Genomic DNA, 57,671 nt, shown 5'->3' with positions numbered 1-57,671 from the left:
ATTTCTTATTGTACCATAAAGAATTTATTTGTCTAGGTGTAATTCCTAAAAAATATCTTCCTGTTCAGAAATTAGGCTAGAAGACCAGAGATTTTGGCAATATTGGGGTTTTTGTGCGTCTAGATGGTTGAGTTGGCGTTGCAATTGTAGTGATTCCGATCGCTGATAAAGTTGATAAATTAATATTCATAACCAAAAGCTAACTCAAATCCGGGCTGAACGCAAAAGTATCTCGTCAGTTCTAAAACTGTATTTTCTTAGTACCGCTGAATAAAGGAACGGAAATATATAATTATTTTTTACAGATTACAAGCATGGCAGCATTGCTCGGACGAGATTTATTAGGTCTAGCGGACATCAGTCCGACGGAACTTCAAGAACTCCTGCAATTGGCAACTCAACTTAAATCACAACAGTTGAAGTTGCAGTGTAATAAAGTTTTGGGGTTGTTGTTCTCCAAAGCTTCAACTCGCACGCGGGTAAGTTTTACGGTGGCGATGTACCAACTGGGTGGACAGGTAATTGATCTCAACCCTAATGTCACTCAAGTTAGTCGTGGGGAACCTTTGCAAGATACGGCGCGGGTGTTAGATCGATATTTGGATATTTTGGCAATTCGCACTTTTGCACAACAGGATCTGGAAACTTTTGCTGAATATGCCAAGATTCCGGTGATTAATGCGCTGACTGATGCGGAACACCCCTGTCAGGTATTAGCGGATTTATTGACGATTCAAGAAGGCTTTGGCACTCTGGCTGGGTTAACTTTAACCTACGTGGGTGATGGGAATAATGTGGCTAATTCTCTGATGTTGGGCTGTGCTTTGGTGGGGATGAATGTTAGAATTGCTACCCCTAGTGGATATGAACCAGATTCTAGGATTGTAGAGCAAGCAAGAGCGATCGCTAACAACAAAACTGAAGTCCTCCTGACTCACGATCCAGAATTAGCCGCAAAGGGTTCTGCTGTACTTTATACTGATGTTTGGGCAAGTATGGGGCAAGAGGCAGAAGCCGATAACCGGATGCCAATTTTCCAGCCTTACCAAATTTCGGAGCAGCTGTTGAGCCTTGCTGACCCAGAGGCAATTGTTTTACACTGCTTACCAGCCCATCGCGGTGAAGAAATTACCGAGGCAGTTATTGAAGGTTCCCAATCACGAGTTTGGGAACAGGCAGAAAATCGCCTCCATGCCCAAAAGGCTTTGCTTGCAAGTATTTTAGGGGCGGAATAAAAAAAGTTAGGAGTTAGGAGTTAGGAGTCAAAATAGCGAGTGTGCGATTGGCTCCTGACTACTTGCTGGTAAAAAATTCAAAATAAATGGGTAAAAGAAAAGGAAATATTCTGACTTTTGCCTTTCATATTTTTACTTTTCTCTTGTTATGGGGAGTTTTTTGTAGTACTAATGTTCTAGAGACATTTATAATTACTTCCCACAAATTTATGGAACGTCTAACTGAAGCTCAACAAGAACTTTACGAATGGTTGGCAGAATACATTCGATCGCACCAGCATTCGCCTTCAATTAGGCAAATGATGCAAGCAATGAACTTGAAGTCACCAGCACCAATTCAAAGTCGTTTAGAACATTTACGGACTAAAGGATATATAGAATGGACTGAAGGACAAGCACGAACGATTCGGATTTTGCGTCCCGTAAAGCAAGGTGTACCAATTTTGGGCACGATCGCTGCTGGTGGTTTAATAGAACCGTTTACTGATGCTGTAGATCATTTAGACTTTTCTAATTTCGATTTACCTCCCCAAACTTATGCTTTGCGGGTAGCTGGCGATAGCATGATTGAAGATTTAATTACTGATGGCGATGTAGTATTTCTGCGTCCAGTAGCAGAACCAAATCATTTAAAAAATGGTACTATCGTCGCCGCCAGAGTTGATGGATTTGGGACGACATTAAAACGTTTTTATCGCCAAGGCGATCGCGTTACTCTCAAACCAGCAAATCCTAAGTACAATCCCATTGAAGTCAGCGCTATGCAAGTACAAGTGCAGGGTTCACTCATTGGTGTTTGGCGTGGTTACAACTGAGTAATGGGGAGTGGGGAGTGGGGAGTGGGGAGTGGGGAATGGGAAAGATAAGTACCAATGACTAATGACTAAATAAATATGTACCTGACGCAAAATCCAGTGCAACAAATGCCCACTTTCCGGTTGAAATTACCTTATGCAAGGGAAAGTAAGGGCAGTTATTATACGCAACCATTCCCAGGATGCCCAAGAATGCCTCCATCTCTGCAATTGCGGCAATATCAGCGCCAAGCGATCGCTAGCTGGTTTACGAACAATGGCAGAGGGACGCTGAAAATGGCTACTGGTAGTGGTAAAACCATTACCGCATTAGCGATCGCTTGTGAATTATATCAGCAGATTAATTTACAAGTTCTGGTGGTGGTATGTCCCTACCGCCATCTCGTCACCCAATGGGCGCGAGAATGTGAAAAATTTAATTTGCAACCCATTTTAGCCTTTGAGAATTTACGCACTTGGCAAAGTCAACTTTCTACCCAAATTTATAATCTGCGTTCTGGTTCTCAACGGTTTGTCACTGTGATTACTACGAACTCTACTTTAATTGGAGATGGGTTTCAGTCTCAACTCAAATATTTTCCCGCCAAAACTTTAATTATTGGGGATGAAGCGCATAATTTAGGCGCACCCAAGTTAGAAGAAAGTTTACCGCGCAGTGTTGGGTTGAGACTAGCTTTATCTGCCACACCGGAGAGATATTTTGATGATTTTGGTACGCAATCTTTATTTGATTATTTTGGCCCAGTTCTCCAACCAGAGTTTACCTTGAGGGATGCGATCGCTCAAGGTGCTTTGGTACATTATCTGTATTATCCGGTGCTGGTGGAGTTAACTGAAGCAGAGAGTATTGCCTATTTAAAGCTAACTAAAAGAATTGGGCGATCGCTACTTTATCGAGATCGAGAAAATGGCGGAAACTTTGAAGACAATGAAGATTTAAAGCCCTTATTGATGCAAAGAGCAAGATTAATTGGTGCAGCCGAAAATAAATTAAATGCTTTGCGAGATTTAATGATTACTCGCCGCGAAACTACTCACACACTTTTTTATTGTAGTGATGGTTCCCAAGATGCGGGACAACGTTCATCTCTACGCCAACTCAAAGCTGTTGCTAAAATTCTCGGAGTGGATTTGGGGTACAAGGTAAGCACCTATACAGCCCAAACAACTTTACAAGAAAGGGAAATTTTACGGCATCAATTTGAAAGTGGGGAATTGCAAGGTTTAGTTGCAATTCGTTGTTTAGATGAAGGTGTTGATATTCCAGCAATTCAAACTGCGGTGATTTTATCAAGTTCTGGCAATCCCCGCCAATTCATTCAACGACGGGGGCGAGTTTTACGTCCTCATCTTGCTAAGGAACGCGCCACTATATTTGACATGATTGTTTTGCCACCAGATTTAGATAGAGAAACTATAGAAGTTGAGCGTAATCTATTGAAAAAGGAATTGCGTCGCTTTGTAGAGTTTGCTGATTTAGCTGATAATGCTGGGGAGGCAAGAATGAAGTTACTTGATTTGCAAAAACGATATGGTTTATTAGATATTTGATGATGAACTATATAGTTGTATTTTTTTGTAAAATTTTTCGAGTTTTGAAAAAACAAGCATTAAGTATGAAATAATAAAATTATGAGTTTAACAATAATGGGATGTAAGTAAAATTTTTAAAGCTGCTTATATTCAATTATGATCTAAGTTGTTAATATTAATAATATCAGAGAGCGATTAAATAATAAAGTCTTTTTTCAAAGAAAAATATAAATTTGAAAAAATAGTTTTTGCAAAATTAAAGATAACGCTAACAGTGGCTTTACGGAGGTAAATACAGCAGTAGAGAAAGTTAAAATATAGAAAAAGTATATTTCCAAACCCAAGATGTCACAAGAGGCAAATATTGATGATGTACAGGAGCCAATAACCAGCGCTCCGTCGGAGGTACGGCGAATTATTGAGCGGGTATGGAAGTTGGAAAAAGGCAGACTAGATAAAAAGATTAACAGCCATATAAATGATAATATTTTGGACATTATTAAGGAAGAGGTGCGATGAAGCTGACTTCAATCAAGCTATGCAACTTTCGCTCCTTTTATGGTACGACACCAGAGATGCTACTCGCGGCTGGAGATGTTCAGAACACAACGATTATTCATGGGAATAATGGCTCTGGAAAAACCAGTTTACTAAATGCCTTTACTTGGGTATTATATGAAAAATTTAGTGCAGCATTTGCATCGATAGAACAGTTAGTAAATAAGCGTGCGATCGCAGAAGCTCAAAAAGGTCAAGCTGTAGAATGTTGGGTAGAGATTGGCTGGGAACATGAAGGTAAACGTTATCGAGTTAAACGCGCCTGTCGGGGTTATAAAAACGAAAGCGATTTTGATGCTGGCAAAACTCAATTAACCATGTGGGTTGGTGCGGATGATGGCAAATGGAATATACCAACTCAGCAACCAGACGATATAATTAATCAAATTTTGCCCGCTACTTTACATCAATATTTTTTCTTTGACGGCGAACGAATTGAAGAAATAGTCCGTTCTGATAAAAAAGCTGAAATTGCTGAAGCGACAAAAATTTTCTTGGGTGTAGAAGTAATCAACCGTTCCATCAGACATTTGGGAGATGCTAAAAAAACTCTAGAAAATGAGTTAAAAGCTATTGGTGATTCTGAAACGAAACAGCTATTACGACAGCAAGAAAAGATAGAACGAGAACGTGAACGCATTATCAAGCGACAAACGGAAATTAAAGAAGAGTTAGACTATCAACAAACTTTTAAAAAAGAGACAAGTAATCGTTTACGAGAATTGAGTGCTGCTAAAGAATTGCAAGAAAGATGGCAGGATTTAGAATCGCAGAAAATTGCGAATCAAGAAGAATATAAAAAAACGAAGGAAGCGCTGAAAAAAATTATTTCCGCACGGGGTTATACCGTCTTACTTTCAGAAACTACATCCCAGTTCCGAGGGATTATCGATGATTTGAAGCAGCGCGGCGAGTTAACATCAGGAATTTCACGAGAATTTGTGAATGATTTACTCAATTCTCAGCGCTGTATTTGTGGCGCAGAATTACACGAGGGTAATCATTCTCATACTCATGTGAGTACTTGGTTAAATAAAGCTGGTTCCTCGGCGGTGGAAGAAACTGCAATTCGGATGATAGCTCAAGTAGATGAAATTGATAAACAAGCAATAGGTTTTTGGGAAGAAGTTGACAGAGAACAAAGTAGAATTAATCAGTTAAGGCAAAGCATATCTCAAATTGAAGGCGATTTAGACAATATTCAAGAACGGTTAAGAAAAGACGCTAATGAAGAAATTAGTAGTTTGCAAAAACGGTTAGATGAAATTGAAAGTAAAATTGATGAATTAAATCGAGAACAGGGTGCAAATCAGCAGCAAATTGCTCAACTCACAACTGAGATTGAAGGTTTGAATAAACAAATTGCAAAGCAAAAGCTGAATGAAGACAAGCAAACTTTAGCACAACGACGAATTAACGCCACTCAAGATGCAATTGAACGGTTAACAGAAGTAAGAAATCGTCAAGAGCAGCAATTTCGCTTGCAACTAGAAAAGCGAGTACAAGAGATATTTATGGAGATTTCTGTGACTCCATATATTCCTAAAATTAGTGAAAAATATGAACTGACATTAGTAGAAAATATTACAGGTATAGAAGTACCAGTTGCAGCATCCACGGGGGAGAATCAAATTCTCAGTTTATCCTTTATTGCCAGCATCATTGACAAAGTAAGGGAATGGAGTGAGAAACGAAAAATGATGATGATTCCCGACAGTAGCACTTTCCCAATTGTGATGGATTCACCTTTTGGTAGTTTAGATGAGAATTCGCGGCGACACATTGCGAAGACAATTCCCCAATTAGCGAATCAGTTGATAGTTTTAGTTACTAAGACTCAGTGGCGGGGTGAAGTTGAAACGGAAATGACAGACAGAATTGGTAGAGAATATGTGCTTACGTATTATTCTTCTAAGCCTGATTGCGAACAAGATTATATTGAATTGGGTGGAGAAAGATATCCTTTGGTGAAACAAAGTCCGAATGAGTTTGAATATACGGAAATTATCGCAGTTGAACGGAATGGGTAATTACTCACCCAGAGACGCAGAGGCGCAAAGGTTTTTTCTTGGTTACATTTGAGAAAAAGAGAGGAATAAAGTTATGGTTGCGAGTTCAGACAGAAATTATATGTCTCCCCAAGAATATCTGGAATGGGAAGAACGCCAAGAAATTAAATATGAATATATTGATGGTGAAGTTTTCGCCATGACTGGGGGTACTCTTCCCCATAATGATATTGCTTTAAACTTAGCTTCAGCGTTAAAAAGTCACCTGCGAGGGAGTGGGTGTCGTGTGAATATGGCGGATGGGAAAGTAGGTGTATCTGAGAAGGGGCCTTTTCATTATCCCGATGTTGTGGTGAGTTGCGATGAACGGGATAAACAAGCTATTCAATTTCTCCAATATCCTTGTTTAATTGTTGAAGTTCTTTCCCCTAGCACAGAAGCTTACGACCGAGGTCAAAAATTTACGCGATATCGTCGCATTCCGACTTTGCAAGAATACGTCCTCATCGATGCTGAAAAAATTGGTTTAGATTGCTTCCGATTAAATGATAGAGGACTCTGGGAGTTACACCCTTATGAAGCAGGGCATGAAGTTCATTTAACTAGTGTTGATTTTAAATTTCCTATTTCTTTGGTTTATGAGGATGTTCAGTTTGCAATATAAATTTTGGAGAAACGAACCGCCAAGGTGCAGAGAACGCAAAGAAAATAGAGGGCGTAAAATTGAGATTATCCCTCATTAATTAGAAGTTATTTTATGAGTATTAAAACTGAAGCAACTATTGAAGATTTGTACCACTTACCTGACAATTGTAAAGCAGAGATTGTCAATGGAAAATTGGTGCTGATGTCTCCAACTGGATTTTTACCAGGACGTGCAGGTGGTGAAATTTATGCAAGTCTACGGGATTATGAACGTCTGACAAAAAGTGGTTACGCTTTGCCTGATAATGTCGGTTTTATTGTCAATCTCCCTAATCGCCGTTCTTTAAGTCCTGATGCTGCGTTTTATACTGGCAAACCTACAGGTGGGAAGTTTCTTAATGGTGCGCCTGTGTTTGCTGTTGAGGTGCGAAGTGAAAATGATTACGGTGATAAGGCTGAGAAAGATATGGCTAATAAACGCCGTGATTATTTTGCGGCTGGTACGTTGGTAGTTTGGGATGTAGATGTACTCAAAGAGGAAGTTATTAGAGTATATCGCGCTAATAATCCTGAAGAACCGCAAGTTTATCGCCGTGGGGAGGTGGCTGAAGCTGAACCCGCAGTGCCAGGATGGACTATGTTAGTGGATAATTTGTTTGTTTAGCGATCGCTCACATACTAGTATAAAATAATGCGCTAATAATTACTATCACTTCCAAGTTTCGGTTAAAATAGCAACAATGTAGATATTAAAACAATGGCTGCAAACAGAATCAGGGTTGCTAAAGATAAGGCTGAGTTGGTGAAATCTCTAGTCGCATCAAAAGACACAACTGCGCCTTTTCAAACTTATGTAGAAGTAATGGTGTTTGCAGCAGCATTGGGCGTTAAAAATAAAAAGCGCATTCCTTTAGACGTAATTTCTAAAGATTTATCCCCACTGCGACAAGATTATTTTACTAGCAGCTTTACTCTATTAATTAATTTGTTGGCTATCACCGAAACAGAAAACATTAAGGTTATAGGTGATGATAATGTAGCTGACGAGCAACGTATTCACATTTTTGAAGAGTATGCTAATGGTGGTTTAGAGATTATACAAAATGAACTGCGCGGAGCAGTAGACTATTCAGAGCGACTTTTATTGATTCTTAGTTATGAAAGAACGAATGCAGAGCAGCAAGATGAGGAATTTGATCTAACCAAATTCCTATCTTGAACTACCCTCTATTAAAACTAAAACTTAAGAAAAATTAACTTTAATAGACTTGAGATTTTTATTCAGAATCAACTTCATCCTCTTGTTCTGATACTTGGAGAAGTGAAGATTGAGTATTTAATTCTGGCAAACCAATAGCGAGTATAGCAGAAAACCTATCTCGAATCATGTCTTCTTTTTGTTGAGTGTTCATTTTTTCATGTTCTTTTCCATAAAAAGCAACAGTATCAAAACCTTTATATAATGCTTTGTAAGCATCTGTGCAACCTGCCCACTCAGCTTTATTTTTATCTGCACTAAAGAAATTGAGTAGTTTTCGCCGCGATAAAATTTGAGAACCTCTTGCAGCGTCGATTTCTGTTTTACGAGAGCCGAAATACCACAAGCACAATAAGGAAAAGATTCTATCTTCTACAGTTTTCGCAACTTTAATTTTGTCAGTACCCTGGTTTATTGCTATAAATGTCCATAAACGAAAAGGATAATCTGGCAGGTTAGCATCTACTTTTAAAATACCTTTGTCATATAATCTATCTAGACAACTCAATACGTCATCAATATTACCTAAATTTGTGTCTTTGGCTTTATAGTCAAACTCCACAATTCTGCCTAGACGAACTATAGCTTTCTGAAATATAGCTTTGAAAGCCCATTGATTATCTTTCATGCTATTAATAGCAACTTGATGAGAGAGTATCTCTCGACTATTCCAATCACTATCTTTAGCAATTTCTTGCTCTCGAATAATTCCTTTATGTTTACTCGTCTGAGCTTGATAGCTACCAAAAGTACCCTCGATCAAATCATGTTCGCGAGCATACTGTAGCAGGTTTCGATACGGCTTAAATTCCAATAAAAGTTTGAGTAGCCAAGAACGAAAGTTAACTTTAAAACCTTCTATTGCAGAGCCAAGGTAATTTTCTGGTATTCGAGAAAACGGTGTAACAGGATTTCCATCTTCGTCACAGTAGTCTTCTATGTAATATTCTTCAAGAGTACGTCCCTCGTACTGAACTTTTTCCTCACCTGTACCAAGAGCAGAGTCAATACTTTCGATAAAATCTAGTACGTGCTTCTTTTCCATTGGATCGCGTGGTGGTTTCAGATCCAGTGCTGCTGAAATCAGCAAATCTAAATGAACTAGTGAATTTAGGTAGTAGGAGCTATCAAATCGGTTCGAGTCGTCTTGCCAGCGTACTAGAGAAAGAGGAAGTTTATCTTTCGCATCTTCCCCTGTACTCTCAGTTAATAAAGTTCTAACGCATTGGGCGCTAATGCTTTTGTCATCAAGAATAAGCTCTCTAGCCTTATCTACAGTCTTAGCATTCTTATTCAAATCAGTGAATAATTCACGAGCGATTCCCCGGATTGAATAATCAGAAGCACTCTGAAGATTCTTGAAGCCAGCACTAGGATGAAGCAAGATAAATAAAATTGGTATTTTTGTTTGTTGCTCAATTGTGCGAAGAGTACCACCTCGAAACCTGGGATCTTCACGAAAGGTACGGAGCGCCCAAAGACGATGTTGCCCATCTACCGCTACTGCTAATACTCTATCTTCATCCCAACGCAGCCGAGCAGAAACTCCAGTAGAAACAAATTGAACACCCCCAAAGTTCGCAATCTCACTTTGAAAATCCTTCCATTGTTCGTCATCAGGATCTGTGCCATCCCAAGGTATAGGGGGAGGTGTTACGTTTGTAGTCTCATCGAAAGCGTTCTGAATTTTACCATCGCTGTCCTTTGGCATCAATACAATAGTAATTGCATTAAAAAACTTCAGCTTATTTGGATCTAAAAGATAACCTTTAACTATGTCATCTTCTACTCTCTTCTCATCAATTTCTCGCTGAAAAAGCTCTTTAAGAGACCATTTTGTATCTAACGAAGCGGGGATTTGTTCAGCTATTTTTAACTCATCAATAGCTCGGTTAACATCAACCAAAGAAAGGACGTATGGCAGTGCTACACCTTCAGATAAAGTGTAAATACCAGTTAAACCGTATAGAGGTTTATTGAATCTTGATTTTCCTTCATTATTTGAGAATATCAGCATTTGATCTCAACCGTATCTAAGAGTAAATGATGGAAGAAATAGTCTAGATAAAATATCTTCAACTAGTTTGTCTGAAGCGAGTTTAGAAAATTCATAGTCTTCTTCAATTTGATTATCTAATTCGTCATCTTCATCAACACTATCTGGAACAGTGTTTGTATTATATGAAGTATGAATAATTAGAAGCCTGCATCTATTAATTTTGTGTCCAGCATCTGCAAGGCGATCGCGTAAAATGCTACCTTCACGAATATGACTGCGAATTCTAGAGTATAAATTAGTTGCCTTTCCTATATATAATGGCTGCTGAAATATGAGGGAATTATTCAAAAGCATAAAGAGCAATTGACGAAAGGAGGAATCAGCAGCTAACTCTTTCAGCAAAAGCTCTTTAGAAAATGAAGTCTCTGCTTGGAGTTTTATTTTGTGTGCTGGAGGCAGTTTTGTTTCTCTCGGAGCCGAATGCTCCTTACAAAGTTCCTCCAAAATATAGTTAGCAAAGACTTGAGGATCATTGATGGCATTAGCATCAATCTCGAAGCGACGATACCAAGCGTAGACACCGCCGATATTATCGGGGATGCGGCTTAAAACAGCACTATTTCCACGTATCTGTGCCAAATCGTACAAGACGACGTTTTCACTTAGCTGTTGCACAGCATCACTACCATATAGCCATGCCACAGAGTAGACTCCCTTTATACAATACGTATCAGGGTAGCATAATAATTTCTTTAAAGGCGAGTAATTATTAGCAACTACAAAACAGATGGAAGTCCTACAGCTTTTGGTTCAACAAACTTGCCATCAAAACCTATAGTTTTATCTTCCACAGTCCTAGCATCCGCCAAAGCCTTACGAAGTTCAGCACGTTCCATCTGTTCCTGAATTCCACCCAGGATGTAAACCAATAACTTCGCGGCTAAATCTCGTCCAGCAACCTGCACCCGCTTTTTATTTGGGTCATACAAAACCCCATACCAAAGAGATTGGGGATATTCCATACCACTAAAACCACCTTGCTGGTCAAACTTCCGCAATTTTTTAAAAATATCTACGAGGGAAAAACCTTTTTTAAAAACCAAAATTCCCAAAGCTTGCGCTAATGCAACTTGAGCAACTGGACGGAAAAGCATATTTCCTTCACCTCCATCTTTCTCAAAGCTGAAACGCCGTAAAGCTGGTGTATCCTCATGTTCTAAAATCTTATAACTGGAAAGACTAGCCAAAGAATCAAATAGCTTTTTAAATTCCTCAATTCCCTGTTCAATTTCTTCATCCTCTGGACGCATGGGAATTAGACCTTTTTCTAAAGGTTTCCAGTGGGGGAACTTATGAACCAAATATCGCTCAGACATATCTTGTAGAGCTTGCAAAGTCGTCAGAACTGTAGAATTGGAAGCGACTGTTGCACTATTCCAATTAACGCGAGGATTACGCTCTTGTCGTTGTTCTAATAGTGGATGTGTAACTGCAATTTTTCTAGCAACGATCGCAAAACCATCATCTTCATTCAACTGTGTTAGTTGCCCTTTAGTCAACGGTGCAGCCATCAGGTTGACATGAACAAAAATCGATCTTACTCTGCGCCTCGCCTGGGTGCGAGTTTCCCCAGCCGCTACCGCACAGATGAACTCAATACCAATTTTTTCTTTGGGTAAATTTTGCAAGTAAGCAAGGTCTACTTGGTACTTTTCTATCAAATCATTGACTGTAATAAAACTGTCATCAGCACCTTTATCTTTTTTATAGCGCTGGAGTTTACGAGTTTTAATTAACTCCATCAACCCCTGTACACCCATTAATCTGTGTTGACCATCTAGTGCATAAATAGTTACATCATCTTCAGAAATATTTAGCAGACCTACTTTAGCGTCTTTATCTAAGGGTATAAAATCAGTAGTAGACTTGGTGGCGCGTCCTTCACTATCCCACTCAGCAGCTTTGGGATTATCCACCCACGGTTGATTAATTACTACTAGTACTGGGGGGAACTTATGGTTGTGTCGAGCCGCTAAATACTGCACTAGCGGCGCTTGACGTGACCAATCTAGGGGACGCTGCTGAATTTCATCAATACTATCTGCATCAATTTCGACATTATCAGTTTCTGGATTATACTTTTTTTGAAACAGAGGTAAGCCAGAGGCGAAGTGAACCCGACCTGCAAACCATTCCAAGGTAACAGAACTAACATAAGCCTCCGTACCACCCATCTCAGTTTTCTGAACGAGAATCTGATCTTTTCTTCCTAAAAACTTCTCTAGGAGTAAAGCTAGTACCTGTTTTTCCTTGTTTTCCCGTTCCAGGTACTCTTTAGCAATGTCAGCAGTGGGGTCAGATGCACTATCTTTCATGTTAAATTTTAAAAACAGAATAAGATTATGTCGTTTAATTATCCAAAAATTTGGATATTAGTAGTAAAGTTTTTAAAAACTTTTCTTAAACCCACGGAGGTGGGTTTTGTCTATCTAGACTTGAATTCTATTCGCCCAAATATTACGCCAGTGTTTCCAGAGAGAAGGAGAAATGACTACAGCACAACAAGCAGAAAATAAAGGTCAGCAAACACGTACTGTAGCAGAGTTAGTGGATTACATCCAAGCTCTCAACATTGAAATTCAAGAATTGTATTGTTTAGATGAGATACCTTGGGTTTTGGGCGTGTCTTGGGGAAAAGATTCTAGTACAGTATTGCAGCTTGTATGGAATGCGATCGCAGATCTTCCTCCAGAAAAAAGAACTAAAACAGTCTATGTAATTACAACCGATACTCTGGTGGAAAATCCTGTAGTGTCTGCTTGGGTTCGCAAATCCTTGCAGAATCTCAAGGTAGCTGCAAAAGAACAGGGGATGCCAATCGATCCACATTTACTACAACCAGTAATTCAAGACACGTTTTGGGTAAATCTTATTGGTAAGGGATATCCAGCACCCCGTAACCAGTTTCGCTGGTGTACACCACGCTTAAAAATTAATCCTGCTAATCAATTCATCCGTGAAATAGTTAGAGCTAACGGTGAAACAATTCTTGTATTGGGTACTCGCAAAGCAGAAAGTGTCAAACGTGCTGCCACAATGAAAAAGCATCAAATTGATAGAGTACGCGATCGCCTGAGTCCTAATGCCAGCCTACCCAACTCCTTAATCTATACCCCTATTGAAGATTGGAGTAATAACGATGTCTGGATATACCTGAATCAGTGGGATAATCCTTGGGGACAAAGTAATAAAGAATTATTTGCTATGTATCGAGGTGCAACAGCCGATAATGAATGTCCACTAGTTGTTGATACTTCTACTCCTAGCTGTGGTGATTCCCGATTTGGCTGCTGGGTTTGCACATTAGTGAATAAGGATAAATCAATGGAGGCGATGATCCAAAATGATGAAGAAAAAGAATGGATGCAGCCATTATTAGATATCCGTAATGAACTAGATATCAAAGATGACCGAGAAAAAAGAGATTTTAGAAGAATTTGGGGAGATGTCCAACTATTTGAACGCAATAAAAACGGGGAAACCTCCATTGAACCAATCCCTGGCCCCTATACCAAATATTGGCGGGAACATTGGTTAAGACGATTATTAGAAGCGCAAACAAAAACCCGTCAGACAGCGCCAGAAAATATGCGCGATATCACCCTAATTACTCTAGAAGAAATGAGCGAAATCCGCCGCATTTGGCTAGAAGATAAACACGAATTTGATGATAGCTTACCCCGGATTTATCAAGAAGTGACTGGTGAAGAGTTCACAGACCCACGTCCTGGCGCTGATTATAGCCTGTTAGGTGTAGATGAATGGGCAGTACTAGAAGAAATCTGTGAAGGCGATACTATGCACTTTGAACTCATGGCAAAGCTATTAGACACAGAACACCAATATCGCAAAAAGACTCGTCGCACGGGAATATACAACACTTTAGAGAAATGTTTTGATACAAGTTCGCGCTCCCAAAAAGATGCAATTGATAATGCTCATTTAAAACGCGATTTAAGAGAAGCTATTAGTCAAGGCGATGTTGTAAAATTCCGGGAAAAGTTTAAGCAGCTGACATTGGGTGATGCTGAGGTAGTGGGTGAAACAAAAGATACAACAAATGAATTATTTGCAAATTCAAACAATAATGTATCCGCAACTTCTCTTACAGAGGAAACTGAAAAACCGCAAACTTGGGCAAATATAAAATTTCCACCCAAAGACTAATAATAATTTCGCGCCAAGATGCAAAGTATATCTCAGTACCTTTGCTTTAGGCTTAAATCTTCAAAATAATCATGATATTTCTTGAACTCGTTCTACAAAACTTTGGCCCCTACAGTGGTAAACAGGTAATCAATCTTAACCCAAAAATTGATGAGGGAAACTCACACCCAATCATCCTATTAGGTGGTATGAATGGCGGTGGAAAAACCACGCTTATGGATGCCATTCGTCTCGCCCTTTATGGCGCTCGTGCCCAATGTTCTACCCGTGGTAATTTAAGTTATAGTGATTTTCTCAATCAATGTGTTAACAACAAAATAGATCCAGTTGCAGACACCAGGATTGAATTACTTTTTGAACATATTGAAAATGATAAGCCAATAAAATACCGGGTTGTGCGTAAGTGGAGAAAAAATCCTAAAGATGGCAAAGATACGTTAGGTATTTTAGGTGACAGTGATACCTGGCCTGATGCTTTAGTTAATATCTGGGATGAATATATTGAAAATATTTTGCCATTAGGGATTTCTAACTTATTTCTCTTTGATGGTGAACAAGTTAAAGAACTTGCAGAACAAGAAACACCACCACCAGTTGTAGTAGACGCAATACGCGGACTTTTAGGGCTAGAGTTGGCAGACCGTTTAGCAGTTGATTTAGATATTTTAGTTAACCGTAAACTTAAAGAAGTTGGTAATAGTAAGGATTTAGCAAACCTAGAGGAAATTGAAACTAGGTTAACCCAACAGCAAGAAGATTATCAAACCACAGAAGAGAAAGTAGAAATTCTCAAAAATCAGGTAGAAGAGTTAGAACAAAAGCAGCAAGAAGCCTTTGATAAATTTATTTCTGAAGGTGGGAAGATTGCAGCCGAACGCAATCAACTAGAACTACAACAGCATACAAAAACTGCGGAAATCGAACAAGTACGTCAGTCGATGTGTGAATTAGCGGCTGATGTTTTACCTCTGGCATTAATTCCCAATTTGCTTAATCAGGCGCAAGCACAGGGAGAAAAGGAATTTCGGCATCAACAGATACAAATTTCTAAAGACTTGTTAATTGAGCGAGATCAGCGCTTACTCACTTGGCTAAATCAAGTAGAAATTTCCTCGATAGAAGTTGAAAAAATCCAATCATTTTTAATCCAAGATGTAGATAGTTTATATGCAAAGACTATCCAGACAGAAGCACGTTGGTTATTAGCTGATGATGAAACTTTAAGTCAGCTAGATAATCTCATATATCACTTACAAAATTCTAAACTTTCTGCAAAAGAGAAATTAGCTATTCTCAAAAATAAAGAAGAAGAAATTCATACTCTAGAAAGGCAAGTGCAAACAGCAGCCGCACCAGAAGATTATACAAAGCTGCGTCAAGCATTAGAATCGGCACAAAATCAAGTTGTTGAAGCTAAAGCAAATTACGAAACAATCCGCCGCCGTTTAGCTGAGTTAGAAACTATTATTGCTAAGTCAAAAAGAGAATTAAGTGATTATACTGTAGAAAATATTAAGCATAAAAATAGCGAACATATTATTACCTATGCGGCTAAAGTTCAAAACACACTTAAGATTTTTCGTGAAAAATTAACATTGAGAAAACTCAATAAGTTAGAGGAAGAAGTTAAAAACTGCTTCCTTTATCTCCTCCATAAATCAGATTTAGTGCATCGGATAACTATTGATACTAAGACTTTTAGCCTTTTGCTTTACGATTTAAATGGTAAACCTGTTCCGAAACATCGTTTATCAGCAGGCGAAAAACAACTACTTGCGATCGCATTCCTCTGGGGTTTAGCCAAAGTCTCTGGACACCGCCTACCAGTAGCAATCGATACGCCGTTAGGTAGACTAGACTCCTCTCACCGCAGTAACCTAGTTGAACGTTACTTTCCATCCGCCAGCCATCAAGTAATTTTGTTATCTACGGATACTGAAATTGGAAAGAAAGAAGTTGAAACACTGCGAGAAAACGAAGCGATCGCACGCGAATATCTCCTCAAATACGACTCCTCCACCCGCCAAACTACCATACAACCTGGTTATTTTTGGTAGTAGATATTATTGAAAAATTGAGCGATCGCAATTTCAAAATTATGGAATCCCCAATCGAAAGAATAAAACTTTCCCAAACAGCCAAAGACCAACTTACCAAACTTAAGCGCAGCACTAAAATCGACCAATGGAATATCCTATGCCGTTGGGCGTTTTGTCGTTCCCTCGCAGAATCAACCACACCCTCCCCCGTCCCAATTCCCCAAGATAGCAACGTCGAAATGAGTTGGCGCGTCTTTGGCGGGGAAATGTCTGATATTCTCCTCCTCGCCCTTAAGCAACGCTGTCACAATGACGGCTATGCCACGGACAAAGAAACTCTCGCCACCCAATTCCGCTTACATTTGCATCGCGGTATTGGCTACTTAGCAGGCGATCCAAATATCAAGAAAATTGAAGATTTAATTGAACTGGCGGTTAAAAATTGAAAGGATATTAGTTGACTGTTAACTGTTGACTGTTAACTGACAACTAATATTATGCCTGAAGCGCTAGAAATTGAGCGTCATAGAGCTGCGATCGCTCGCATTGATATATCTCGCCCTGTACGATTGGCTATAGAAGGGTCAATCCTCAATCAAGACACCACTTTTTTTGACTACGGCTGCGGCTACGGTGGTGATGTCCAGCGAGTAAAAAACTTAGGCTACACCAGTGCAGGTTGGGATCCTTACTACTATCCTGATGTACCACGCACCCCCGCTGATGTGGTCAATCTGGGTTATGTCCTCAACGTCATTGAAGACGCAGAAGAACGCCGTCAAAGCCTGATCCAAGCCTGGGAACTCACTGGGAAAGTTTTAATTGTCGCTGCTCAAATACTCATTAATGCTCCCAGCAAAACCCAACTTGCTTACAATGATGGCATTGTGACGCGCCGCAATACTTTTCAGAAATATTACGAACAACAAGAACTCAAAACTTATATTGATGCAGTCCTAAATGTCGATGCAGTACCGATCGCACTAGGCGTATACTTTGTTTTTCGAGATGAAGCTGAAAAAGAAAGCTACAAAGCTATCCGCTTCTTTTCTGCGACTTCTACACCGCGAGTCCGTATCCCCGTTAAGCGGTTTGAAGACTATCAAGAACAGCTGCAACCACTCATGGCTTTTTTTACCAAGCGCGGTAGATTACCTGTTAAAGGCGAATTGGAAAATGAACAGGAATTACTGAATGAATTTGGTAACTTTCGCCGCGCCTTTGGTGTAGTTTTGCAAGCTACTGATGAGGCTGAATGGGATGCGATCGCTTACCGTCGTTCTCTGGATATCCAAGTTTATCTTGCCCTGACTCACTTTGATAAACGTCCGGCATGGCAAAAACTAGCCCCAGAAATGCGTCACGATATCAAAGCCTTTTTTAGTAGCTATGAGGAAGCTTGTCAAGTAGCCGACCAAAAGCTTTTCAGTTTAGGTAAACCTGGGGTGATTAAAACTGCGTGTGAAAAAAGCAAAATTGGTAAACATACACGTGGTGCGCTTTATGTCCATGTTTCCGCATTAGCAGCACTTGACCCCATACTACGAATTTGTGAAGGTTGCGCTAGTCGTACCATTGGGCGTGTCGATGAAGCTACATTAATCAAATATCACACTGACAAGCCGCAAATATCCTATCTGTCTTATCCTGAATTCGACACTGATCCCCACCCGGCGTTAAAAGCCAGCATCGGTATTGATTTAAAAACCCTCTTTGTAACTCACCGAGATTATGAAAATAGGGCAAACCCGCCGATTTTGCACCGGAAGGAAACATTTGTTACCAGCAACTACCCACGCTACGAAGAATTTGCTAAACTCACCCAACAAGAACAGGAATTAGGGCTGCTTAACCAAAAAAGCGACATTGGTACGCGTGAAGGTTGGGAAAAATGCCTCGCCGCATACAGAGTAGAAATCAGGGGGCATCAGGTTTATCCAATTCAGGAAAGTTGATAAAACGCTGACGCTATAAGGTTATCCTGAATTTGTATTTAACCCAAGTAAATCTTGGTAGTTTGTCATGTTTGCGGAAAATCACACAGCAGCTGTCGCAAGTTTCAATCCCTGAGCGGGATTAATAGGAATTGCTGCCACTCCGATAATTCAAACCCTTATAGGTACTACTTACATGATATACTTTTGCATTTCCTCGTTGTGTTTTATTGATATTTTCTCAAAAGAGGCAAAAATTTGAAACTATGAGGAAAATTAAATCGCTGCTGGGAGTTTTCGGTAGTCGCAAGATTGCGGCTTTATTATTTTTAGGTTTTTCATCGGGTTTACCGTTATTTTTAATTGGTAGTACCTTAAAGGCTTGGATGACGGAGGAGAAGGTAGATTTGTCCGCTATTGGTTGGTTTAGCCTTGCGAGTTTGCCTTATTCCTTGAAGTTTTTGTGGGCGCCGTTGGTGGACAGGTTCACTTTGCCAGTTTTGGGACGACGACGGGGTTGGTTAATTTTGACGCAGATTGCTTTGATTGTAGCGATCGCATTCATGGCTTTTCAACAACCCAAACAAGCATTACAGTTACTAGCAATCAACGCCATAGTCATCGCTTTTATCAGTGCAACTCAAGATATTGCCGTTGATGCCTACCGTACCGACGTTTTAGAAAAACTAGAAATGGGTGCTGGTGCAGCAGTTTTTATATTAGGTTATCGAATAGCCCTGTTAGTCGCAGGTGCTTTAGCCTTGATACTTGCTGACCAACTGCCTTGGTCATCGGTTTACTTGTTTATGGCAGGGACGATGATAATTGGTATTCTTGCCACGTTGTTTGCACCAGAACCGAAGGAAATTAGTCCTCCAGCTTCTCTGGCTGATGCTGTAATTTTGCCCTTTCAGGAATTTTTTCAGCGTCAAGGGATTATCAAAGCTTTTCTAATGCTTGCATTCATTACCCTATATAAGCTAGGTGATGCTTTGTTGAGCAATATGACCACGCCTTTTTTGCTGCAAACTGGTTTTACCAAAACCGATATTGGGGCAATTCAAGTGGGGATGGGGTTAATTGCCACGATTGTCGGTGCTTTAGCAGGTGGTTCAATTTTGAGTGCTATTGGCATCAATAGATCGCTTTGGGTTTTTGGTATTCTACAAGCAGTAAGTAATTTAGCTTACTTTTTCCTAGCATACATCGGTCAAAACTACCAAGCTATGGTACTTGCCATCAACGTAGAACAATTTTGTGGTGGATTGGGGACAGCAGCCTTTGTTGCCTTTTTGATGAGTCTTTGTAACCAGCGGTTTTCCGCAACCCAATATGCTTTGTTATCCAGCTTAATGGCTGTCAGCCGTGATATTCTGGCGGCCCCTGGAGGCGCGATCGCCCAAAGTACGGGTTGGCCTATATTTTTCTTAATTACCATCGCCGCCGCTGTACCAGGACTACTCTTATTACCAGTATTTGCCCCCTGGAACCCTCAGCCAGTGGCAGTATCCAGACCAGGACTTGAGGACAAAGAAGAGGATATATGGGGAATCAAGTAGTTATTGCTGTCGGCACATTCATCCTCTTACTCACTGGTTTATTACTTGGCTATGTTCTCTCGCAGTTAGTTCTGGGATTTCTAGCATTTAACCTCCTAACTTTTTTCGGAACACTCAGCCTAATTTTAATTTTTGGTACACTTTATTACGTTTTATTTTGGCAGTTGCGGAGAGATCAGTCCCGGCCATCAACTCCATCAACCATCAATCAAGGGATACCAACCCAGGTAGAGGAGGATTTATCTGATAGCTATCTCAAAAATAGGCTAATCGCTAAATTATCTGGTGATACTGCCGCTGCCGAACGGTTAATTGAACAGGCAAAGGAAACTTATCCTGGGATGCCGGAAAATTGGTATTGCGAAAGGGTGCTTGATGACTTAGAGCGCGATCGCCAGAGGGAGTAGGGGAGGCAGGGGAGGCAGGTGAAGCAGGGGGAGCAGGGGGAGCAGGGGAAGCAAGGGGAGAGAAGTATTGTCCAATGCCCATTCCCAATTCCCAATTCCCAATTCCCATGCACAGAAAATTGCTAAAATAAATCAAGAATACTTCACAAATCTTCAGCTAGGTTCTCATAAAAGTTCCTAGCTTCTTGCAATTAAAATATGGCTATTTTTCGTCAATACATCGCTCCACTGCTTGTAGTACTGGTGTTTGTTTTTGCCCTAGTTGCAGTCAGCGCCCGGATATTTTTACCGTCCGATATGGCAGCACCCGCACCAATTGAAGAGGTAGAGGTAACTGCTCAACCGACTCCAACTGATTTACCACCAGCAGCACATAACTTAGCTAGCTAAGTCAATAAACGTTAAAAGTGTCTGAGCAACTACTACCTGGATACATTATTCGCCGTGGCTCCCTTTTGGAGCGATCGCTGCTACTTAAATTCATGCAGCGAACTTACCAGGATCTCTTTCCCGACGAGGATTTTTCTCATTTAGAGCAAACAGTTAAGCAATACTTCTCCAGCGATACGCCCTTGTGGTGGGTAGAAGAGGAGGGGGAGCAGGGGAGCAGGGGAGCAGGGGAGCAGGGGAGCAATAAAGAATCTCTCTCCTCTGCCCCTCTGCCCCTCTGCCCCTCTGCCCCGATCGCTTGCCTCTGGGTAGGCAATGCCATAGATCAAATACATGGGAACCGTCATGCTCACATCTTTATTCTCTACGTTGTACCAGAACATCGACGACGGGGTATTGGTACAGCCTTGATGCGATATGTGGAAAATTGGGCTATTCAAAGAGGCGATCGCCAGATTGGACTGCAAGTGTTTCAATCAAACAAACCCGCATTGAATCTTTACAATCAGTTAGGTTATCAAACCCAATCCATCTGGATGGTAAAATTCCTGAGTGCAGAAAAATAAACTCAAGAATAGCGATAACATACTGTAGGGTATGAGTTATAGAGGTTCTCGTTTGGATAAAACTCAACGAGGAAGAAAGGAAAATGTATAAGAACCCAACTAATATATATAAAGCTTTAACTTATTAGCGCGGGGGATTATGTGTTAATCCCTTTTCGGGATTGAAATCAAATTATGTATGACGAAGACGATCTAAGCCTACTCGATATTGAGGAGGAGCTAGAAAGCCCCTTAGATAAAATAGAGCCGCTAACTGCCGAATCAGTTGTGGCAAAGCCCGATCCAGAAGTGATGCTAGCCTTGCTGGAAAATCCCCAGGCCCAGCAAAGAATGTTAGCGGCACGTGCTTTTTGTGATATAGAAGATGCCCGTGCTACGCCTCATCTGATTCGCCTGTTAACTGATACCTGTCCCTTAGTGCGGGTAAGTGCAGCTTATGGCATCGGACGCAATCCCAGTTTAGAAGCAGTGAGTCCGTTAATTGCTCAACTAAACAGTGATTGGAATGGCTATGTGCGTAAAGGTGTAGTTTGGGCTTTAGGAAACTGTCGCGATCGCCGTTCTTTAGCACCTTTAGCAAACGCCCTCAGAACCGACATTTCCGCAGTGCGTTTGTGGGCTGCTAGCGCCTTAGCACAGATGGCAGAAGTCGGTTACGAGGCAGTTATAGGGGCAATGCCGCCTTTAATTGAAGCCTTAGTCCAAGATCCCGTAGCAGCGGTGCGGAGTAACAGTGCTTGGGCAATTGGTCAACTGTGCCGCGAATTGCCTTCTAATGTAGTTTATGCCACTGCGATCGACGCCTTAATTCAAGCCTTTGCAGAAGACCAAGATTTGGGAGTCCGGGAAGACGCCAAAGCCTCACTGTTAGGAGTGGGCGATCCCCGTGGCTTACAGTTGATTGAAACGTTGGAACAAGAAGGATGGTTTTGATTGGGTATGGGGAATTGGGCATTGGGGAGAAGAGTTTCCCCTGCTTCTTCCTCATCCCCTGCTCCCCCTGCTCCTCTACTCCCTCATCCCCCGTCCCCGCCCTTACTGTCCTTCAGCTACAGGTTTGACCAAATTTAAGTCATAAGGGCGCTCAGTATCATCCTCACCTAAATATTCACCATTTTGAATTTCCAGAATAATTAGCGGAATATGTCCAGGATTTTCTACTTTATGTAGAGTTGCTGCGGGGACATAAGTTGATTCGTTTCGATTCAGTAATATTTCTGCATCGCCACAAGTTACTTTCGCTACACCGGAGACTACAACCCAATGTTCATTGCGGTGATAATGAATTTGTGGTTTAATCCCGTGCCTGGGCTTGATTTCAACACGACTAATTCTATAGGTTTCTCCCTCCTCAATTACCTCTACTTCACCCCAGTATCGTGTACCTGAATGTGGAGACAATTCGTTGATATTTGACTGAGTATTATTTTCATTGGGAGTCATAATTAATTTCTCAACCAGATAGGTATTAGTATTTATCAGTAATTTACCGTAAACGAGATAAACCTGGGTAGGGAGATGCAGTCACAACGTCTCTATTGATGACAACTGCTCTAACTTTACTTTAGGCAAAAGATCCTATCCGTGAATTTCTAAATGTTTGAAGGCGTGAATTGCTTAATCCCCCGTATACTGAATCCGATAAATCCGATTATTGGCTTCTTCTGTTAATAGTAAACTGCCATCTGGCAACATGAGTAAACCTACAGGTCGTCCCCAAGTGCTTGGTACAGAAGGATTTAGCAAAAATCCTGTGAGAAAGTCTTCGTAGTAGCCAAGCGATCGCCCTTTAGCATCGAAGGGAACAAATACAATTTTATAACCAGTGCCGCGATCGCGATTCCAAGAACCACGAAAAGCCGCAAAAGCACCGTTACGGTATTTTTCTGGAAAGGTTTTACCATCATAAAACTGCAAACCCAATGCTGCTGAGTGCGCCTGGAACAGCACATCTGGCGTTTGGGTACGGGCTACTAAATCGGGGCGTTTACTTTTGTCATCCGTTTTTTGCCGCGGATCGAGGTTGTTTGGTGTTAGATAAGCATAGGGCCAGCCGTAGAATTGTCCCTGCTGAACGCGTGTTAGATAGTCTGGAACCAATTCATCACCGATTCCATCCCGTTCGTTGACAGTGGTATAAAGTTCCTTAGTTACAGGATGAAAGTCTAAACCAACAGGGTTACGCAAGCCGGAAGCGAAAGTTTGCTGCTGGGAACCATCTAAATTCATCACCTGTATTGAAGCCCGTGGTAGGGGTTCTTCATCCACATTAGTTCCTGAACCAACTGAAATATATAATTTATTGCGATCGGGTGAGACAACGACATTGCGTGTCCAATGGTTGTTATAACCTTGAGCAGGTAAGTCGGCGATTTTTTCACCTTTACCTGTAATCTGGTTTTGGCTTTGGCTATAGGGAAAACGCACCACAGCATCTGTGTTCCCCAGAAAAAACGAATTATCTACAAAAGCCATACCAAAGGGTCTATTGAGTCCGTTTTCCCCACTAGCAAAGGTTTCTCGAACGTCTGCTACACCGTCGCCGTTGCTGTCACGTAACAGACGAATCCGATTTTGCCCGGTTTCAGTCACGAGTACATCACCACTGGGGGTTAAAGCTAGCCAGCGTGGGGCATCTAAACCTTCAGCAAAGACGTTTACTGTAAATCCTGGTGGTACTCGCAGCACCGGGTTTTGCGGAATCGGCACAACCTCTGGTCGCTTAGAGGCACTTTCTGTTGCGAAGGGTGCTGGTAAATTCTTCAGATTGATTCGGATGGGTGTAGGTGAAAGTGCTTCAGTACGGACAATATTTTTTGGCTGTGTAGGATTTTGTGTCTGTTGAGTAGAAGGTACAGATGTTTGTGGTGTGGGATTATCTAAGGAAGCGCGAGTCTGATTACAGGCTGCTGTCAAGGTCAGTAAAAAAACTGGCAGCAAGAAACGCGCAGGGACTTTCATGGCGGTAGAAACTATACACAATTTTCTTACTTTAGACTTGAGACTTAATAATTGTCGCCAGTCTAAAGTTTGATTTTTCTTAATTAGTTAAGGGATTGTGGATTGGGAGATGGGGAACAAGAAAGAATTATTGAATAAGTCTCTTCTATTCTTTGTCTCCCCCTCTTCCTTGTCTCTTCTCCATTCCCCATGCCCAACATTTAAACATATAAGCATTTGTTAGTTAACAAAAAGTTTTCAAACTCTGCTGCTGGTAAGGGACGACTAAATAGAAAACCTTGCATAGAGTTACAGTTGTGTTGGCGTAAAAAAGCCAGTTCTGCTTCCGTCTCTACACCTTCAGCAACTACATCTAAATTGAGATTGTGAGCCATTTGAATTAATGCTTTGGTAATGGCTGACTTCTGTGGATCATGAGCAACATTATGAATAAAGTAACGATCAATTTTTAAGGTGTTAATTGGTAAATTTTTTAGATAAATTAAAGAAGAGTAGCCAGTTCCAAAATCATCGATCGCAATTTTCACACCCAAAGATTGCAATTTGCTCATAGTAGCGATCGCACTATTTACATCTTGCATAATCATACTTTCGGTGAGTTCTAGTTCTAAGTAATGTGCTTCCAACTCATTGACAGCTATCAAATTGACGATGTTATTAATAAAATCTGGTTGATTAAATTCAATTACTGACAGATTTACAGCAACAATCAAGGAATTTATTCCGACATCGCGCCAGCTTTTAATTTGTTGACAGACTCTTTTTAATACCCATTTACCAATAGGAACAATTAAACCTGTAGACTCTGCTAACGGAACAAACTCTGTTGGGTAAATCATCCCCAACTCTGGACTTTGCCAGCGCAATAAACTTTCAGCAGCTACTATCTTCCCAGAAGCAATATCAACTATTGGTTGATAATAAATTTCAAACTCTTGAAATTTATGTTGCTTGATAGCCCGATGTAAGCTAATTTCTAACAACTGCATCTTTGGAGACAAGTTGTTAATTACAGTCTGAGGAGATAAATATCTTTTTAAGGTAGCGTGCTTTTCCAGCCTGTTCATGATGGCACTTAACAACTCAGCCCGAGTGAATGGCTTAGTTATATAGTCATCAGCACCCATATCCATGCCTTGACGGAAGTCAGATTTGGCTGATTTGGCAGTTAGAAATATGAAGGGAATTGTTGCCGTTGATGGATCTTGACGTAACGCTGTTAACACGCCATATCCGTCAATTTCTGGCATCATCATATCACAGAGAATTAAATCGGGAACTTCAGAGATAGCCAAATTTACACCGATTCTGCCATTAGCCGCAGCAATCGTTTCAAAATCCTCAGCTTCTAATAAATCTAAAATATTTTCACGGACTGCTTCCTCATCTTCTATTATTAAAATTTTGGACATATTTACCTCAATTTATATTTTATTTTTTAATTAAAAATGACAGTAAACTTTCTACCAAATTCCAGTTTACTTATTACAAAAATTAGCCTTTGTAGATATCTGTACACGTTTTTTACAACTGCTATTCCTAATTCAGTACTTAGTATATTACTGGCGAGATCAAAGGATTCAAACAGATATAGTATGTCTTCTGGAATACCAATTCCCCAATATTGAATTTCAAATACTGTTTGCCCATGCTGACAAAGGAGACTAAACTTGACAATGCTATCATCTGAGGAATATTTAATCGTATTTGAGAGCAAGTTAGTCAAAATGCGTCCCAGCAGTTTTTCATCCATGCAGCAGGTTACAGATTTATATTGACTGGTGAAATAAATCAAACGCCGATAGCCCAGATTCATCTGTACTTTTTCTAGTAATTGTCGGCTGTATTTGACCAAGTTGAAGGATGTTGGTCTACACTCTAATTTTCCCGCTTCTGAATTACTGATAATCAACACATCATTCAATATCTCAGTCATGATGATGTGATATTTGAGTGCATACATCTGCATCACCCTGGTATCACACTTACAGTAAAAGTCCAAATCCTCCTTAGAAACTCCAATTAGGCGAACAAGTTTGCCTGTCGTATCTTTACGTACTATAGCGCGTGCTAGTAACCATTTGTACTTGAGTAATTGTCTCTCAACGAGAATCTGATGTTCTACCTCAAAGGAACCAATACTAGGTTTGTCTCTAGTTTTCTCTATTTTTTGTGCTAATCCTTGAGAGATACTTTCAGGGGTAATATTACCAAGAATCTGACCTTGGTTATCTGTAACTGGCAATAGATCCCACTGCTGCTGGCGCAAACGTGAAAATATTGAGGCTATCTCCGAAAATTCTGACACGTCTAATGTCATGACCGAGGTATGCATAACTTCAAAAATATTGGCTGTTTTCAAGCTAGTTCCAGAAGCTACAAGCAGTACCATATCATGCTTGGTGAAGCACCTTACTATCTGCGAAGATGAAGAAATTAAGACACTCTTGCCCTGTGCTACTATCAGTGCGTAGGCGTAGCCCGTCGTAAACATAGCATCTAATAGTGATGTTTCTGGTACAACCATTGGCAACGAACAGTCAATTATTGACTCTAACCTTTGTAGTCCGATAAGCTGAGGTAAAGCTTGCATAGATTTTTACGATAGCTATTATCAAACAATAGTTATCTAAAGCTGGTCATCTAAGTATTTTCCAATATTTTGACGCTAAATAAGTAGTAATATTTGGGATAAAAACACTATAAAAACTATGTTAAGAATTACAAACTAGCTTATATCCAGCTAATTGAAAATTGGAATGGGGAATGGGGCATCGGGCACAAGAGGTAGAGGGGCAGGGGGAAGGGTGCAGAGGAAAGGAATTTTCCCCCTGCTCCCTGTCTCTTCACCTATGGTGTACACACAAGTCGGATGTAGAGACTTAAAAGCCCAAGTAGAAGCCTTTAAAAATTACACAGGTTATTATCCAGAATCTGTTCATGTTGATAAAATTTATCGGACAAGAGAGAACCGAGCTTGAAGAAAGAGGTATTATCCCTCTTCTGTCACTTTCCGTGAGGGCGATCGCTAGAAGCCTCATGAGGCAACCAATACAAGCTATACTTTTAGAAAAAATTTGGTCGGCTAATAATAGACAATAAAAACTTATGCCAAAACTCTTGCTTCAGTAACTAATTAATCCTCCTCTGGCTTTTCATCACTTTTTCAGCAACCCCTATTTAGTTCTCAGTTTTAATTAATACTTTTTCATCTCCTACCTCCTGCCTTTTGCCTTTTTATAGGTGTCGGCTTGACAATACAGCTTTGCACCTCGACGAGTTGGAAGTAATCTTTCACCTATGAATGGGGAAATTTCCGTACTTGATATTCTCCTGAATCCACAATTAAATATGATTCTCTGAGCGCTTGAATGAAGTTGTCTTCAATGGTCTGCAAATGTGCTTGGGGTATGGCTTTCCACTGTTCCAGTGTTGCCCAACGAATGATGAGGATAACTTCTGTGTAGTCATTGGGGCTGATCCAAACCTCTTTACCGAGAAATCCTGGATACTCAGCCAGCGCTGTTGTCCAAATTTGTGCGTCCTTCTGGATAAAATATTCCCGTAAATCCGGGGCAACCTTAAACTTGAGAAGTTCTATAAACACGTCCTTTGAACCCTGTGTTTCTTAATTTGCCAAAATAGAGATGTAGGCTAGAGTAACTACGCTTTAAGCATAGCTTGATTGCCTAAACTCAGGAGCAAAGGTCGCCTGGTTAATAAGTAAGAGGAAGGGAATATGGACAACAACAATTGGTTGCAACAGCTAATGATGGTGGGTCTTGGGACAACGTCTTTAGTAGCAGAAAAACTGCGGCAAGTCAGCGATGATTTAGTTAAAGACGGTAAACTCAATCCTGAGCAAGCCAAGGCGGTAATGGATGATATTGCCCAGCAGTTAAAGTCGGAACAGGGAAACTGGGATGTTCAAATGCAGCGGCAAATGCGAAATATGATGCAGGATTTGGGGGTGGCTCGCCAGTCAGAGGTAGACGAATTAAGGGGTAGAATTGACCGTTTAGAGCGGCAAGTGCGCGATTTAGAAAATAAGCTTTGGCGTTAGAATACCCTTTCTGATTTAAACTAAATGTGTCCTGTTGGTAATCTTTTTGCCAGGATACTTAAGTAAGGAGAACTGATTTTGAAACCAATTTTCCTCAGCGTGGCGTTCATGCTGGTGTGTGTTGTGCTGTTGATTGTGGGGCAAGTAGGCAGTAAACAGAATACTGCCATTGCTGCCGAATTAACTCAAACACCGTCAGCGCCCACAACTGTAACTGAAAACAATATCTTAATTGCGAGTAATACTATGTCTGATGCGAATGCCGTAACCACTCCTTCTGGATTGAAGTATGTTGAGTTAAAAGAGGGGACTGGAGCGACTCCTCAGCCTGGACAAACGGTTGAAGTTCACTATGTTGGCACTTTAGAAGATGGTACTCAGTTTGATAGTTCACGCGATCGCGGCCAACCCTTCAGCTTTAAAATCGGCATTGGACAGGTAATCAAAGGTTGGGATGAAGGACTTAGCACTATGAAAGTAGGCGGTCGTCGCAATTTAATCATCCCCTCTGAGTTAGGTTATGGCGCTCGTGGTGCTGGTGGCGTGATTCCTCCCAACGCAACTCTGCTGTTTGACGTGGAATTGCTAGGAGTTAAGTAAAAATTGGGTATGGGGCATGGGGAAGAGGACACGGGGACACAGAGATAGTATTTGATCGTTTCTTTGCCTCGCTGCTTCTCTTCGTCACCTTGTCTCCACCATCTCCCTCATCTCTCCCATTCCCAATGCTCAATGCCCAATTCCCCATTCAAATTTTTAAATTTTGAAACTTTGTAAACTGTGGATTGAACAAAAGTTTTGCAGTACCCGTAGGCCCGTTGCGGTGTTTAGCTATAATTACTTCTGCAATGCCGCGATCGGGAGTATCGGGAGAGTAATATTCATCACGGTATAACATTATTACTAAGTCGGCATCTTGTTCAATGGAATTGTGAACAATAATATTATTTGCAACAAAATTATGCAAACCAGGAACAGTGAGGTCAAACACTTCTTCCTCGCCGCTATATTCAATTGAAACTATTTTATCCCAATAAACATCACTTTTGGCAAGAGTAACCAGTTTAGACGATTGAAGAATGTTGCCAACTTTTAAAGCTCTTTCTCGACTTAAATTTACTTTGTAAAGAGTAGAGCCACAATACGAAACTCCAATGGAGGCTTGTAATATCCGTGTGGTGAAGCCAATAGCTTGCATCGCAGGTACAACCTCTATTTTCCAAACATCCTTCGGAATTATATCTCTATTAGGGTTGTGAATACTGTTTTGAAGGTGTTGAAAAATATCTTGGAGTGAACGTAGCTTATATTCTCCTACTGCTCCAATATGCATAATAAACAACTGAAGATCGGGCTTACCAGTGATTATTACATGATATTGATTTCTGCCTTTCCCAACTTGAGGAACTGTCCTGAGTGTTGCATTAATGCCAAGCCTTAATAAAAGTGTCTGTACATCAAAAGCTAGTCTCTCGCTACTGCTTGCATAAAATGCAATAGGTCTTGGCTTTTTTCCTGCAATTAAGTTGATACAGCCATCTGTACTCCAAAGGTGTCTTAGAAAGCAACCTATTGACTCTTGAGGTTGTGAGAACAATTCTTGAGGTACAAATTTTTCATAAGACCTTAAACCAAAAACACCGAGAGAGTCTAGCCATTTGGCTATTGGATTTCTCACACGATGAGTTAGATGTTGTGCTGCGGATAAGTAAACTTGATACCACCCACGTTCAGGTGAAATTCTAGGAACAATTGAATCTCCAAAAACTTCTGTTGCCAAGAAAGCAACATTCTGAGCTAAATCTATCTCTCTGGTAGTGTACTGTATGACATGACGTGGCAATGTACAACCGTCGCCAATTAAATGCCCTAATAATGCGACTTCGGCATAAGTCATAGTTTGCTTACCAGGACTGGGGAGATGTCTGGGTAAACATAGATGTTGTTTAGGAGTTAATTCATCAAGTCTTTTCCAGCCATCAATTGTTAAAAACTTGTGATTACCTGTGGCACGGATTTTCCGGCCCAATCTAGTTGTTAAAGTAAACAGAGGCTTTACACCAGTGGAAAAAGCATTGCTAACAATTGCTTTTTCTAGCTGCATTGTAGCTTCGTTCAATGCCCAAACTGCAAAACCAGATTTATCTACTAATTCCTTAATTGGCACTTGCAGTCCGCTATCTGCTAATGTCACCAGACTATCGCCTGCTAAACAACCGGATTCTCTCAAATCTGACAACATTGGACGCTTGTTTGTGCGTGCTTCAACCCCTCGACTCAACTGAGACAAAGCAATAACTGGTACAGATAATTCCCGCGCTAAACCTTTGAGTTGACGAGTAATTTTTGATAATTCTTGAACTCGATTATCGCCTGCTCCTTCCATCAATTGCAGATAATCTATTACAATTAATCCTAATTCAGTTCCAACTTCTGCTTGTAATCTTCTTGCCTGACTACGCATTTGTGTAACTGTAATATTCGGCGTATCATCAATATAAATTGGCATCTCTGAAAGGATACCAATAGCACGGCTTAAAGGTTCCCACTGTGTTTGGCTAAGGCGTCCAGTCCGCAGATAACTACTTTCAATTTGTGCTTCGCTAGCTAATAGCCGTTGCGTCAATTGCTCTTTTGACATTTCCAAGCTGAAAACTGCAACTGGTAATTTATAAGAAGCGGCGATATTATGAGCAAGGTTTAAGCAAAACGCTGTTTTTCCCATTGATGGTCTGCCAGCGACAATAATTAAATCAGAACGTTGAAAGCCGCTGGTCATGGCATCTAAATCGTAAAATCCGCAGGGAATCCCAGGTAAGGCAATGCCTTGATTTCTATCTTCAATATCCTGGAAATTATTAATTAGAGTATCAGAAATATGAACTAAACCCGATTGGGGACGCTCTTGAGTAACACCGAATACTTTCTGTTCTGCCTGATCTAAAACAGTTGGTAACTCGGTTTCTGTCTCGTAACCCAAATGTACAATTTCATTGCCAGCTTTAATTAACTGTCGCCGCAGGTATTTTTCCATCACCAACCCTGCTAAGGCATCGATGTTAACGGCTGAGACTGTGCGATCTACCAGAGTTGCTAATTTATTTCTGCCACCAATGCGGGCAAGCATTTCATGGTCAGTCAGCCAACTTGTGACTGAGAGTAAGTCTGTAGGTTTACCTTGAGCGTGCAGCCTCACAGCTGCTTGATAAATATCTTTGTGAGCGCTAATGTAAAAAGCTTCGGGAAGGAGGCGATCGCTAACTCGACTAATCGCTTCTGGATCTAGCAAAATACCCCCCAAAATCGCTTCTTCCGCCTCAATATTTTGGGGGGGGAGGCGATCGCTACCATCGCCTTTAAAACTCAGTTCTTCAGCCATAAACGATTTTAGTTTTGAGATTTTGCTAGAGACGCGACTACTCGCGTCTGTTTGCTAGAGACGCGATTAATCGCGTCTGTACAAGAGTTAAAGGTTATTTACTTTTACTTCCCTTGCTTCCTCATCCCTGCGTTCCCCTCTTAAGTTAACTAGCGACGACTTGAATATCGACTTGTGCCGCTACTTCAGAATGCAGTTTGATTTCGGCTTGATAAGTACCAAGGTGGTTAATATCGGGAATGGTAATGCCACGCCGATCAATTTCTTGACCTGTGGCTGCCTTAATTGCATCTACAACATCTTGGGTGGTGATAGTACCGAAAATTGCTTCGTTTTCACCAACTGGCTTGGCAATTGTCAAGCTGCCAACTTTTTCTAAAGATTCTTTTTGCTCAAGAGCTTGTTGTCTGAGTTCTAATTGCCGTTGACGCTCTTGCTCACGACGGCGTTCTACTTGCTTGAGAATACCAGGAGTGGCATTGGTTGCCAATTTTTGGGGAATCAGATAATTACGAGCGTAGCCAGGAGCTACTTCCACTAAGTCGCCAGATTTCCCCAGCTTGCTGATATCCTGATTTAAAACTAACTGTACGCGTTTCGCCATCGTTTTTCCTGTAAAATCTGATTAATTTGGGTAAGGCTTGATAGCTCACAATGTCACTGCTGTATTCCAAGCTTCTTTGCCTATACCCTAAAGCTTACAGATCGTAGCGAAAGGAAGGGTGCGATCGCAACTATTAGCGCGAGAAAATTGATGGAGATTGGGAAATGCCCAATGCCTATCGCCCAATCCCCAATGCCAAATGCCTAAAAGTTATTTTTCATTTCCCGTATCCGTGCAAAGGTTTGCACTCCATCGCTACTCTTAACAGTTGATTGTAATGATGGCTGATCCCAACGTAAAAAGGGATTGCTTCGCTTCTCTACTCCCAGCAGAGAGGGGATAGTAGCTTCTCCTCGACTACGGTAGGCTTTTACTTCATTGAAGCGTTTTTGTAAGTCGGCGTTGTCGCCATCCACAGTTAGGGCAAATTGCAGATTTTTTAAGGTGTATTCGTGGGCACACCAGATGCGTGTATCATCGGGCAGAGAGCGTAATTTGCTCAAGGAGTCTACCATTTGGGTCGGTGTTCCTTCAAACAAGCGACCGCAACCGCCAGAAAATAAGGTATCGCCGCAAAATAATTCCCCTGCCTCGCCAGCTTTTTCTGGGGAAAAGTAGTAAGCAATGTGAGCGCGGGTATGTCCAGGGACGAAGATAACTTCAGCTATACGGTCTGCAAACTGGACGCGATCGCCTTGTTGCAAAAACACCTGCTGTCCCGGAATTCTACCACGATCCTCAGCTCCTCCATAAACTATCAGTTGGGGAAATTGTTCCATTAATTGCTTATTACCACCCACATGATCGTTATGGTGGTGCGTGTTGAAAATTGCTACCAACTCAGCTTTTAATTCTGCCAGTTTCTTTAAAACTGGTTGAGCCTCCGCTGGATCGACAACAGCGGCAATATTTTGTTTGTAGTCGTGTAACAAGAATATGTAGTTGTCTGAGAGTGCTTCCAGACGGATTACCTGCATTATCTCTGCCTCCCTTACAACATTAATATTTGGTCTTGAGTAGCAATAGTAGCAATACTACATTCCAGTGAATAATAGTGCTACTTCCACAAACTATATCAAGTATTTATACTTTTTTTATTATAGCTATATGCAATATTCACTCTGATATTACACAGCCGTTTTAGACGGTAATTATACTTAAATAAAGTCAACTTCAGATGAAATTATCAGTAAAATTTCTCTGGAATAGCTACAAATATAAAGTTAAATTTATTTCATTGTTTTTAAGTAAAAAACAATAAATTGCCAAGTTTATATTTTGCTTATCTCTACTCTATAAGATTTGGCTATAAATAAAACTAGAGTAAGACTTTATCAAAATAAATACATGTCTATTTTCCAAACTAAACAACAATTATTAATTTGATTTATGCCAACAGAAACTAGAGGATTTATTACAATTTTAACTGGACTTTACCCTTTTCAAGATTGTATTCATTTTTTGGCGGCAATTAGAAAGTTCCATCAAGAGCCAATCATTATTCTAATTGATCAAGTACCTACAGGACTCTATCCTTTTCTAAAGGCTTTTAAAAATGTAATTTTAAAGCCGGCTCCTGCAAATGAAAATACTGTTTTAGCATCAAGGCAAGCAAAACTGGCTCTATATGCGGCCTCTGAGTTTGATAAAACAATTTACCTAGATTCAGATATTTGTTTACTTTCCGATATCAACGACGTATTTGACTATTTAAATGAATATGATTTGCTATTAACTGAAGATGTGCAACCTTCCATTCTTAAAGCTACAAATTTGTTGCGCGGAAAGCAAGAAGACATTTTGCCAAATGTTTTGCCAATTCTGCAATCTGTAGGGTTTCCTTTGCAAGCAGATGACGTGCAATATAATAGCGGTTTAATAGCTTTTAGGAAAACAGAAGTAATCAAGGTATTTTTTGACGAATTTCAACGTTATTTTGAGATTGTCAAAAACAACCAAGATAAATTACTTCTAAAAGATCAAGGGGCTTTTGCATCTGCGATCGCATCTGTACAACCTTACATGAAAATTCTACCACCCACCTATAATTATCTCAGTAAGTGGCAGGATGCTTATAATATTCAGGATAAAATTAAAGTTCTGCACTGCACCTATCCTTATCGACCTCAATATGCTAAAAATATTAGTCGTTCCTTATATACACGGATTTTTGACAGATTCGCTAAAGTAGTTTTACCGAATCAAGTTACAAATCCTTGGCGCACTAAATAAACAAGAGGGGAAAAGGTTAAAGGGAAAAGGGGAAAGGGGTGAACAGGTCGCGCCAATTGCGGGCGAGGTTTTTACCTTTTCCCCTTCCCCTTTCCCCCTTCCCTCTTCTTCATAAAAATAAGTATAAAAATAGTGAAAAAGTTTTCCAAGATATCGCTGTTGGTTTCAGATTTATCAAGTGCAGCTATTTTGCGTGCATACTTGATAGCAACAGCCCTAAGAAATTTAGAATATGAAGTTGAAATTATGGGGTTTTTATTTGGAAATAACTTATATCGAAATTTACCATCAGAATTAAACGTTTATAGTTTACCGGGCAAAAATTTTCCAGATTTTTTTGGAGAAGTCAGCAAATTTATCCCAAAAATTGATGGAGATATAATTTATGCTATCAAACCACAAATAGCGAGTTTTGGAGTTGCCCTAATAAATAAAATATTTAGCCGAAAACCGTTAATTTTAGACATAGATGATTGGGAACTCAGTTGGTATGGTGGCGATGACTGGCATTATCGTCCCACACCGAAACAATTAGCTAGGGAATTGTTGAAATCAGACGGCGCACTCAGGAATCCTTATCATCCTTTGTACGTGAAATGGATGGAAGGTTTGGTAAGTAGCGCTGATGCTGTGACGGTGCATACTAAATTTTTGCAGCAGCGCTTTGGCGGTACATTTGTTCCTAATGGTAAGGATACTTCTTTATTTGATCCCGCTCGATATGATGCTGAGTCCAGCAGAAATCGTTATGGTTTATCTGAATATCGTATTTTAATGTTTCCTGGTGCGCCAAGACCCTATAAAGGTCTAGAAGATGTTCTCATCGCACTCGATAAAATTAATCAGCCAGACTTAAGACTAGTGATTGTAGGCGGTAGTCCTTATGATGATTATGATCAGCAACTCCAACAAAAGTGGGGACGCTGGATTATCAAATTACCAAAGTATCCAGCTGATGTTATGCCTGATTTGGTAGCAGCGGCTCATATTGTAGTCGTTCCCCAGCGAGACACCCCAGAAACTCGTGCTCAATTTCCCCTGAAGTTGACAGATGGAATGGCAATGGCTAAACCTGTATTATCAACGCGCGTTGGAGATATTCCCAAAATTTTAGGTGATACTGGTTATTTAGTCGAGCCTGCTTGTCCTGAACAGATTGCTGAACAAATTCAATTGATTTTTCAGAATTTAGAGTCAGCAAACCAGCAAGGTCTCAAGGCTAGAAAAAGATGTGTGGAACACTATAGCATAGAGGCTATGGCTTCTACGCTCAAGTCAGTAATTGCTAGGCTGTGAATCTTGATTTGGGGTAGGGTATTGAAAAAGAGATTTTCATTCCCTCATTGTGCCAAAGTATTTCTGGAGTTGGTATAGCGATATAACTATATATTAATGGAGTTGAGACATGAAGATTATTTAGTTTAGTTTATTTGATGATTAGCTTTATTTGGCAAGTATTTTGTGAATTAATATTAATAATTGAAGGTAATATAAAAATATCCAATGTCTACCAGAAAACTACTACTAAGATTCGCTAAACCCTATCCAGGTTTGATTCTGCTGACAATATTATTAGGATTTTCTGGAGCTTTATTTAACGGGATCAGCACAGCTTTAATTGTGCCAGTGGTTTTAAAAATTGTGGGGCAAGAAGTAGATTTAAGTACGGCCCCTCCCATCCTAAAAACGATGATATCTCCCTTTGATAATACTCCAGAACCTTACCGGATAGGAGTAATGGCTGGGGCAATTATCTTCACAATTATTTTAAAGAATTTAGCTACTTATGCCAGCGCTTTATCATCTAGTTCTTTAACCAGAAAGCTGACATCAGATATGCGCGAAACCGGGTTAAGACTATTATTAGAAATTGATATAGATTATTACGCAAAAATGAAGGTTGGTGATTTAATCAACCGTCTTGGTGGAGAAATTGGCCGGGCTGCAAGTGCTATCGGTAGTACAGTCAGGATAGTTGTTCTGGGAATCACAATTTTAGTTTTTGTTGGTTTATTGCTGTCAATTTCTTGGCAGTTGACAATTGCTGCTACGTTTTTGCTGTCGTTGGTGACGTTAGTAAATCAGTATGCTATTTCCCGGTCTAGAAATTTTGGTAAGCAGCTTAGTGAGATGTCTAAGGCATACTCCATCTCTGTACTAGAAACCCTGAACGGAATTCGGCTAGTAAAGTCGACGGGAAATGAAGAAAAAGAATATCGACGGATTAAAAAATTAATTCGCGATCGCGAGTTAGCAGATTTTCAATCTCAGGTTAATTCGGAAGCGATTACACCTCTGAGTGAGGTGATGGGTATTACAGCTTTACTGCTGATTGTAATTTTGAGCAAAACCTTTTTTGCTGACCAGGTTTCTTCTCTTTCTACCGTACTCCTGACATATTTATTAGTGCTGCTGCGAGTGCTGCCATTGATTTCTCAGTTAAATACTATTCGCAGCAACTTTGCCAGTACTGCCGCCAGTGTGGATGTGACCAATGAGTTTTTAAGCCTGCATGATAAGCCATTCATGGACAAAGGTAAGCTGCCCTATACAAAATTAAAAGAGGGAGTTTCTTTTAATTCTCTTTGCTTTGCCTACCCTGGTCATGAAAAGTTGGTACTCAAAGATGTGAGTTTATATTTACCACGTGGCACGACCTTAGCATTAGTAGGTGGTTCTGGTGCTGGTAAATCCACTTTGGCAGACCTTTTACCCAGATTCTATGACCCGATCGCTGGCAGCATTACCATTGACGGCACTGATTTGCGGGAGTTTGATCTTGTATCCCTGCGAAAGCGGATGGGAATCGTCAGTCAAGATACCTTTCTTTTCAATGACTCGGTACAGAATAACATCGCATACGGGCGATCAGAGGCTACTGAGGATGAAATTATTACAGCAGCCAAGCGGGCAAATGCTTATGAGTTTATTAGTAAATTGCCTCAAGGATTTGACACCCTAATTGGCGATCGCGGCGTCATGTTATCTGGTGGACAAAGGCAAAGATTAGCGATCGCCCGCGCCCTCGTCCAAAATCCCGAAATTCTGATTTTAGATGAAGCCACCAGCGCTTTAGATACGGTTTCCGAACGTTTAGTACAAGCTGCACTCGATGATTTGAGTCGCGATCGCACCACCCTAGTAATTGCTCACCGCCTTTCCACCGTCCAAAAAGCCGATCAAATTGCCGTTTTAGATCAAGGACAGGTGGTAGAGGTGGGAACCCATGAAGAACTTTTAAAAAAAGGTGCTTACTACTCACGCCTTTATTCAATGCAATTTAGCGATCGCCCTAATAAAAACTTGATTCAGACACAAATCCTCAAGGCAATGCGCCTAAACTCCAAAAAATTTGCTGAATATCCGGAAGCTGCTAAACACAATCAAAGCTGGCTTCGCATCTCTCATGAAATTCGGACGCAGATGAACTCAATGATTGGGTTACTGCGCTTATTACTTGATGATCTGGTAGACAATTCTCAAGAACGGCAAGAATTAATTGAAGACTCTTACAAATCAGCTTGGAGAATTCTCAACACCATTGATGTTTTTGACGATGTTATTAACTTGCAAAAAAAAGGACAATTAATCTCGATCTCTGAGCAAAATCTAGATGTCATAAGTACCTATTATGAAGCATTTAATCATATCTCTATTGAGTTCCGGACTTCTCTTAACCTCATCCTTAGCTCTCTTCGTTCTCTCGCTGATAATTTGATATCTAGCACAGAAGAACAAAATGAATTAATTACAGAAAGTTATGAATATTCGATAAAACTGCTAGATAATTTAGAAAACTTTGAGAATAGTATTAATATTTAAATTTATGAAAAATACTGCTTTAAAAAAACACTACATTTTTTTTATTGGTGAAGAGTTGCCACAGCCAGAGGCTCACTTAGTGCAGTCTACAAATGCAGCTAACGCCGCCGCTAACTTGGGATACTCAACAGTTTTGGTATATCCTGACAAAGGAGCAAAAGCCTTTAATCTAGCTAATTTAGCTCATCCTTTTCAACCGAGACAAACACCAATAGAACTTGTTAAATATTACAACCTTCATGACAAGTTAAAAGTTGCTCCCTTACCCATGCCTTGGCCGATTGATCGTTTTCGGAGCAAGTTTACTGACTCTAACACCATTGCCAGCAAATATTATTTGCCATTTCACATACTTCCAACTATTAAACTTGTCCACAGTCGCAACTGGAATTTTGTAAAAGCTGCCATCAGAAATGGCGTTCCTGCAATTTACGAACACCACCACCATGAAGACAAGCCATTTGAACCAGAAATTGTCAACAATCCGCTGTTACAAATTGCTGTCAGCGTTGTAGAAACTGTCCGCGAAAGCATGATTAAAAATGGGATGCCACCAGAGAAAGTGATTAAGTTACATAATGGGTTTAATCGCTTATTTATGGAGAGACAACCGGAAAAAGCAGCAGAATGGCGTCAAAAACTATTGCGAGATGAAAGCCAACAATTGGTGGTTTATGCGGGAGCACTACAGCAATTTAAAGGTATTGATGTACTAATTGATGTAGCTAAAGAAATGCCTAATGTGCAATTTGCCTGTGCCGGTGGTAAGCCCACAGAAGTTGAATATTATCAACAATTAGTCAAAGAAAAACAGATTCATAATATTAAATTTTTGGGCTATGTCTTGCATAATGAGTTAGCATCTTTGCTACAAGCAGCCGATGTTTTAGCTCATCCTCATTGTTCGGGAAAAGCGGCAACTTTCACATCTCCCTTAAAGCTGTTTGACTACTTCGCATCTGGAACTCCCATTGTCTCGACAGAAATTCCATCATTAGTTGAGTTTCAAGATACTCAAGCGATCGCAGCTTGGTGTGAACCAGATAACCCCAGCAAATTTGCCGAAAGTCTAAAGCGGGTTTTAGAAACTCATCCCAGGAAAGTAGAGGGTTATCCAGATAGCATCGAGTTTGTCAAGCAGTTTTCTTGGGAAAATCGAGCGGCAAAAATCCTTAGTTATGTTGATGAATCTCTACTGCCTCAAATTATTGTGTAAGAAAAATAACTAATAACTAAAATGACTATGAAAACTGTAGGTATGATTAGCAGCTATCGAGGTTTAGAAACTAGAGCCGATTGGCTATGGCAACAAACCCCGAATCAATTTGGAGTTTGGGGCAATATACAAATGCAGGCACTAGCAGAAAAACCAGATTTTCTGCTGATGTATCAATTTGATTTTCCCCAAGCATCGCCACACAAATCTTGGTTAGATAATTTTCGCAAAAAGCAGCAAAAACCAGTAGTCAATGTTAATTCTCTACTGCGCGGTGTGAGTAAAGAGCGGATTATTTATTTACTAAGGGAACCGCCTTTAGATGAAATTGTCGAAATCACTAATCATAATTACCAACACGCCCAGAAATATTCTGGCTACATTTCTGGGCCCGATGATTTTGCTCCCATCCCTGACTATATGCCTGCTATTTGGTATCACTCAAATTCATTTCAAGATTTAAATGAAATGCCACCGCCCCAAAAGGTTGCACCGTGTAGTTGGATTACTTCAGGAATTAGCCGTACAGTTAATCATCGCCAGCGTTTAGACTTTTTGCAGTCTCTACAATCTAGTGGGATAAAATTTGATTTGTATGGGCGTAACTTACCAGGATGGGCTAACAAGTCGGGAGAACTAGGTAACAAATGGTATGGCATGGCGCCATACTATTACAATCTGGCAATTGAAAATTATGCTGATAATAATTGGTATGTGAGTGAGAAACTTTGGGATAGTTTGCTTGCTTGGTGTTTACCAATTTACTATGGTGGCCCGGCTGCTGATAAATTATTGCCACCGGGTAGTTTTTTGCGGTTGCCCAGTTTAGATGAAAAAGGCATTGCCTATATCAAAGAAGTCACAGCTACACCTGATGCTTGGTATGCTGCCAAAGATGCGATCGCAGAAGCACGTCAAATTATCTTACACAAATTAAACCTACTTAACTGGTTGTCAAACTTTGTTGATCAACACTCATAAATTATGAATGGTATTTGTACCCTTGGCAATGATTATGTTTTCGATCAATTGGTGGCTTTGCTTAACAGTATTGATGTTATCTTAGGCCCAGAAACTCCTGTTTGTATCTATCCTTTCGATGATCAAACACAGCGAATTACTGACGAAATAGCTAAACGCCCTAATGTGTTTCTTTACGATGATCTAGAATCAATCAACCGCTGGGATCAGTTTATGCTGACAGCAGCACCAGAACGATTAAATCGCAGTAAATCCCGTCTTTATGGCGCTCACCGTCGTTTTTGCGCTTTTGATGGGCCATTCGATAAGTTTATCTATTTAGATGCAGACACTTTGGTGATGAACTCACTAGCGACAGTGTTTGAAAAGCTAGATAGTTATGATTTTGTTGTCTACGATTTTCAATTTAAAGACGTTAGTAAAATATATAATGTTAATTCTCCCAAATTACGAGAAGTTTTCGAGCAAAAACGCATTGATTCCGAAATATTTTGTTCAGGCTTCTATGGCGCAAAGCGGGGAATATTTAACTCAGAACAAAGAGATTTGCTGATATCCCATTTACAAAATGGTGAGGCGGAACTTTTGTATGAAGGTGCTGGCGAACAACCATTGATAAACTACATGGTAATGAGGTCTAATCTTTCTATTTATAACTTTGCTCGTCAACTGCCAGATAATCAAAAAACAGGATGTTCTGCCACATCTAAGCACTTTGAGGAACGGGAACATCTTCTTTATGACAAAGGTAATCGACTAACTTATCTTCATTACATTGGTATTCCTCCTAATATCAATCAAGCAGTTTGTGCTGGAGAGAATATTGAGTTTCCTTATCGAGATTTATTTCTTTACTATCGTTACCTACACGAACCAGAAAAGCGCCCAGTATTTACAAATCCTCCTAAGAATTATAATGACGCTCCAGTAGCAAATTTATTTACAAGAGCTTTGCGAAAATTTAAGTTAATTAACCAAGGATAATTTATGAGTAGGGGAATTTATATAGTTGCCAATGACCGGGTTATCGATAATGCGATCGCTTTACTCAATAGCATTCGTTACTATGACCCAGAAGTAATCATTTATCTCATACCTTTTAATGACAATTATCACAAAGTAGCAGAGCAGGTTGCTACCTTACACAATGTCAAAATTTTCCCAGATTTAGAACTTATTGATAAATTTACCAAACGCATCGGAGAAATTTTTGATAGAGATTTTCTCGCCTTACCCAACAAAATGCGTAAGCTAGTAGCGTGGTTTGGCCCTTTAGATGAGTTTATTTATATTGATACGGATATTGTCGTTTTTGAAAAAATCGCCGACAATTTAGACAAACTTTCAGAAGTTGATTTCTTCTGTTGTGACTACCATCATGCCAATGACAAACTACGAAATATTTTTTCACCATTGGTAAAAGAGCAGCAAATTTTTTCTGATGTCCAACTTCAAGACGTTTTCAACAGTGGTTTTTGGGCTTCCAGAAAAGGAATTATTACCGAACAACAAATGGATGAAACTTTGCGCGAGTGTGCAGCGCATCGCCAATATTTCGATTTTTCTGAAGGAGTTACAGACCAACCAGTTTTAAATTATCTTGTGCTTAAGCTGATTGCCAAACGTGGAAATCTCGTCAAAATTCCTGGGGGTGGGCCTGGTAGTTGGGCAGGTTCACAAAATTTTCAACAGCAAGATTACGCCCTTTATGACCGAGGACAACGATTAAAATATCTCCACTGGGCTGGTACGCGGATGAAAACTGGTAGTCCTTATTGGCAATTGTGGGAACACTATCGCTATCTCCATGAGGGGAAATTCGCTTTTATCCCCAAACTGACTCGCCGTTTATTTCCTTTTGTTGTTGCCCGTACTTAATATTAGGAGTATCCCAATGATTGATGGTATTTACATCCTAGCGAATGATGTTGTCTATGACCAATTAGTTGCGTTGCTCAACAGTATAGAAGCTAATGCTGGCAGGAAAATTCCTATTTGTATACTTCCATATAATGAGCGATTAGACAAGGTAAAAGCAGAGATTGCATCTAGAGATAATGTCACCTTATTTGAAGATTCTGATTCCATAGCTTACTGGGATAATTTTGCTACTCAGATATGGAAAAATTACCCCAGAGCACAAAAAACTTGGCGAGAGTGGGGCTTTCCAGAACTCTATGAGCTACCAATGCACCGCAAATTTTGTGCTATCGATGGCCCATTTGATAGATTTATTTATTTTGATGCAGATACCTTGTTAATGGGGCCTATAGATTATGTATATGAAAAATTAGATAACTACGATTGGGTAGTCAATGATTTTCAGTATAAGTCTGATTTAAAATTTATTTTTGATGGTTCACCAGAGCAGATACAACAAATTTTCAACTCAGAGAACTTGCAGTCTAAAGTATTTTGTGCTGGTTGGTTTGCCACTAAGAAAAATATTTTTTCTCCAGCGATGAGAGCCGATATACTTGACAAATTAGCAGCAGGTGAAGCTGATGTCATGGCTTTCTTAGCGCCTGACCAATCTTTATTTAACTATATGGTGTTGAAAAGTGGCGTTTCCTATTATAATTTTGCTTTTCATGACTGCGAACAGGCAACTGGTAATCACTGGGGTTCTCAATTTAATGTGGTAGATAATATCCTCTACGACCAAGGGCGGAGGTTGACATATTTACATTATATGAGTATATCTTCTTCAAATTTTGTGAGGCTTTGTGGGGGTGAAGATGTTGATATTCCTTACCGCGATGTTTTCTTATATTATCGCTATTTAAAATCACCTGAAAAACGTCCTCAAAGCTTTACACGCCCAAGCCAGATAATGCTTCTGCAAAAGTCTACTAGTAGTTTTATTCAGCAAAGAATCAACAATATTAAGCTAAACTATCGCAATTTTAAGGATAGAATTACTAGATAAAATCAATAAATTACCAAGGCTATATCCGTTAAACTGTTAGGGTTTGTTATGCCGCTCTCTTACGCACCATCCCAAATTTTCGGTGCGTTATAACTAATGTTCATAACGCACGCTGTCTTGCCTTAGTTTTTCCACATAATGTGAAAAATCACAACAGATTGTGTATCAAGGACTTTATCTGTAATAAAAATTAAAATTACTCAAGGTTGCAAGTCTTAGACGCAATGAACGATAGTAATAGCCGATAGTTCTATCTAGTCTAAGTGCCACCTTTTTCACAATTGAACGCTTGGGGTATTCAATTGCATCATGGTGTTGAAAATATATCAAGCTTTCTTCTGGATTTGCTTGACCTTTTTTAATTTTTTCTCGTTCTACCCAATCTTTAAAATAAACAATATCCTCCATAGCATCCCATCTAACTGATAATCCTGCTTTAGCGGCAGCTAATCCTATGGCATAACCAATAGCACAAGTAAAACCGTTTAACTCACAATATAATGCAATAGTTTCCCAATGTTTGATAAATTCGATTTCACGTCCATCTTGCCTTGTAACTGCAAATAAAACTTCCATCACAAACTGGGTATTATTATCTTCTAAATTCAAGTCCAGTTTATGTGCTATCTTGTTAACAATTTGCAAGTCTCTAGTTCTTTTGGGTTTGTGCAAATCATTTACTGAGCTAATGTAAACTTTATTATGTTTGACAATACTGGTACAACTTCTTGCTGTAACTCCCGGAAGATATTTTAGATTTGGTGCTACCTTATCCAATATTCGCATATCTACATCAACAAAAATACAGGTATTAAATAGTGATAATGCTTGGGCAATAACAAACCTTTTATCGTGGTAACAACCAATGCTTTGTTGTTGATGTGGAAAAGCTAAAACATGAGAATAATTACTAAATTCCTGTGGCTTATCTGTTAGGATTACAAAGTTGCTTCCAGGTGAATGTTTTGCAATATCTTCAGCTAATAGTAAAGCATGAGAGCGATATCTTTCACCTAATGCTAAGGTGCAAAAGCAGAATTCTTTTGATTCTTGACTCATAGTTACATCAAACTCCTTTGGAAAAGATAAAAATAAAAGTTTTCACGAAGAACTAGTACAAAGCTGGGTATTTCTGACTGTCCTTTTAGCAGAGATACTACAGTCTATGTACGTAATTCTAACGTGATTCAATATTGAAATTTGTGAAATTTGAGTAAAAAAACAGTATTAACCGCTAGTAAATTATTTTCTGGGGGTAAAGATTTACAGAAAGCCCATCCCTAGAAGGCGCCATCTTGTAGCAATGAATAATTACTCGAAATCCCACAGCTTCAAGCTCTGGGATGAGTTAAGTTGATTTGAATATTCGTAGAGAGAGTTTTCTACATCTCAGAAAAAGAATCAAGAATCTAAGTCTAGAGATTGCATTCCTTCGCGTTCGATAAAGGTGAGCATACTTCCCAACTGCAACCACACTAATAAACAAGTCAACAAACTAATTGGTAGACCGACTCCTAGAGCCAAGGAAGAGGGAAAGCCAAATATTTCTAAGCCTGAAGACAGAAATAAACACGTACCGCCAGTTATGCCGGTAAATGGTACAAGTAATTGTTTCAGTGAGGAACGTGGTTTAGTATTTTCTGTGCGCTCGCTCGGCCATTTCTGCACAATTACTTTCAAAGTGCCAGATAATGCCAAACCAGATGTTAATGCTGTCAAAAAGCCAACAAGTAAGAGGAAATAGGGTGGTTGTAGAGGAAAATAGTACATTAAAATTCCTGATTTATATTAAAGGTTTTTAGTTTTTACTTGCTGACTGGTTTCCAGTAAAAGGCGCAAGGAATGTAGATTTTGGGAGAATAGCCGCCGCGCCTTCTCTGGATAACTCTGTTAAAATACCGATCGCTACATTTAATAAACGATCCGGTTTTAAGTCATCTTTAACCAGGTTCCACAGGCGTTGGACATCTTCGGTGTGGAGGCGGTCATCTTCGGTGAGAGCAAGCACTAGTTGTCGCCGCAGAAACTTCCCTTCTTCCGAGATTAAATATTGGAAGCCCATCTGGGCTGTGGGCAATACATCAAAGTTGCTATCGGTACGAGCGATCGCAATCAAATTCTCTAACCGCTGCCACTGAAATTTACCATCTTTGAACAACACATTCAATAATCGTCGGCGTAACTCCGGCGATTCGCCCGTCAGCAACCGCCGTGCTATGTAGGGATAACCCACTTCAACAATTTTGAAATCCGGGTTGAGGCTCAGGGCAATACCTTCCTGAGTAACAAGGGAACGAATAATCAAAGCAAACTTTGCCGGGACTCGGAAAGGATACTCATACATCAGTTCCGAGAATTCATCGGTAATAGTTTTGAAGTTAAAATCCTTGACATTTTTGCCAATAGCGTTTCCTAGCACTGCTTCTAATGCTGGCACGATCGGGCAAATATTCGTGTCTGGAGTCAAAAACCCTAGTTTTACAAAGTCTTCGGCTAAGTCGGTGTAGTCTTTATTCACCAAATGCACTAGCGCATCTACCAAAGTTTCTTTAGTACTTTCCTCCAACTGATCCATCATGCCGAAATCAATGTAAGCCATACGACCATCGGACACAGCAAACAAATTGCCGGGATGAGGGTCAGCATGGAAAAAGCCGTGTTCTAAAAGCTGTTGCAATCCTGATGTAACGCCAATTTGGATAATCGCTTCTGGATCTAAACCTGCTTCGCGGATGCGTTGAGTGTCCGTCAGCTTGAAGCCGTTAATCCATTCCAGGGTTAAAACGTGGGTGTTGGTGTAACGCCAGTAAATACCTGGAACTTTTACTTGTGGGTCGTTGTGGAAATTGCTGGCAAACTTCTCGGCGTTGCGGCCTTCATTAATATAGTCAATTTCTTCAAATAACTTCGTGCCAAACTCGTCCACAATTAAAGTTAGATCGTGACCGAGATTTAAAGGCAACCAAGGAGCTAGCCAACCTGCTGCCCAACGCATCAGATATAGGTCGCGGGTGATTACCGGGTGTAAGTTCGGGCGTTGCACCTTGACGGCGACTTCTTCGCCGCTGACCAGACGACCCCGGTATACTTGACCCAAGCTAGCAGCCGCTACTGGGCTAGGTGACAGTTCGCTAAAACTTTCGTGAATTGGACGGCCTAACTCAGTTTCGATAATCTGGTAAGCGATCGCATTATCGAAAGGTGGTAACTGGTCTTGTAACTTGATCAGTTCTTCTAAAAAATCTTTGCGTATCAGGTCAGGCCTAGTAGAGAGGGCTTGACCAACTTTAATAAAAGTCGGGCCGAGGCGGGTGAGCAGTTCTCGCAACTGGATAGCTCGTTTACCCTTGTTCTGCTCAACTTTATCTTGCCATTCGTCCCACTTCAGACTGAATATAAATCCTGCAAATGAGGAGATAATTCTCAGCAGTCGCCCCCAGGCTAGCCAAGGACGGTAACTATAGTAGCGAGCGATCGCATCTGGATTATAGAGTTTTAGTTGAGCAGGTTGATACTGACCCACGCCTTTTTTTGCCTCTTCAACTGAAAAATTTACAATGTTTTTTTCCTGACCCACAAGTTAGTTGCAAGTTCAAGATAGCTAGTAGTCTTTTATCTAAAACAACTAGAACCTTACCCTTCAGGGATAGTGTTCGAGGCGATTTTAGCTTATTGCCACTGCCTAGATATGTTTATCTTTTTCTTAATTATACTTTATAAAACTACAACTACTTTTCCAAGTTTTGGATGATTTTATCTTTTCTTAACTTTACTTTATATAAATATAAATATTTACCTATACAAGATCCCCGACTTCTCACGGAAGCCGGGGATCTTGGTGTTATCTTTATTTATACCCTGCGATTTAAGTGAAAAATAAAAGATTCTATGTATCGACAAAGAAATTACACTGTCAACTAAAACCTTGCTAATTGGTATAGCAATCCCATCTGATCTATGAGAATTTACGAATAGAAAAATCCTAATTTTGCAAGCATTACAGACTTTATTCTTTCTCACATATCATTTAGGACTACTATAGTGATTTTGTCACAATTACTAATTACCAATTAGCTACTTTTAATTATCATGTAGTGCTATTTAGATTTGGCCTCCAAGTTTTCTAAACGGCTTCTCAATTCCTGGTTTTGTTGTTTTAGTTGGTCGAAATCTTCACGCAATTGGCGCAGGGTTTTTTCTGAACCAATATTCTTTTGCACCTTCGAAATTTCTTCCTCAGCATAGCGACGCACACGCCCATCAGCTGTTTGATCAGTTAGCGATCGCAAAATACTCACTGCTTTGGGTGTTTCCATTTGTCCTAATGCTGCGGCTACGGCTATTTGGGTTAAAAAGAAGGTTTCTTTGGCTAGTTCTGCTAATTTTTCTAAAATCCGTTCCAAATTAGCCGGACTTTGACCGACAGAAATCTTGCCCAAAGCGCGAATTGTGGCTAGACGTAGAGGTTGTGGTATACCAAGTTTGGTGTATTCGATGAGCAGATTTAAAGCTGTTTCCGAAGTTTTGAATTCAGCTAAACCGGCAACTGCACCACTCCGCACGATTTCATTCCAACCCGCCTTCTCTTCTAAAACGGATTTCAGCAGCTTTAATACCTTGTCTTCTTTGGGTTTTTCTTCCAAGTTTGCCGATGCGATCGCCCCAATTACACGAGAAGCTGCTGCCTCCACATAGTAGCTAGGATCACCTTTTTGTAATACCCCTCTCACAATTTTATAGCTTTCAGCTGTTTTGATTTGAGCAAGTGCTTCCACTACAGATCGTCGCACGTAAGCATTTTTATCTTTTAAAGCAGGAACTAAGCCATCAAAGGCTTGATCTAAGTTGATTTTGGCCAGTTGTTTCGCCACTTCCACGCGCACACCCCACAATGGGTCATTTTTTAGCGAAGCAGAAAGCGCAATAGTAGCTTCTAACCCGCCTTTTTTCGCCAAAGCTGTTGCTGCATAAATACGTGAAATCGGGTCAGGATCAAATTCTAACTGTGCTTTTAACTCTGATATTGGATACTCCAAAGCTACTGTTTTTAGGTAATTATTTCCAACATCAAAGCTGATAAATTGGGGCTTATTTTCTAGGGGAAAGTAGAAGCTTTGTTCACGTTCATTCACCCGCACAGTGAAAGTTTTGAGTTGTGGGTTAGGAGTTATGAGTTTGGAATTATTTTTAACTCCTAATTCCTCACTCCTCACTTCGTCTTGCGTATAGCCAAAACCAATAGGTATTTTTAAATCAAACAAATCCTTGCTGCTATTTTTACCTTCAGCAGCTTGGGTTTGAGTTACTGTAATTTTTGCTAACTTAGCATCCCCATCCCAAGAATAAGCCACTTTAAAATCGGGATGACCACCACGATAAACATATTGGTCAAAGAGGAACAAAAGATTACGTCCGGTAGCTTTTTCAATCGCCCTGAGTAAGTCAACTGTTTCTACGGTTTTGTGAGCATTATCCTGGATAAATGTTTGGATAGCCTGCCAAAATAATTCATCTCCCAATTGGGCCCGAATCATATGATAAACACAAGACCCTTTTTCGTAGATGTGGCGATCGTAAAGTTCAATAGCTTCTCGGTAAACGTGCGTTACCATCGGTCGGCGATAACGGCTACTATCTTCACTTAAGTAACGACGAGCTTCCAATAAACGATAGTAAGCTGCTTCTTCTGGACTATATTCCTCTTCTGTCCACATCACCTCAGAGTAAGAAGCCATCCCTTCTTTAATCCAAGCATGAGACCAATGCTTAATCACCACCAAATCACCAAACCACTGGTGCGCGAGTTCGTGGACGACTAAACTTTCGGTGTTGCGATTATCTAAGGCGGCGCGTTCATCCAGCAAACATCTATCTGTTAACAGAGTTGTGGAGGTGTTTTCCATGCCGCCAAAGATGAAGTCATCGACGCAAACTTGGGCGTATTTCGGAAAAGGGTATGGATAACCATATTTTTGGCTCAAAAATTCGATCATCCGGGGAGTTTTGTCCATGCTGCGTTTAGCATCTTCCTCCCGTCCCTTTTCTACGTAGTAGGTGACTGGTTTTCCCTTCCACTCATCCCGAATTTCAGCAAAATCGCCTACTGCTAAGGCCATTAAGTAGGTAGGATGAACTTGTTGCTGTGACCAATGGTAAATTTTGTAATCACCATCTTCTGTAGTGTCAATCAATTCGCCGTTGGAAATAGCCACAAGAGGGTTGGGGACACGGACGCGAATTTCCGAAGTAGATAGTTGTCCTGGATAGTCGAAGCAGGGGAACCAAAAGCGAGAGTCTTCGTCTTCTCCCTGAGTCCAAACTTGCGTAGGCTTGTTTGGGTAATGCTTGTCTGGTTGAATAAAATAAATACCGCGTTGCGGTTTTGCCACCGAATAGGCGATCGCAATTAGCAAGCGTTTACCAATTTGAGTCGCCTCAGAAAGTTGAATGGAAAGCTGTTCCCCGTCGTAGTCAAAACTTTGTGGCACCTCGTCCACCTGCACAGACTCGATATTCAGGTTTACAGCATCCAAAGTCAAACGATCAATGCCATTACGGATTGGTAAGAGGCGAATGCTACAACTGCCTTGATAGCTTTGCTTGGGAATATCCAAGCTGAGATCGAGAAAAATATGCTCTACCTGTCCGGGGCGATCGGGGTTGTACTGTGGTCTTGCTCCCGGTAACTCAAAAGGTTTGTGTCCGTTATTATCTGTATCAAAATAAGACTTCGACATTGATCCTTACTGACCTTGTAATCCTGAAAAGTCTGGCTTGGCTGGATATTGTTAGGCAAAATAGCGGTGTGTGTATTTCCCAAATTAACAGGGCATTATAGAGGTGATAACTCACCTTTGGGATTGGGGGATTGAAATTAATCTCACCCGAATTTCCAAAGTCCGGCTGTCGAACCTTGGACTTTTTTCCATATCCCTACCGCATTTACTTTTCCTGATGTTTTGCACTTTTTTGTCACTGAGTCAAGAGTCTCTTGCACCTCGATAGATTCTCATTAAGTACAAATACTCCTAATTCTTCTTATAACTTAGGATAGCTTGCTGCTGTTGATCAGGCTATTTTTTTTGAGATGAACAGCATATCATTTGCGGATTTGCTCATCATCCCTTTGAAGTATTTTTGAGAGTTAATTATTAGACTGCTAACTTATAGGACTACTAATTTTATCAGTAAATACCGATCAATGAGCGGAAATTATTAATAAATCCGAAAACTCTACAATGACACTTGTATAAATCTCGGTGACAATCTGAGCAAAAGAGGATAATAAAATGCCTGAAAGTAAATCAAAGTTTCTCATTCCTGCTATTGGTGCTGCTGTAGTTGTTGTAGCAGGAAGTATAGCTACTTATACGTATTTTAAAGGCCCATCAGGAAGTAGTTCAGACGCTTTAGGTAGTGCTAAAGTAGTACCTTCAACAGCATTGATGGCAACTTATATTACTACTGATACTGAAGCTTGGGCAAAATTACAGCAGTTTGGCACTCCAGAAGCACAAAAGTTAGTGGCAAAAAATCTGGAAAATTTCAATAAGCAAATATTCAGTGACGGTAACGTTTCTTATGAAAAAGACATAAAGCCTTGGGCTGGTGGTGTCATGATTGCTGTACTACCACCAAACCCTGTGAAACCTGCACAGTTCAACGTCCCCTCTGGGGCACCTAATCTACCAACAAATTTACAGCAGGAACAGAATATCCTCATAGTGGTGGGAATCAAAGACAAGCTGAGTGCCTTGAATTTTGCTAACAAATTGAAGTCACAAAAAGGGGTGAAATTTCAGGAATCTGACTATCAAGGTCAAAAAATTGTCGAAACTACAGAAAATGGCAAGCCTACTTATAGCGTAGTTTTAAATAATAGTCACTTAGTATTAGCGCCTGAAAAACAAGCTGTAGAAAAGGCAATTGACACCTTTAAGGGACAGTCTTCTTTTGCCAGTAAAGAAGGTGCAAGCAACATTCTTAAAGGAGTGGATGTCAAAAACAGCCTTGCTCAAATTTATGTACCAGACTATGCAGGGATGGTACAGCAATTAGCAGCCGGAAATCCGCAGGTAAAGCAGTTACCTCCACAAACCTTGACACAACTGAAGCAGATAAAATCTGTGGTGGCGGGTGTTGGTGTCGATGATGAAGGAGTGCGGGTAAAAGCGATCGCTAATTTAGATCCGCAACTAAATAAATTTCAGTATCAATCAAGTCCTGGGAATATAGTCGGGAAATTTCCCACTGATACCTTTGCTTTGGTTAGCGGAAATGGCATCAGCCGTGGCTGGGAAGCACTAGTAGAACAGTCAAAAGATTATCCAGAAATGAAGCAAGGTCTTGAACAGGTACGAGGACAACTGAAATTTGTCAATATAGACCTGGATAAGGATATTTTTGGCTGGATGAATGGGGAATTTGCCTTTGGTGCGATTCCATCAAATCAAGGAGTGTTAGCAAGTGTTGGTTTTGGGGGTGCTTTAGTATTTGATACTAGCGATCGCAAAACTGCCGAAGCCACCTTAACAAAATTGGATACCCTCGCCAAAACCCAACAAATTAACGTAGCTAACAGAAATATTGGTGGTAAAGACGTAACTGAGTGGCAAATCCCCCGACAAGGAGCTTTATTGGCACATGGTTGGCTGGATCAAGATACCGTATTTGTAGCTGTTGGTGGCCCAGTTGCTGACGCAGTTGCCGATGGCAAGAATCCATCTCTCGACAATAGTGACGCTTTCAAAGCCGTTACTGCTTCTTTGCAAAAGCCCAACGGTGGTTATTTTTACCTAGATATGGATAAAACTAAAACTGTACCCCTGATTAATAGTTTTATCTCGTCTAACCCCGATACCATCACCATCCTGAGTTCAGTTCGTGGTATTGGTTTTACCTCTACTAGCCCTGATAAATCTACTAGTGAATTGGAGATGTTGTTAGCTCTCAAGCCTACTGCAAAGTAGGGCATTGGGCATTGGGCATTGAAAATAAACAGAGGGGCACAAAGCTTGGAGCAGAGGAGAAAGAAGTAGTTTTTTATTCTCACCCTTGCCCCTTGCCCCCTGCTCACAAAACTTGATTATTCCGAGCTTCTAATGTCTGGTTGAGCCTATCTAAAGCACCAGTCAGTCTTTCCTGAGATGCAAGCTTAGGATCTGATAATGGAGATTGAATAGGAACATCCTCTTGTCTCTTGAGTTTTTGCAAAGCGCGAATTGCTACAAATAAGATGAAAGCAATGATTAAAAAGTCAAGTATTGCGCCGAGAAACTGACCAATCGCAATCCCTGGGCCGATAGTGATTGTTCTCCAGTCTTTACCAGTCACACTAATTAAGGGGTTAATCAATGGCATAATCACATCCTCAACAAAGGCGGTGATAACCCGACCAAAAGCAGTACCGATGATGACTGCGATCGCTAAGTCAACTACACTGCCTTTGAGGGCAAATTCTTGAAAATCTCTTAAAAAGCCACTTGCACTTCTTCTTGCTCTTGCCATACTTGAGACTCAATAAGTTAGTTGTAGTCTTTTTTTATATGACATTCGCCTTTTTGCACTCTCTGTTGAGATAGATTTTGTCCAACAACTATGTCATAAGTAAAAAAGGCTGTTAAATGCAAATTGATTTATGACTGCTGCTGTAAACACTAATCCTGGTTTCGCTTCCCGCTTGGTAAATGGCATATTGGCAATCCAGCCTTTAGCTAACCTAGCCAAGCATCAAGCTAGACAAATGATGATTAAACGTGCCGAGAGAATTGGTGTACCTTGGACGCAAGAAGTCGAAACACTACAGGCGCGTGATTGGAAAGCTGATCTAGCTCAAGTAGAAAATCCTCAGCTTTCCTACCCAGAATACTACTTACGGCCATTCCATGCCTACGAAGGTGGAGACCTTAGTTGGAAAGCCGCTTGGGAGCTAGAAGTTGCTGCTCGTACTGTCCATGCCGGAATTTGGCAGGATGCTGGAGCGCAAGGAGATGCTAAACTACGCCAAAGTTATCACGATATTCTCAAAGTTAAAATCCCCAATCAACCACAAGACATCCTAGATTTGGCTTGCGGTGTGGGTCTGAGTACTTTTACCATGCAAGAAATTTATCCCAATGCCAAAATCACAGGCTTGGACTTATCTCCCTACTTCTTAGCTGTTGCTCATTACCGCGCCCAACAACGCCAAGCTAAAATAAACTGGCTTCATGCCCAAGCTGAATCTACTGGGCTACCTGATGCCTCTTTTGATTTAGTTTCGATTTTCCTGATGTGCCACGAATTACCCCAGTCAGCAACCCGACAGATTTTCGCTGAAATGCGGCGTGTGTTACGTCCGGGTGGCTACTTGGCAATCATGGATATGAATCCTAAATCTGAAGTTTACAAGAAAATGCCAGCCTACATTTTGACTTTGCTCAAAAGTACTGAACCGTATTTAGACGAATATTTTGCTTTAGACATTGAGCAAGCTATTGTTGAGGCGGGTTTCCAAACTCCTACTATCACCAACAATACCCACCGTCACCGCACAGTGATTGCTCAGGTGAGTGGTTGATTTATCTCTAGTATTGTGGGCAGCAATACCACCCTTGCTGCTATTAGGCTACTACTACTATCGGATACCATTTGCCCCGCCTCTGTTGAGATTGCTGATGTTCTTTATCATCGGGGCAATATGTGGTATTTTAGCCCTTAGCCTAGAATGGATTTTTGAAATTGTAGCTAACAGGTTTGTAGACTGGCATCAGATTAAGGGATCACTTCCTGGTACAGCCTTGCGGCAGCTTGTGGAAATAGGCCCAATTGAAGAAGGCTGCAAGTTGGCTGCGGTTGTTGTACCAACCTACTATCTGCAACGCAAGTATCGATTACTTCCCTCTACTGTTTTCCTCTTTACCATAGCTGTTGCCCTTGGATTCACTGCCGAAGAGAACTGGATTTACCTTTTTCACGGTACAGCATCAATTCCTGACAGGATCATTGGTACGCCAGTCCACGCGATGTTCTCTGCACCTTGGGGATACGCATTAGGAATCTATATTTCCTCCCACACTCGCTTAAATCGAGACAAGAAGTTCATTTTTCGGGCTTGGCTAAATTCTGTAATCTGTCATGCCCTAGTGAATGTTCTATCTATTGCTTGGGGTTACTCATTACCCGTACGTTTCCTGAGTTATGGTTTATTTCCATTTCTGTTGTGGATGTTTTGGCGACTGGAACAATTACTGCGAAAAGTGCAAGGTAAACCTATAATTACCCTAATTTCAGACCGTACAATCCAACGCCGTTACTGGCAGAGGAGTTTAGTGCTTTTTGCCCTTGTGCTGGGTGGAAATGCTATTTTTGGTCTGTTTCTCTTAGTCAGGAAAATTACTCCTTTGAGTCCGTCAAAGCTTTTTGACACTTATATTTTGTGGTTTATATTTAGTCGGTTTTTACTAAATCTCTTTTTTGGAGTTTTAGCTTGGGGCATTTATCGCTATTTGCGACATTCCGCCCGTCGTCGGTATTTTTAAAATATGATTTAGGAAAAGGCTAGTACCGCAAGGCGGAATTAAAAATTAAAAATTAAAAATTAAAAATGAAGACAGCGTAAGGGTTTTGTTGATTGGGAATGGGTGGTTTATTTCCGCCGTGCTGTACTAGGGGGTTTCTGTGCAAACAACTCCAGTGGGTTGGATGACTGCTGACCTACAGCTATTTTGTGGCGATTCTCATTCCAAGACACTTCGTGAACACAGAAATCGCTATGAGATTATTGATCGAGAACTATTTGTGACCTTGAATACCAAGTTTAGGAAAAGCACCAAAAGAGCCATGATTCAGAAACGTCACAGCCGAGTCAAACAGCAGTGACGTTTCTGATGTATAATCTAGAACCGAAAATTTAAAATCCAAAATTTATAAACTCCCCAGGCCGGATTCGAACCAGCGACCAATCGATTAACAGTCGATCGCTCTACCACTGAGCTACTGAGGACCACTCACGATTTATAATCTTAGGGCTAAAAATAGTATTTGGCAAGTACTTTCGCCAATATTTTTTTTAGATGCTTAATTTAGATAACTTTTGCAGCCAAAATCCATTCAGGAACTTAAGCAGAGACTCTTAAATACTAAATATTCACTGTAATCCCATTCGTAATTCAGCCAGACGCTGCCGCGCTTTAGCATCAATGGCATTAGCTAAAAACCTACTCTTAGATTGTTTGCGCGTATGATACTTTTGTCGCATCCGGCAGACCGTAGCTTCCACTTCACCACAGAGTTGTTGTGCCGACAACCATTCAGCCCCATACCCTTGTATCATCAACTGCTGTGCCCGATCTGATGTAGCAACAATTACACGAGAAATCAAAGATTGAGCTATTTGCTGGCGAAAAGAAGCGCAGGATTTTTCAATATAAGTATCTGCTGTTTGCCCAAAATCAGTGTAATAAACAGATAAAAGCTCAGTAATAATTTCTTTATTACTAGAGGTGTTCTGATATTGGGCATCAAAAACTATCTGAGTTGTGTAACCTTGAAACGCACTATAACCGGTCATTGCTTCCACAAGTTCGCCCCGTGCGGCCTCTAATCCAACACTATCACGCGTTTTTTTAAGGCAAGGCCAAGCGCCTATTATATTGTAGCCGTCCACTAACAAAACGGCTTGGAGTAAGGAACGGGGCATGGTTTTTAATCACAATTTTCTAGAGTTAACAAAATTCATTCATAAGTTTTATAATAATTGATGCATTGTCTGTAACACTATGCTACACAGAATAAAAAATACGGCAGCCTCACAAAACTCAAACCTCAGACAGACGCACAAACTTAAAACGCGCCTTTGTTTAAAAGGCGCGTTACAGTTCTTTTTTAGTAGTATTCAGGAGTGCTAAGTACAATGAATTTTACTTACTCAGCACTCGTTACTCAGCACTTAGCACTCAATTAAGAGGCTTCGCTGTGTACCTCCATCAGACGTTGTTTGAGGCGTTGAGCTTCACCTCTATCCACCAGAGAGCCTTTTTCTAGCAAAAAAGCGCCGTCACAGTAATTTAACTCATCTAATCGATGTGTCACCCACAGGGCTGTAATACCTCGACTTTTGACAAGGCGGCGAACACCAGCAACTAAATCCAACTGGCTATCTGGATCTAGTAAGGCAGTGGGTTCATCTAATAATAAGACTTCACAACGGCGGGCGATCGCACCTGCGATCGCTACTCGCTGTTTCTGTCCTCCAGAGAGTGCATAGATAGGGCGTCGTTGGAGGGTAAGCAAATTTACCGCCCCTAGCGCCTCCTCAACCCTGGCTCTGGTAGCAGCAGGTGGCAACTTTTCTTCCACCAATCCAAAAGCCACATCAGCACCAACAGTTGGCATCACTAGTTGATGATCTGGATTTTGGAAAACAAAGCCAACGGGGTGCAAAACCCGAATTTCGCCAGATTCAGGAGCTAATAACCCCGCCAGCAGTTTCAGTAACGTAGATTTTCCGCTGCCATTTGTACCCAAGAGCATCCAAAACTCACCCTTGGGTACTTCTAAAGAGCAAGATTTGATAACTTTCTCTCCATTAGGCCAACTGAAATTTAAATCCTTGACCTCAATGCCCACTTGAGCCATTTGTCAACCTTGGTTACTCAGCAGCTACAGCGAAAAAGCCTGGTGGTCTTCCACCACCAGGGGTTGTACCATCTTTCTGAACAATCTGCACCCCAGAAATTTCACTAGCGCGGACAGCAATTTTTTTCTCTGTCTTGCCCTCGCACTTGAGTTCTACAATGTCAGGGTTCCCAGAACGGATTGCTGCCAAAATTAGCTGATAGACAGCCTCAGCATCCTCTGCTGACTTACGTTGCACTGAGATCGGGAAAGCAGTGTTTCTGATGCTTAAATCGATGGTAAACATTTAGCAAATAATCAAATTTAACTGTGGACTCATTTTAGCGTCAGCTGACTGATTCTAGGGAAATGGGCATTGGGGATTGGGATTAGGGGAGAGGTAAGAGGTGATAGGGAATAATCTGTTACCTGTTACCTATTCCCTTCTTGTCTTCCCACCTCAATCTCAATCAAAAATTAATTTTTATGACAAAAGCACTAGAAAAATTAGCGATTTACACCTAATATGATTAAAGGTGTGTAAAAAATTGTAAACTTGGTTAACAACCTGGTTAACTTTCTGCATATAGAAGGCTTTTATTTAGCCATCTATAATACAGATACAACCTGTACTTATAAACATTTGGAGATTTGCTCTCATGACCATCGCAGTTGGACGCGCCCCCAGTAGAGGGTGGTTTGACGTTCTAGACG

General features: G+C 40.5%; 50 protein-coding genes and 1 tRNA gene. 31 read left to right on the top strand and 20 right to left on the bottom strand.

Annotation, left to right across the window (positions count from 1 at the left end; genetic code table 11):
• The first annotated feature begins 314 nt into the window (after positions 1 to 314).
• The 8 genes from argF to ABF638_RS07055 all read left to right on the top strand — a co-directional run bounded on the left by argF (position 315) and on the right by ABF638_RS07055 (position 8,014).
• Positions 315 to 1,235, top strand: a complete 921-nt coding sequence (gene argF / locus ABF638_RS07090; protein ID WP_435021449.1) for an ornithine carbamoyltransferase — start codon at positions 315 to 317, stop codon at positions 1,233 to 1,235.
• A 209-nt stretch (positions 1,236 to 1,444) separates the two neighbouring features.
• The gene (gene lexA, locus ABF638_RS07085) at positions 1,445 to 2,050 is read left to right on the top strand and encodes a transcriptional repressor LexA (RefSeq protein WP_163929533.1); all 606 of its coding nucleotides are present in this window, start codon (positions 1,445 to 1,447) and stop codon (positions 2,048 to 2,050) included.
• Between the two features lie 78 nt (positions 2,051 to 2,128).
• Complete coding sequence (locus ABF638_RS07080; RefSeq protein WP_435021447.1) at positions 2,129 to 3,601, top strand: DNA phosphorothioation system restriction enzyme; 1,473 nt, start codon at positions 2,129 to 2,131, stop codon at positions 3,599 to 3,601.
• A gap of 327 nt (positions 3,602 to 3,928) precedes the next feature.
• Positions 3,929 to 4,102: a hypothetical protein gene (locus ABF638_RS07075; RefSeq protein WP_435021445.1), complete on the top strand. Its 174-nt coding sequence runs from the start codon at positions 3,929 to 3,931 to the stop codon at positions 4,100 to 4,102.
• Entirely contained in the window at positions 4,099 to 6,171 is a 2,073-nt protein-coding gene (locus tag ABF638_RS07070) for an AAA family ATPase (RefSeq protein WP_435021443.1), read from the top strand. Before ABF638_RS07075 ends, ABF638_RS07070 begins: the two co-directional genes overlap by 4 nt.
• 73 nt (positions 6,172 to 6,244) lie before the next feature.
• Positions 6,245 to 6,814 carry a Uma2 family endonuclease gene (locus ABF638_RS07065; RefSeq protein ID WP_435021441.1) on the top strand — a complete coding sequence of 190 codons (570 nt, stop codon included), beginning with the start codon at positions 6,245 to 6,247 and terminating at the stop codon, positions 6,812 to 6,814.
• A 93-nt stretch (positions 6,815 to 6,907) separates the two neighbouring features.
• Positions 6,908 to 7,459, top strand: a complete 552-nt coding sequence (locus ABF638_RS07060) for a Uma2 family endonuclease (protein ID WP_435021439.1) — start codon at positions 6,908 to 6,910, stop codon at positions 7,457 to 7,459.
• A gap of 93 nt (positions 7,460 to 7,552) precedes the next feature.
• Positions 7,553 to 8,014: a DNA phosphorothioation-associated protein 4 gene (locus tag ABF638_RS07055; RefSeq protein WP_435021437.1), complete on the top strand. Its 462-nt coding sequence runs from the start codon at positions 7,553 to 7,555 to the stop codon at positions 8,012 to 8,014.
• A gap of 58 nt (positions 8,015 to 8,072) precedes the next feature.
• On the opposite strand, the gene ABF638_RS07050 is transcribed toward ABF638_RS07055, so the two are convergent.
• The 3 genes from ABF638_RS07050 to ABF638_RS07040 form a co-directional block, all read right to left on the bottom strand.
• A complete protein-coding gene (locus ABF638_RS07050; RefSeq protein ID WP_435021435.1) occupies positions 8,073 to 10,070 on the bottom strand; it encodes a hypothetical protein in 1,998 nt (665 codons plus the stop codon).
• Between the two features lie 6 nt (positions 10,071 to 10,076).
• Positions 10,077 to 10,754, bottom strand: a complete 678-nt coding sequence (locus tag ABF638_RS07045; RefSeq protein WP_435021433.1) for a GIY-YIG nuclease family protein — start codon at positions 10,752 to 10,754, stop codon at positions 10,077 to 10,079.
• Between the two features lie 74 nt (positions 10,755 to 10,828).
• Complete coding sequence (locus tag ABF638_RS07040; protein ID WP_435021431.1) at positions 10,829 to 12,427, bottom strand: DGQHR domain-containing protein; 1,599 nt, start codon at positions 12,425 to 12,427, stop codon at positions 10,829 to 10,831.
• A gap of 172 nt (positions 12,428 to 12,599) precedes the next feature.
• Between ABF638_RS07040 and dndC the strand changes: the two genes are divergently transcribed.
• The 9 genes from dndC (at position 12,600) to ABF638_RS06995 (ending at position 22,107) form a co-directional block, all read left to right on the top strand.
• On the top strand, positions 12,600 to 14,279 hold the full coding sequence (gene dndC / locus ABF638_RS07035; protein WP_435021429.1) for a DNA phosphorothioation system sulfurtransferase DndC: 1,680 nt from the start codon (positions 12,600 to 12,602) through the stop codon (positions 14,277 to 14,279).
• A gap of 71 nt (positions 14,280 to 14,350) precedes the next feature.
• Positions 14,351 to 16,336, top strand: coding sequence for a DNA sulfur modification protein DndD (gene dndD / locus ABF638_RS07030; protein WP_435021427.1), 1,986 nt, complete (start codon positions 14,351 to 14,353; stop codon positions 16,334 to 16,336).
• 41 nt (positions 16,337 to 16,377) lie between these two features.
• Positions 16,378 to 16,764 carry a DNA sulfur modification protein DndE gene (gene dndE / locus ABF638_RS07025; RefSeq protein WP_435021470.1) on the top strand — a complete coding sequence of 129 codons (387 nt, stop codon included), beginning with the start codon at positions 16,378 to 16,380 and terminating at the stop codon, positions 16,762 to 16,764.
• A gap of 51 nt (positions 16,765 to 16,815) precedes the next feature.
• The gene (locus tag ABF638_RS07020) at positions 16,816 to 18,273 is read left to right on the top strand and encodes a DNA phosphorothioation-associated putative methyltransferase (protein ID WP_435021425.1); all 1,458 of its coding nucleotides are present in this window, start codon (positions 16,816 to 16,818) and stop codon (positions 18,271 to 18,273) included.
• A gap of 245 nt (positions 18,274 to 18,518) precedes the next feature.
• On the top strand, positions 18,519 to 19,811 hold the full coding sequence (locus ABF638_RS07015) for an AmpG family muropeptide MFS transporter (protein WP_435021423.1): 1,293 nt from the start codon (positions 18,519 to 18,521) through the stop codon (positions 19,809 to 19,811).
• Positions 19,796 to 20,218, top strand: a complete 423-nt coding sequence (locus ABF638_RS07010) for an ABC transporter permease (RefSeq protein ID WP_435021421.1) — start codon at positions 19,796 to 19,798, stop codon at positions 20,216 to 20,218. The genes ABF638_RS07015 and ABF638_RS07010 overlap by 16 nt, the downstream gene beginning before the upstream one ends.
• A 198-nt stretch (positions 20,219 to 20,416) precedes the next feature.
• Positions 20,417 to 20,608, top strand: coding sequence for a hypothetical protein (locus tag ABF638_RS07005; protein WP_435021419.1), 192 nt, complete (start codon positions 20,417 to 20,419; stop codon positions 20,606 to 20,608).
• Positions 20,609 to 20,625: 17 nt separating this feature from the next.
• On the top strand, positions 20,626 to 21,174 hold the full coding sequence (locus tag ABF638_RS07000) for a GNAT family N-acetyltransferase (RefSeq protein ID WP_435021417.1): 549 nt from the start codon (positions 20,626 to 20,628) through the stop codon (positions 21,172 to 21,174).
• A 174-nt stretch (positions 21,175 to 21,348) separates the two neighbouring features.
• Complete coding sequence (locus ABF638_RS06995; protein WP_435021415.1) at positions 21,349 to 22,107, top strand: HEAT repeat domain-containing protein; 759 nt, start codon at positions 21,349 to 21,351, stop codon at positions 22,105 to 22,107.
• Between the two features lie 102 nt (positions 22,108 to 22,209).
• Here ABF638_RS06995 and ABF638_RS06990 read toward each other — a convergent pair whose 3' ends face one another.
• The 5 genes from ABF638_RS06990 to ABF638_RS06970 all read right to left on the bottom strand — a co-directional run bounded on the left by ABF638_RS06990 (position 22,210) and on the right by ABF638_RS06970 (position 27,742).
• Complete coding sequence (locus tag ABF638_RS06990; protein WP_181928464.1) at positions 22,210 to 22,617, bottom strand: phosphomannose isomerase type II C-terminal cupin domain; 408 nt, start codon at positions 22,615 to 22,617, stop codon at positions 22,210 to 22,212.
• 174 nt (positions 22,618 to 22,791) lie between these two features.
• Positions 22,792 to 24,135, bottom strand: a complete 1,344-nt coding sequence (locus ABF638_RS06985; RefSeq protein WP_435021412.1) for a PQQ-dependent sugar dehydrogenase — start codon at positions 24,133 to 24,135, stop codon at positions 22,792 to 22,794.
• Between the two features lie 200 nt (positions 24,136 to 24,335).
• The gene (locus ABF638_RS06980; RefSeq protein ID WP_435021410.1) at positions 24,336 to 25,547 is read right to left on the bottom strand and encodes an EAL domain-containing response regulator; all 1,212 of its coding nucleotides are present in this window, start codon (positions 25,545 to 25,547) and stop codon (positions 24,336 to 24,338) included.
• Positions 25,548 to 25,573: 26 nt separating this feature from the next.
• A complete protein-coding gene (locus tag ABF638_RS06975; RefSeq protein ID WP_435021408.1) occupies positions 25,574 to 26,728 on the bottom strand; it encodes an ATP-binding protein in 1,155 nt (384 codons plus the stop codon).
• A gap of 705 nt (positions 26,729 to 27,433) precedes the next feature.
• The gene (locus ABF638_RS06970) at positions 27,434 to 27,742 is read right to left on the bottom strand and encodes a TIGR03792 family protein (RefSeq protein ID WP_181928389.1); all 309 of its coding nucleotides are present in this window, start codon (positions 27,740 to 27,742) and stop codon (positions 27,434 to 27,436) included.
• Positions 27,743 to 27,874: 132 nt separating this feature from the next.
• On the opposite strand from ABF638_RS06970, the gene ABF638_RS06965 reads away from it, so the two are divergent.
• Together ABF638_RS06965 and ABF638_RS06960 are read left to right on the top strand one after the other, a co-directional pair.
• Positions 27,875 to 28,198: a phasin family protein gene (locus ABF638_RS06965; protein WP_069073600.1), complete on the top strand. Its 324-nt coding sequence runs from the start codon at positions 27,875 to 27,877 to the stop codon at positions 28,196 to 28,198.
• A gap of 78 nt (positions 28,199 to 28,276) precedes the next feature.
• Positions 28,277 to 28,798, top strand: coding sequence for an FKBP-type peptidyl-prolyl cis-trans isomerase (locus ABF638_RS06960; protein WP_084227332.1), 522 nt, complete (start codon positions 28,277 to 28,279; stop codon positions 28,796 to 28,798).
• Between the two features lie 148 nt (positions 28,799 to 28,946).
• On the opposite strand, the gene ABF638_RS06955 is transcribed toward ABF638_RS06960, so the two are convergent.
• The 3 genes from ABF638_RS06955 to gloB all read right to left on the bottom strand — a co-directional run bounded on the left by ABF638_RS06955 (position 28,947) and on the right by gloB (position 33,158).
• A complete protein-coding gene (locus tag ABF638_RS06955; protein WP_435021405.1) occupies positions 28,947 to 31,577 on the bottom strand; it encodes a replicative DNA helicase in 2,631 nt (876 codons plus the stop codon).
• A gap of 145 nt (positions 31,578 to 31,722) precedes the next feature.
• Complete coding sequence (rplI, locus tag ABF638_RS06950; RefSeq protein ID WP_094352304.1) at positions 31,723 to 32,181, bottom strand: 50S ribosomal protein L9; 459 nt, start codon at positions 32,179 to 32,181, stop codon at positions 31,723 to 31,725.
• Between the two features lie 203 nt (positions 32,182 to 32,384).
• Entirely contained in the window at positions 32,385 to 33,158 is a 774-nt protein-coding gene (gloB, locus tag ABF638_RS06945) for a hydroxyacylglutathione hydrolase (RefSeq protein WP_435021403.1), read from the bottom strand.
• Between the two features lie 412 nt (positions 33,159 to 33,570).
• Between gloB and ABF638_RS06940 the strand changes: the two genes are divergently transcribed.
• The 8 genes from ABF638_RS06940 to ABF638_RS06905 all read left to right on the top strand — a co-directional run bounded on the left by ABF638_RS06940 (position 33,571) and on the right by ABF638_RS06905 (position 43,361).
• On the top strand, positions 33,571 to 34,413 hold the full coding sequence (locus ABF638_RS06940) for a hypothetical protein (protein ID WP_435021401.1): 843 nt from the start codon (positions 33,571 to 33,573) through the stop codon (positions 34,411 to 34,413).
• Between the two features lie 132 nt (positions 34,414 to 34,545).
• Positions 34,546 to 35,709: a glycosyltransferase family 4 protein gene (locus ABF638_RS06935; RefSeq protein WP_435021399.1), complete on the top strand. Its 1,164-nt coding sequence runs from the start codon at positions 34,546 to 34,548 to the stop codon at positions 35,707 to 35,709.
• A gap of 207 nt (positions 35,710 to 35,916) precedes the next feature.
• Positions 35,917 to 38,235 (top strand): ATP-binding cassette domain-containing protein, encoded by a 2,319-nt coding sequence (locus ABF638_RS06930; RefSeq protein WP_435021397.1) that lies wholly within the window; start codon positions 35,917 to 35,919, stop codon positions 38,233 to 38,235.
• Between the two features lie 4 nt (positions 38,236 to 38,239).
• Positions 38,240 to 39,451, top strand: a complete 1,212-nt coding sequence (locus ABF638_RS06925) for a glycosyltransferase family 4 protein (protein ID WP_435021395.1) — start codon at positions 38,240 to 38,242, stop codon at positions 39,449 to 39,451.
• 21 nt (positions 39,452 to 39,472) lie between these two features.
• Positions 39,473 to 40,432: a glycosyltransferase family 10 domain-containing protein gene (locus ABF638_RS06920; protein WP_435021393.1), complete on the top strand. Its 960-nt coding sequence runs from the start codon at positions 39,473 to 39,475 to the stop codon at positions 40,430 to 40,432.
• 3 nt (positions 40,433 to 40,435) lie between these two features.
• Positions 40,436 to 41,416, top strand: a complete 981-nt coding sequence (locus tag ABF638_RS06915; protein ID WP_435021391.1) for an Npun_R2821/Npun_R2822 family protein — start codon at positions 40,436 to 40,438, stop codon at positions 41,414 to 41,416.
• Between the two features lie 3 nt (positions 41,417 to 41,419).
• On the top strand, positions 41,420 to 42,310 hold the full coding sequence (locus tag ABF638_RS06910) for an Npun_R2821/Npun_R2822 family protein (protein ID WP_435021389.1): 891 nt from the start codon (positions 41,420 to 41,422) through the stop codon (positions 42,308 to 42,310).
• Positions 42,311 to 42,326: 16 nt separating this feature from the next.
• A complete protein-coding gene (locus ABF638_RS06905) occupies positions 42,327 to 43,361 on the top strand; it encodes an Npun_R2821/Npun_R2822 family protein (protein WP_435021387.1) in 1,035 nt (344 codons plus the stop codon).
• A 174-nt stretch (positions 43,362 to 43,535) separates the two neighbouring features.
• Here ABF638_RS06905 and ABF638_RS06900 read toward each other — a convergent pair whose 3' ends face one another.
• From ABF638_RS06900 to ABF638_RS06885, 4 genes are all read right to left on the bottom strand, one after another.
• On the bottom strand, positions 43,536 to 44,420 hold the full coding sequence (locus tag ABF638_RS06900; RefSeq protein WP_435021385.1) for a hypothetical protein: 885 nt from the start codon (positions 44,418 to 44,420) through the stop codon (positions 43,536 to 43,538).
• A 342-nt stretch (positions 44,421 to 44,762) separates the two neighbouring features.
• Positions 44,763 to 45,131, bottom strand: coding sequence for a hypothetical protein (locus tag ABF638_RS06895; RefSeq protein ID WP_435021383.1), 369 nt, complete (start codon positions 45,129 to 45,131; stop codon positions 44,763 to 44,765).
• A 28-nt stretch (positions 45,132 to 45,159) separates the two neighbouring features.
• Positions 45,160 to 46,884, bottom strand: a complete 1,725-nt coding sequence (locus tag ABF638_RS06890) for an ABC1 kinase family protein (protein WP_435021381.1) — start codon at positions 46,882 to 46,884, stop codon at positions 45,160 to 45,162.
• Between the two features lie 574 nt (positions 46,885 to 47,458).
• A complete protein-coding gene (locus ABF638_RS06885) occupies positions 47,459 to 50,098 on the bottom strand; it encodes a M1 family aminopeptidase (protein WP_435021379.1) in 2,640 nt (879 codons plus the stop codon).
• A gap of 552 nt (positions 50,099 to 50,650) precedes the next feature.
• Here ABF638_RS06885 and ABF638_RS06880 point away from each other — a divergent pair.
• On the top strand, positions 50,651 to 52,330 hold the full coding sequence (locus tag ABF638_RS06880) for a DUF3352 domain-containing protein (RefSeq protein ID WP_435021377.1): 1,680 nt from the start codon (positions 50,651 to 50,653) through the stop codon (positions 52,328 to 52,330).
• 103 nt (positions 52,331 to 52,433) lie between these two features.
• Here ABF638_RS06880 and mscL read toward each other — a convergent pair whose 3' ends face one another.
• Positions 52,434 to 52,868, bottom strand: coding sequence for a large conductance mechanosensitive channel protein MscL (mscL, locus tag ABF638_RS06875; RefSeq protein WP_435021375.1), 435 nt, complete (start codon positions 52,866 to 52,868; stop codon positions 52,434 to 52,436).
• Between the two features lie 130 nt (positions 52,869 to 52,998).
• Here mscL and ABF638_RS06870 point away from each other — a divergent pair, with 130 nt between their 5' ends.
• The 3 genes from ABF638_RS06870 to ABF638_RS06860 all read left to right on the top strand — a co-directional run bounded on the left by ABF638_RS06870 (position 52,999) and on the right by ABF638_RS06860 (position 55,220).
• On the top strand, positions 52,999 to 53,919 hold the full coding sequence (locus tag ABF638_RS06870) for a class I SAM-dependent methyltransferase (RefSeq protein ID WP_435021373.1): 921 nt from the start codon (positions 52,999 to 53,001) through the stop codon (positions 53,917 to 53,919).
• Complete coding sequence (locus ABF638_RS06865) at positions 53,912 to 54,880, top strand: PrsW family intramembrane metalloprotease (protein ID WP_435021371.1); 969 nt, start codon at positions 53,912 to 53,914, stop codon at positions 54,878 to 54,880. The genes ABF638_RS06870 and ABF638_RS06865 overlap by 8 nt, the downstream gene beginning before the upstream one ends.
• 139 nt (positions 54,881 to 55,019) lie before the next feature.
• Positions 55,020 to 55,220, top strand: a complete 201-nt coding sequence (locus tag ABF638_RS06860; RefSeq protein ID WP_435021369.1) for a hypothetical protein — start codon at positions 55,020 to 55,022, stop codon at positions 55,218 to 55,220.
• A 52-nt stretch (positions 55,221 to 55,272) separates the two neighbouring features.
• Here ABF638_RS06860 and ABF638_RS06855 read toward each other — a convergent pair.
• From ABF638_RS06855 to ABF638_RS06840, 4 genes are all read right to left on the bottom strand, one after another.
• Positions 55,273 to 55,344, bottom strand: a tRNA-Asn gene (locus tag ABF638_RS06855).
• A 144-nt stretch (positions 55,345 to 55,488) separates the two neighbouring features.
• Entirely contained in the window at positions 55,489 to 56,040 is a 552-nt protein-coding gene (locus tag ABF638_RS06850) for an NYN domain-containing protein (RefSeq protein WP_069073619.1), read from the bottom strand.
• 260 nt (positions 56,041 to 56,300) lie between these two features.
• Positions 56,301 to 56,978 (bottom strand): ABC transporter ATP-binding protein, encoded by a 678-nt coding sequence (locus tag ABF638_RS06845; RefSeq protein WP_181928406.1) that lies wholly within the window; start codon positions 56,976 to 56,978, stop codon positions 56,301 to 56,303.
• Between the two features lie 13 nt (positions 56,979 to 56,991).
• Positions 56,992 to 57,264, bottom strand: coding sequence for a hypothetical protein (locus ABF638_RS06840; RefSeq protein ID WP_012410874.1), 273 nt, complete (start codon positions 57,262 to 57,264; stop codon positions 56,992 to 56,994).
• Between the last annotated feature and the right edge of the window lie 407 nt (positions 57,265 to 57,671).

This window comes from Nostoc sp. CALU 1950, assembly GCF_051172895.1.
Taxonomy (GTDB): Bacteria; Cyanobacteriota; Cyanobacteriia; order Cyanobacteriales; family Nostocaceae; genus Nostoc; species Nostoc edaphicum_A.
The sequence above is the reverse complement of the archived record's forward strand: the minus strand, read 5'-3'. Positions and strand labels throughout refer to the sequence as shown.

Bases quoted from the DNA above. Each gene is read 5' to 3' on its own strand.
- lexA (WP_163929533.1), top strand. From the start codon at position 1,445: ATGGAACGTCTAACTGAAGCTCAACAAGAACTTTACGAATGGTTGGCA.
- ABF638_RS06995 (WP_435021415.1), top strand. From the start codon at position 21,349: ATGTATGACGAAGACGATCTAAGCCTACTCGATATTGAGGAGGAGCTA.
- ABF638_RS06920 (WP_435021393.1), top strand. From the start codon at position 39,473: ATGACTATGAAAACTGTAGGTATGATTAGCAGCTATCGAGGTTTAGAA.
- ABF638_RS07010 (WP_435021421.1), top strand. From the start codon at position 19,796: ATGGGGAATCAAGTAGTTATTGCTGTCGGCACATTCATCCTCTTACTC.
- argF (WP_435021449.1), top strand. From the start codon at position 315: ATGGCAGCATTGCTCGGACGAGATTTATTAGGTCTAGCGGACATCAGT.
- ABF638_RS06850 (WP_069073619.1), bottom strand. From the start codon at position 56,040: ATGCCCCGTTCCTTACTCCAAGCCGTTTTGTTAGTGGACGGCTACAAT.
- ABF638_RS06900 (WP_435021385.1), bottom strand. From the start codon at position 44,420: ATGAGTCAAGAATCAAAAGAATTCTGCTTTTGCACCTTAGCATTAGGT.
- ABF638_RS07005 (WP_435021419.1), top strand. From the start codon at position 20,417: ATGGCTATTTTTCGTCAATACATCGCTCCACTGCTTGTAGTACTGGTG.
- ABF638_RS06880 (WP_435021377.1), top strand. From the start codon at position 50,651: ATGCCTGAAAGTAAATCAAAGTTTCTCATTCCTGCTATTGGTGCTGCT.
- ABF638_RS06915 (WP_435021391.1), top strand. From the start codon at position 40,436: ATGAATGGTATTTGTACCCTTGGCAATGATTATGTTTTCGATCAATTG.
- dndC (WP_435021429.1), top strand. From the start codon at position 12,600: ATGACTACAGCACAACAAGCAGAAAATAAAGGTCAGCAAACACGTACT.
- ABF638_RS06840 (WP_012410874.1), bottom strand. From the start codon at position 57,264: ATGTTTACCATCGATTTAAGCATCAGAAACACTGCTTTCCCGATCTCA.
- ABF638_RS07040 (WP_435021431.1), bottom strand. From the start codon at position 12,427: ATGAAAGATAGTGCATCTGACCCCACTGCTGACATTGCTAAAGAGTAC.
- mscL (WP_435021375.1), bottom strand. From the start codon at position 52,868: ATGGCAAGAGCAAGAAGAAGTGCAAGTGGCTTTTTAAGAGATTTTCAA.
- ABF638_RS06975 (WP_435021408.1), bottom strand. From the start codon at position 26,728: ATGCAAGCTTTACCTCAGCTTATCGGACTACAAAGGTTAGAGTCAATA.
- ABF638_RS06965 (WP_069073600.1), top strand. From the start codon at position 27,875: ATGGACAACAACAATTGGTTGCAACAGCTAATGATGGTGGGTCTTGGG.
- ABF638_RS06980 (WP_435021410.1), bottom strand. From the start codon at position 25,547: ATGTCCAAAATTTTAATAATAGAAGATGAGGAAGCAGTCCGTGAAAAT.
- ABF638_RS06930 (WP_435021397.1), top strand. From the start codon at position 35,917: ATGTCTACCAGAAAACTACTACTAAGATTCGCTAAACCCTATCCAGGT.
- ABF638_RS07075 (WP_435021445.1), top strand. From the start codon at position 3,929: ATGTCACAAGAGGCAAATATTGATGATGTACAGGAGCCAATAACCAGC.
- ABF638_RS06925 (WP_435021395.1), top strand. From the start codon at position 38,240: ATGAAAAATACTGCTTTAAAAAAACACTACATTTTTTTTATTGGTGAA.
- ABF638_RS06870 (WP_435021373.1), top strand. From the start codon at position 52,999: ATGACTGCTGCTGTAAACACTAATCCTGGTTTCGCTTCCCGCTTGGTA.
- ABF638_RS06940 (WP_435021401.1), top strand. From the start codon at position 33,571: ATGCCAACAGAAACTAGAGGATTTATTACAATTTTAACTGGACTTTAC.
- ABF638_RS06845 (WP_181928406.1), bottom strand. From the start codon at position 56,978: ATGGCTCAAGTGGGCATTGAGGTCAAGGATTTAAATTTCAGTTGGCCT.
- ABF638_RS07020 (WP_435021425.1), top strand. From the start codon at position 16,816: ATGCCTGAAGCGCTAGAAATTGAGCGTCATAGAGCTGCGATCGCTCGC.
- dndD (WP_435021427.1), top strand. From the start codon at position 14,351: ATGATATTTCTTGAACTCGTTCTACAAAACTTTGGCCCCTACAGTGGT.
- ABF638_RS07050 (WP_435021435.1), bottom strand. From the start codon at position 10,070: ATGCTGATATTCTCAAATAATGAAGGAAAATCAAGATTCAATAAACCT.
- ABF638_RS06895 (WP_435021383.1), bottom strand. From the start codon at position 45,131: ATGTACTATTTTCCTCTACAACCACCCTATTTCCTCTTACTTGTTGGC.
- rplI (WP_094352304.1), bottom strand. From the start codon at position 32,181: ATGGCGAAACGCGTACAGTTAGTTTTAAATCAGGATATCAGCAAGCTG.
- ABF638_RS07070 (WP_435021443.1), top strand. From the start codon at position 4,099: ATGAAGCTGACTTCAATCAAGCTATGCAACTTTCGCTCCTTTTATGGT.
- ABF638_RS07015 (WP_435021423.1), top strand. From the start codon at position 18,519: ATGAGGAAAATTAAATCGCTGCTGGGAGTTTTCGGTAGTCGCAAGATT.
- ABF638_RS06885 (WP_435021379.1), bottom strand. From the start codon at position 50,098: ATGTCGAAGTCTTATTTTGATACAGATAATAACGGACACAAACCTTTT.
- ABF638_RS06990 (WP_181928464.1), bottom strand. From the start codon at position 22,617: ATGACTCCCAATGAAAATAATACTCAGTCAAATATCAACGAATTGTCT.
- ABF638_RS07055 (WP_435021437.1), top strand. From the start codon at position 7,553: ATGGCTGCAAACAGAATCAGGGTTGCTAAAGATAAGGCTGAGTTGGTG.
- ABF638_RS06955 (WP_435021405.1), bottom strand. From the start codon at position 31,577: ATGGCTGAAGAACTGAGTTTTAAAGGCGATGGTAGCGATCGCCTCCCC.
- dndE (WP_435021470.1), top strand. From the start codon at position 16,378: ATGGAATCCCCAATCGAAAGAATAAAACTTTCCCAAACAGCCAAAGAC.
- ABF638_RS07080 (WP_435021447.1), top strand. From the start codon at position 2,129: ATGTACCTGACGCAAAATCCAGTGCAACAAATGCCCACTTTCCGGTTG.
- ABF638_RS06905 (WP_435021387.1), top strand. From the start codon at position 42,327: ATGATTGATGGTATTTACATCCTAGCGAATGATGTTGTCTATGACCAA.
- ABF638_RS07065 (WP_435021441.1), top strand. From the start codon at position 6,245: ATGGTTGCGAGTTCAGACAGAAATTATATGTCTCCCCAAGAATATCTG.
- ABF638_RS06985 (WP_435021412.1), bottom strand. From the start codon at position 24,135: ATGAAAGTCCCTGCGCGTTTCTTGCTGCCAGTTTTTTTACTGACCTTG.
- ABF638_RS06910 (WP_435021389.1), top strand. From the start codon at position 41,420: ATGAGTAGGGGAATTTATATAGTTGCCAATGACCGGGTTATCGATAAT.
- ABF638_RS07060 (WP_435021439.1), top strand. From the start codon at position 6,908: ATGAGTATTAAAACTGAAGCAACTATTGAAGATTTGTACCACTTACCT.
- gloB (WP_435021403.1), bottom strand. From the start codon at position 33,158: ATGCAGGTAATCCGTCTGGAAGCACTCTCAGACAACTACATATTCTTG.